The following is a 44,883-nucleotide window of genomic DNA, read 5'->3' as shown; positions in this document are numbered from 1 at the left end:
CCCGAGAAGGGCCAATACTCCCCAAACTTCCATTCTCCCCCATTACTGGGAAATGGAATGTATAGAGTGGCTCACTTTTGAAGTGATCACTATGGCTCAATTTAATATTGACAAAAACATTAGAAGAGCAAAAGTTAAAAGAGGAACAGGAAAGAATAAGGGATGAGGAACAACGAAGTAAACAAGATGATGAAAAACGAAAAGCTAAGTCAAAAGCTGACGAAGAAGAAAGCCTGAAGAAAAGGGAAAGAATACAAAAACTGGACGATGAACAGGTTGAGAGGGAGATGCAAGAAAGAGCTAGAATAGCAGCCACGAGGCCTGTAGATGTTCACCCATATAGTTGGGATTATAGAACAAAAAGTAAAAATCAATATAGCAATTATGCTAATCAAAAAACTTCTACTGGATCAAAGTTAGAAAAGACAGAAGATAAAATAGATAAAAAGAAAAGAGAAGACTTGCTAGAATTGCTGTTGTCTCAACTTATAAAAGGGGAGCTCTATATCGATGGAGATTCACGGAATTGGCGAAGAGTACTTTTGAAGTGGATAAAGAAAAATCAAACAGACGGTACTTTAGTAGTTTCGTTACAAAACATTATAGACTATATGAAAAATTCAGGGATATCTTTTAATCAGAATGACAGCATTGTTAAGTATCCAATAAAGGATTTTTTCGAACTGTATGTCAGAATCTCAAAGTCAGAATTAAAGAGAAAGATTGAATTAAGCATTCAAGATTAAAATAGGAGGCTTCAAATGGATGTAGAACAGAGAATATCCTCTAAACAAAAAGGCGACGTTACAGAAAGTAGAGTTGTAGAGTTAGTTACTTTAGGCTCGGTGGGACAATTGACATGTTATACACCAACGTCGGATGATGATGGAATTGATCTAATTATTAATAAAAAGGGAGATTTCAAACCTATCTTTATTCAAGTCAAAAGTAGATTTAAATTAGCTAAGGGAAGACAGTTTATCCAAAATGTAGGTTTATCTACATTTAAAAGCCATAAATCCTTTTACATCATATTCATTTATTTTAATGAAAATACCTTTGAAGTCGAGTGTGTATGGCTAATCCCATCTGTGGATTTTGAGCGAATAGCATACTTAAAAAAGAGCGGTAAAAATTATAAATCTTTTTATAGATTTGCTGCTAATCCTCTTACGGATACAAATCAATGGTCTAAGTTTAGAATCCCTAAAGAGGGATTAGGACAAGAATTACTTCAGATAATGGATTCTGATTCAAAAGGGGAAAAGCAAAGCATCCCTGATATTGTCAGCACGGTGTAAGATAGATAAGGGTAAAGTGAGGGTACAGTAGAAATTGGAAATGTGTTTGTAATATAAAGATCTTGTCATCACCCGTCTTTTGTCGGGCAATGTCTGGAGGTGCAGGAGAAGCAAAGAACGGCCACTGCTTTTCCGTGCAATTGATCTGCTTAAAGAATAAGAATTACGCTTAACGGTTGATTGGGAAACAATATAAGGAGTGTTTTACAATGGCAAAGAATCTAAAAAAATTTACTTATACACCACCTGTAAACGGATATCCAGAGTGGAACAATAATCCTGATATTTTTGCATTGAACCGTAGATCAGCACATGCTACATTGATGTCTTACCCAAATGTTGACATGGCACTAAAAGGAGACCGGACATCATCTCCATTCTATCAATCTTTAAATGGTGAATGGCAGTTTAATTGGGTCAGTGAGCCAACTCAGCGCGTAAAGAATTTTTATAAAACTGATTATGATCATGATGGTTGGAATGTGATTACGGTACCGAGCCATTGGCAACTTCAAGGATATGACTATCCACAATATACGAATACAACTTATCCTTGGGTAGAAAAAGAGGATATTAAGCCACCATTTGCACCAACGAATTATAATCCGGTCGGTCAATATGTACGCAAATTTGATGTTAATCAAGATTGGATAGACTGTCCGGTTTATTTGAATTTCCAGGGTGTTGAATCAGCTTTTTATGTTTGGGTTAATGGTGACTTTGTTGGTTATAGTGAGGATACGTTTACTCCGGCTGAGTTCGACTTAACCCCGTATGTAGTTGAAGGTGAAAATAAACTAGCGGTTGAAGTGTACCGTTGGAGTGATGCGAGCTGGCTTGAGGATCAAGATTTCTGGCGTTTAAGTGGTATTTTTCGAGATGTTTATTTATACGCGACGCCGAAACAACATATTAGTGATTTTTTCGTAAAGCCTGTACTTGATGATGATTATCTAGACGCAGAGCTGACAGTTGATGTTAAAGTGCATGATTATTTTCAGACTGGTGACTTAATTGAGCTAAAGGCTATGCTCTACGATCAGGAAGAAAAAGCTGTTCTTAATAAACCGATGTCAGCAATGGTTGATTTTTCTGGTAAAGAAGTCATGGATGTTGGCATAATGACTAATTTATCGAATCCACTGAAATGGAGTGCAGAGGATCCAAATTTGTACACGTTAGTGTTAAGTTTAGAAAATCAAAATGGTGAAGTTATTGAGACAGCAAGTTGTCGGGTAGGATTCCGCAGATTTGAATTAAAAGATGGGTTAATGCAAATTAATGGGAAGCGGATTGTTTTTAAAGGAACAAATCGTCATGAGTTCGCTTCAGATAAAGGGCGTGCTATCACACGTGAGGATATGGTCCATGATATTAAACTGATGAAACAGCACAATATAAATGCGGTTCGGACGTCACACTATCCAAATAATCCGGTTTGGTATGAACTTTGTGATGAATACGGCCTATATGTAATTGATGAAACGAATTTAGAAACACATGGAACTTGGGAATACGGTCAAGATGGACTTAAGGAGACTGTTCCCGGAAGTCGGCCGGAGTGGACGAACAATGTTCTTGATCGATGTAACTCGATGTTTCAACGTGATAAAAATCATCCATCCATTGTGATTTGGTCTCTCGGTAATGAATCATTCGGCGGTGATAACTTTTTAAAGATGCATGACTTTTTCGTTAAGAATGATCCGTCACGTCTCGTTCATTATGAAGGTGTTTTTCATTATCGTGAGTCTGAACGGGCATCTGATATGGAGAGTACGATGTACATTTCGCCTGAAGGTGTTGAACGTTATGCAAAGATGGCAACAGAAGGAACGAAGCCTTATATTTTATGCGAGTATAGTCATGCCATGGGTAACTCACTTGGTAACTTCTATAAATATACGGAGCTATTTGATCAGTACCCAATCTTACAAGGGGGATTCATTTGGGATTGGAAGGATCAATCACTTTTAACGGAAACTTCAGATGGTACACCTTACCTAGCTTATGGCGGTGATTTTGGTGAGTCTCCACATGATGGTAACTTTGCTGGAAATGGATTGATCTTTGGTGATGGACAGGTGAGTCCAAAGTTGTATGAAGTAAAACGTTGTTATCAAAATATCAAATTTAGATCTGTTAATTTGGCAAAAGGTGAGATTGAGATAACAAACAACTATTTATTTACCAATCTTAGTAACTATCAATTAAATTGGTCCGTTACTCGAAACGGTGAGGTAGTCGAATCAGGTAAAACAAATGTGGCATTAGCACCAGGTGATACGAAAACGATGAGGCTCGATTACACTTTACCAATGGCTGATAATCAAGAGGATGAATATATCGTGACCGTTAGTTTTTCTGAAAAGCTGGATCAGTTGTGGTGTAAAGCTGGGCATGAAATTGCTTTTAATCAGTTTATTTTACCGACAAAAGCACCAAAATTGCGAGAAAAGACGACAGATACTGGAGCAATTTCGGTTGAAGTGAAGGCGAATCGACTTGAGGTATTTGGTGACGGCTTTACGGTTGGGTTTGATAAGGACTCAGGAAGACTATCCTCTTATCAAATTGATGGTATTGAGCTTGTTAAAGAAGCCTTAACCCCAAACTTCTGGAGAGCGATGACGGATAATGATCGCGGTAATGGCCTCGATATGCGCAGTCGTGTTTGGAGAGAGGCAAATGATGCACGTGAGCTTATTCAATTTGATTACCAGGTATTATCGGATTCAATTGAAGTTACAACACTATTTTTATATGAAACACTCAATCATTCTCAAGTTAAATTGAAGTTTGTTATTAGTAGTACAGGAGAAGTAACAGTCGATTATGTATTGATACCAGGTGAGGATCTGCCAGAGATTCCAGAGATCGGTTTAATGCTGACAATGCCTAAGTCTTTTGATAGGTTAAGTTGGTATGGAAAAGGGCCACATGAATCGTATTGGGATAAACAGAGGAGTGCGAAGATAGCGCGTTATGAAGGATATGTCCGTGATCAATATGTGCCGTATTTGAAACCGCAAGAGTGTGGTAATAAAGTAGGGGTACGTACTGCAGATCTTGTTAATGTAGATGGTGTAGGTTTAACTATTAAGGGATTGCCAACGGTAGAATTGAATGCTTTACCTTATACACCAAAAGAACTTGAAGCAGCAGGTCATGGCTATGCGTTACCTGAAACTGATCATACAGTCCTACGTATTAATCACGCTCAAATGGGAGTTGGTGGTGACGACAGTTGGGGACAACGTACACATAAAGACTTCACCCTGTTTGCGAACCGAATATATAGTTACCGCTTTACTATCGGTGCCTGTCTATAGGTGCCTGTCACTACCCGGTATTTGTCAATTTATGTCGAAGGTTGAAGCGGGTGTTTCTACCTCTACTTTTTTTAAATAATTTTTAACTAATACAATAATAGGAGAAAGTCACTAACGTCATTTTTTTTGTAAAAAGCAGAAAACTAACTAAAAGAAGGATCAAAATTTTGAAGGATATGAGTTGTTAATCGCGAATATGTTAAGAAGATAGGATAATAATTTCCGGATCATTTTGTTGCTCCAACTTAAAGCTCTGGAAATTATTAATTCTAGAGGATTAACTTTTAACGTGATACCAAAACATGTACGAGGAGGATTATTGTGAAAAGAGATATAGATGCTCTAATAGAACAAATGACCTTGGAAGAAAAAGTAGGTATGTGCTCTGGATTAGATTTTTGGTACTTAAAAGGAGTGGAACGTCTAGGCATTCCATCAATTATGGTTACAGATGGTCCACATGGCCTGCGTAAACAAGCGCAAGATGCTGATCATTTGGGGTTAAGTAATAGTGTGCCGGCAACTTGTTTTCCTTCAGCAGTTGGTTTAGCAAGTTCTTGGGATCGTCAGTTAATTGAAAAAGTAGGTGTTGCCTTAGGAGAAGAAGCGCAAGCAGAAAAAGTAGGAGTTCTGCTAGGACCTGGTGCAAATATCAAGCGTTCACCGCTATGCGGAAGGAATTTTGAATATTTCTCTGAAGATCCGTACCTTTCTTCTGAAATCGCTGCAAGTCATATTAAAGGTGTCCAAAGTCAGGGAGTAGGAACATCATTAAAGCATTTCGCAGTTAATAACCAGGAACACCGTAGAATGACAACAGATGCTATTGTTGATGAACGTACATTAAGAGAAATCTATCTTGCTAGCTTTGAAAATGCAGTGAAAAAGTCAGAGCCTTGGACGGTTATGTGTTCTTATAACAAGGTGAACGGCGAATTTGCTGCTGAAAATAAGACACTGCTAACCGATATTCTACGAGATGAGTGGGGATTTGAAGGCTTTGTAGTATCTGACTGGGGTGCAGTGAACGAGCGTGTAGATGGATTAGAAGCTGGATTGGAATTAGAAATGCCTGCAAGCTTTGGCTTAGGTGATGGAAAAATACTTGAAGCAGTTAAAAGCGGAAAACTATCTGTAGAAAAACTGGATAGAGCTGTAGCTAGATTATTACGGATTATCTTTATGGCGTTTGATAACCAAAAAGAAAATGCTAGCTATGATAAGGATGACCATCACCAGCTTGCTAAGCAAGTAGCGAGTGAAGGGATGGTACTTTTAAAGAACGAAGATGAAATTCTACCACTTGCTAAAGATAAAAATGTGGCAGTAATAGGTTCTTTTGCAACACAACCTAGATATCAGGGTGGTGGTAGTTCACACATTAACCCTACAAAACTAGATGATATCTATGAGGAAATGAAGCAAACTGCTAATGAAGAAGTAACGATTGCTTATGCACAAGGTTATCACTTAAATAATGATGAAGTAGATGATCAACTGATCGAGGAAGCTAAAAAAGTAGCGATAGAATCGGAAGTAGCTGTTCTTTTTGTTGGGTTACCTGATCGATACGAATCAGAAGGATATGACAGAACGCATATGCATATTCCTGAGAATCAGCAACATCTAATTGAAGCGGTAGCAAAAGTACAACCAAATCTAGTTGTCGTTTTAAGTAATGGTGCACCAATTGAAATGCCTTGGCTTCCTCATGTGAAAGGACTTCTAGAAGGATATTTAGGAGGACAAGCATTAGGAGGAGCAATTGCAGAGCTACTTTATGGTGATGTGAATCCGAGTGGTAAACTGGCAGAAACCTTCCCTGTAAAACTTAGTGATAACCCATCTTATCTATATTTCCCTGGTGAAGGAGATCGGGTAGAGTACAGAGAGGGATTGTTTGTTGGCTATCGTTACTATGACACAAAAGAGTTACAACCGTTATTCCCATTTGGTTATGGACTCAGCTATACAAGTTTTGAATATAGTAATCTAACGATAACTAATAGAAAGATTCAAGATACAGATTCAGTAACTGTAAATGTAACAGTGAAGAATACTGGAAGCATAACCGGAAAAGAAATTGTTCAGTTGTATGTCAATGATGTCGAGAGTATGGTAGCTCGACCAGAAAAAGAATTAAAGGGATTTGAAAAAGTAGAGCTTGACCCAGGAGAAGAAAAAGTTGTTACTTTCACTTTAGATAAGCGATCTTTTGCTTATTATAATGTAGAAATGAAGGATTGGCATGTAGAAACAGGGGAGTTTGCTATTTTAGTAGGAAAGTCATCACGGGATATTGTTTTAAAAGATACCCTTAAGGTGACATCTACAACATCGATCACTCCAGTCGTTGATAGAAACACAACAGTAGGTGATTTGTTAGCCGACCCAGACTTGGCACCAGTTGCAATAGAATTCCAAAAAGAAATGAATAAAAATAACCCGCTATTAGAAGCTGCTCAAGATAATGAAGAAACTGGCGAAATGATGGAAGCAATGATGAAGTATATCCCATTACGCGCCATAGCAAACTTTAGCATGGGTAACTTCACAGAAGAAATGCTACAAGACCTAATCAAGAAATTGAATGACGCACGTCGTTAGGTGCCTGTTCTTGAGTGCGGTGCCTGTCACTTCCCGGTATTTGTCATAATATGTCGAGGCGGATTTAGAATTTGCGATTTCAGAATAAATATAAGAAGCAGTACTGTCTTCGGATAGTACTGCTTTATTTATTAGTGATTTAATCATCTTTACATAAACAGAAGAAGGCACAACAAGCAGAAAAAAATCCGCTAGTTGTGCCTTCTTTCTCACAAAACTTCCGATTGTTCCCTAAAAGAACCGTCCACTGCTTCCATCTTTGAATTACTTCGTATTTTTCGGTCCTTTTTCCTGTAATTGAACTTCATATGAAAAGTCAACTGGATTGTTGCTTCCTTCTGGTGCTGCATACCATGTTGTCATGTATGTTGTACCTGCTTTAAACATGTTGCGTAATGTTAGGTTATCTTGCTCTGTCATGTTAAATGGATCTACATGGAATACTTGGTATTTACCATGCTTATCCTCGTTGACAAATGTAACGGAGTAGTCAACATAGTCGCCGGCTAATTGTGCTTTAGACTGGAATGAGTCTACGCTTGATCCGTCGTAGCTCAAACCAATTTCAGGTACTTCAATATTATCTACAAACCAACCAGTTTCATTGTATCCCCAGTCAGTTAAGTAACGGAATGAGATATGGATGTTTTGACCAGCATATGCAGAAAGATCAAAGCTTTCTTGTTGCCATTCGTCATAGTGGCCAGTAAAACCAGGAACATTTTCTTTAATCGTAGGATAGCCCTCTTCAACCACTTCTGATGTTGTATTTTCATTAGCTAAGCTTATCCAAGACTGGCCGCCATCTGTAGAAACTTGAACAACACCAAAGTCCCAGTGTTCTTCGATATCTATAAAGTTATCAAAACTTAGTGTTGCTTCTGAGACATTCGTTAAATCAGCTTCGAAAATAAGGTTGTGATCAACTTCATCACCATTGCCACCCCAATAAACTTCTTCTTCAGAGCCAAGTGGATCAGCTACTGTTTCCCAAGATAAAGGTAAGAAGTCAGTTCCTTCAAATGTAACATCTACAATTTTTTCATCAAAGTCAAATATTTTGTAGTCTGCGCCCCAAGCAGGAACACCGTCTTTTTCATATTGCTTTGCTTTTTCCAAATTAACTGTCATTCCACGTTGTTTACCGTCTTCTACAGGAAGTTCACGTAAGTTAATTGTCTCAAAGCCGTATTGACCTTTTTGCTCTTTAACATTTTGACCTTCATCAATAAGTAAAGCGGTGATGAATTTTTCATAAACGCTTTGGAAGTCCTCATTAATACCATTCGCTTCATATGCTGCATTGAAGCTTTCGATACCATTTAATTCACTTAATGCAACTTCACGAATGAACTCTTGCCCAAATTGCTCATAGTTATAAAGGGTAAATAGATAGACAAGGCCGTAATCAGCGATGGTTTCTGGTCCAGTTTCGGCACCAACGTGCTCATCCCAGTTAACTAAAGAGTTTTCTGGGTGATCAAGCAAGAAGTTGATAGAACCAGTACTATGGCCATATCCACCTAAGTATTCAGAGAACGTAGACATTCCTTCATTCACCCAAGTTGTTTCATCGCCATCATTATCAGCATGAATAAGGTGTTGTAACTCATGCATAGTTGTAGAGAAAAATGTACTTTCTAAACGTGTTTCCCAGCTATTTGTGTCAATAGTAATGATGTTACGGTCAATATAGTTTTCTAGTGTTTGCCAGAAAAAACCGGCTACGAAGAACGGGTAAGTAGGATCATAATATCCCTCGTCTTTTACATTATCAACGAGCATGATCACTTTGTCGCTACCTTCGTAATAACCTTCTGGTAAACCAACCATTCCAGGTAATGGAGATTGGCTTCCATCAAGTGTCTCAGGAGTACCAAAAAATGCTGTTGTTTTAGGATAAATGTTTGTATCGAACTCTTCGGTGAGCTTATCCACTTGTTCTTGAGTTACGACATCTGCAGGCCTGTCATACCCATAGTTTAAGTCGTTAGCAACCCAAATTTCTACGTTTTTACCTTCACTACGAAGTGTAAATTCCTTAAAACCTAAGTCACGATCAAGAAAAATTTTTGTACCACCATCATAAGTAAAGGTACTATCCGTACTGTCACTTTCCGAGCCCTCTGCTTCATCAAAATTCACTTCTGACGCAGCTTGTTTAATCTTATCTGCAGCCTCTTTTTGAAACTCCTCATCACTTGATTGCTTGTTTAAATCTGCAGTGATGTCTAGTATATCGCCGTACCTTTCTACGTTCCATTCCTTAGTTGTATTAGCTTCTGCAAAACTAGCAGATGGAGCTAATAGAGAAAATGATAGAGCCGTAATTGATGCCAAAGCTGTTAGTTTCTTTTTCAAATCGATGACCTCCCAAGTTATTTTTCTAAATATAAATACTTGCGCGCGCAGTATTATCTTATTACACCAAATTTTCCGAAAATTAACAATAGTTAAAAATAACCAAAGTGAATGCCGGTTATTTTAAGGGAGGGGGTTAATGGAACTAGGACATAAGTACTGGTGGTTGGGGAAGGGGGAAGCAGAGAACCGTCCCCTGCTTCTACGATACTTTCAAGCCAATGTAACGAGCATCAATATTTTTAATAACTGGTAAGTCACGAAGATCTTTGTTAAAGAAAAACCAGTAAATAGGTACTACGGCAATTCCTAAAGCGGTAGTGCCAAACACAATCTGACTTCCAATCAACTCGGTCAGCGTACCACCAATAAGTGATCCAATTGGCATAGCAATTGTATTGATGCTCATTAAGACAGAAAACACACGACCTAACAGGTTTTCTGGAATGGTTGTTTGAAGTAAAGCCGCAAAAAGTACATTCGTCATCCCGATTGGAATCCAAGCTATACCGAATAAAGCAATACTTAGAGCAGTCCATGGTGCAATTGATGAAAGAACCCACAATGCTGAACCGATACTGAAAGAAACAATAGCGAATCGACCTAACGGAAATTTTTCAGCCCACGAAGCAGATAGTGCACCTAATAGAGAACCAGCAGACAATGCGGCTAAGTAATATCCGTAAATATCAGAACCACCTAACGTATCTGCTAGAACTGGTAAGACTGCAATTGTCATCCCGACTGCAAAATTTGCTACTACGCTGCCAAGAATGATTTTCTCAAGTAAGCTACCGCGTATGAAGGATATACCCTCTTTTATCTCATCCACATAAGTGCTCATCACTTGTTTAAAAGATTTCTTTGATTTTTTGTTTAGCTTTTTTTCTTTTTGTGGAACGTTCAAGGATAGGAATAGTAATGCTGCAATAAGAAATGTAATGGAATCAATAATGTATAAAGAAACAGCACCTACTAATGCAACAAGAACTCCGGCGAGCGCATTAAAAGTTAAATCGACACCTTGATAGGCAAAAGAAAAAGCAGAGTTTCCTTTAACAAGTTGGTCTTTTGATAATATCCTTGGAAGGCTTGCTGATTGTGCAGGATACGCAACCTGGTTGACAAGCGTTGCGAGTGGCATAACAGTAAGCACAACAGATACATTTAATAACCCTAAATAATAACAAATAGGAATAATAATAATCAGAAAAAATTCAATCAGCTGTGAAATTACCAATGTCCATTTTAATTGCCATCGGTCAACAAGAGGGCCAGCTAGAAATTGGAGTGATTGAGGTAATAATGTTAAGAAGCCAGCTAGCCCTGTATAAAAAGCGGATCCTCCTAAATCGTACACAAGCCACATAGCTGCTACAGCATAAAGACTATCTCCAGCGTTGGAAACCAATCTCCCTAAAAATAAGAATAAAAAATTTTTGTTTTTGAACACACTAATCATCGTCAGCACTCTCCATTATCTTCATGATAATTAAAGTATAAATTTGATTAACCACTTATCAAACCATCCAGAACAGTAAATTAACTCAGCCCCAAGGCGGAGCGGTGCCTGTCACTTCCCGGTTTTTGTCGAAATGGAAGCGGGGTACGGTTCTCTTTGGATACAATCGGAACTTTTGCGGGAAAGAAGGCACAACTAGCGAATTTTTCTGCTCGTTGTGCTTCTTCTATTTATGTACTAAGCATACACGCAAACAGTGGGGTAATAATTCCTGTGTTTGTTACATATACCTTATTAAACTTGTTTTTAAGAAAATCCTGTTGTAATAAGACAATGTGAGCACTACGTTTTCAATATACAGTATTCAGTATATTGTGTATGACAGTACATTACTAGTATTAGTGAAATTACGATAAGAGCAACTAATAATGCAGTTAAACTTGATTAAGATTAGCAATCGATTATGTAAGCATTGCTAAGGGGAACTAAAACACAGAGTAAGAAGTGTAAAGGGAGGTAATCAAATGAATTGATAATGGTACATGATACTAAAAATTATTTTCACCTAGTACACGATCCCTAACATATAGCTAGTAAGGGATTCAAACTGTAATTTTTCTCCATTTTTTAAATATTAGGAGGTAATAAATTGAAAAAAATAATTTTATTAACGATAGTTTTTGTATTAGGTTTCGGTGTATCTTTCCTAAATACTGGATTAGCTAAAGCGAGTCAATCAACAAAACTTAGTCATGGTAGTCCTCAAATGGTGGGGATGGATAAAGATAAACTTGCTGACATTGACACCATAGTTGAAGAGGCAATTAATGATGGAACTACTCCTGGTGCAGTTATATTGGTAGCGAAAGATGGAAAAATCGTCAAGGAAAGCGCATATGGATATGCTCAAAAATATGATATGGGACAATTGTTAGAAAAACCTCTTAAAATGAAAAACAAAACTATCTTTGATTTAGCATCAGTCACAAAGGTAATGGGAACAACGCAAGGTATTATGAAATTAGTTAGTGATGGTAAATTGTCTGTTACTGATAAAGTGTCAAAACATATCCCTCAATTTTCAATGAATGGTAAAGAAGATATAACTGTTGAAGATCTATTAACTCATACATCTGGCTTAACTCCGTGGGCTCCAACTTACTTACATTATAAAAATTCAGATGAAGTCCTCGAATATATTAATAACTTACCATTAGAATATGAAACTGGAACAGACAGACGATATAGTGATTTTAGTTTTATGATGTTGGGATTTATTATTGAAGAGATTTCAGGACAACGTCTAAATGAATTTTTAGAAGAGAATATATATGCGCCTCTAAAAATGAAAGATACCATGTTTAACCCATCAGACAGTTTAGATAAAAAAATAGCCGCTACCTCTTGGGGTAACCCGTTTGAATATAAGATGGTAGATGATCCTGATTTTGGATATTATGTTGAGGAAGATGCTGATCTATTCAATAGATGGAGAAACTATACCCTGATAGGTGAAGTTAATGATGGAAATAGCTTCTATGCAAATAACGGAATAGCGGGTCATGCAGGACTATTTTCAACTGCCCGTGATTTAGCAATCCTAGGCCAGGCTATGTTGAATGGTGGGGAGTATGGCGAAGTTAGGCTTTATGATAAAAAAGTGATTGATTTGTTTACATCAAGTCATAGATTTGGTCAAGGGTATGGATGGGAGCGCAATAAAGGGTGGTACATGGGCTATCAACATTCTGCTGATACATTTGGCCACACTGGCTTTACAGGTACACAAGTTATTTTCGATCCAGGGTATAACTTGCAAATTATTGTTCTTACAAATAAGCAACATAATGGAACATTGAGCAGTGGTTCATATCCTAGTACAGGATATTTATCAAGGAGTATTGCAACTACTGTATATGAATCAATTACAGAATAATTTATTTAAAAAGTAACCTTTACTCTTTAATGTCGGTAGGGGTTACTTTCTCTTATATTTGATAATTGATAGTGTTAATCTACTAATTATTACTAAATGTTCTGGACCAGACCTTGCTGTTCGATACTCTAGAGAATGGGTGATGAGGACACTATCATTAAGGAACTTGATGTCTACAATAAAAAGATGGTCGTTCAACTATCTCCACCTGATTAAAAGAAAGCAGGTCTATTTTTAAATATTACGATAGCGCTAGGGGTACTGAACGCAAAGTATATAATTTTTCAAACAAAAACTCCACTCCTTTATGAGTCTAAAGGGTAATAATTCCTGTGTTTGTAACATATACCTTATTAAACTTGTTTTTAAGAAAAATCCTGTTGTAATAAGACAATGTGAGCGCTACGTTTTCAATATACAGTATTCTGTATATTATGTTTGGTCGTAGATTACTAGTGATTGGATGATGATGTCAATGACCTTTGAAAGAGTAAGCTTGGCAGAAAGAGAACTCGGAAAATCCGTTGTTTATATTAATAGAAAATTTAAAACTGAACTAAAAAGCACAGAGTTGCTTCACTTTGGAATAAAGGATACGAACCAGATACCGCACGAGATTATTAGAAAGCTAATCGATAACGAGAAATATCAGTGGCTGACTGTCGATAAAATGTCTGATAAAGGCAGGGGCGTTGATACGGACTTAATTAATCCATTAACATATCGGGTGATGACAGGATCTACAAGTGGAGGACCAATTAACATTTTAAAAGGAATAAATGATTTTGCTATTGGTACTGATGGTGGTGGCTCTGTATTAGCACCGGCAATAAGCTGTCAGTTACCTTCAATGATTGGTGCAGGATTGGGCTTGTTTGTAAAAAATAAAAAGGTATCTACGGATGGTTTAGAATATCGAGCAAGTATAGGTGTAATAGCAAAACGTATTGCAGCAGTAACGGAAGTAATGGAAACCATGATAGATGAGAAATTGATTGACGTAAATAAAAAACTAAGCACAGTTAAGGTAGCTATACCCAAAGATGGACCTTACATTGCTAATCAAGCAATGCGCGGCAGGGTGACCTCTTATCTAGAAAAAATTGATTGTCAAAACTATAGCATTGTAGAGGTAGACATGGAGGGCATTGAGGATCGAAAAAAAGGTATTGGAATTATTAACCATGCGTTCAATGAGCTTCATTCCGATTTAATCGTAACCACTGAAGGTCCAATCGATGTCTATGGCTATGGAGAAACGATTCAAAATCATTTTGGCATGGTTGGGAAAGAAACAACAAACAATCATGGTAAATTTCTAGTAAGAGCAGCTAATATGTGCAAAACAACAGCTATAACAGTCCCAACAGAGGAGTTGGCGACAGGAATAGTCATTTTAACGAAGCAAGGATTAGATCATTGTAAGTTAGCTATCAACCTCGCAATGGAGTTTGAAAAAGTAATTCAACTTCCAGAAGCGTGGAAACGTTACTTTATAGATAATGTCCCCCATTATAATGGCTTTAAATTGGAATCTAGTGAATAAAAGATTTTGAAAGGAATTCTAATATGTTAAGAACCTGGGAGAGCTTATACTCAAAAAATGGCTTAGCCGCCAAAAAAATTGCAAAAGAATTAATTCAAATAGATGAAGGGCAGCGCATTCCGAGAGTGGAGGATTTTGTTAACCAATTATCCATGGGTCGCGGAACCGTTCAAGGTGCATATAAGGTACTAGAAGAAATAGATGCCATTCAATTGGAATCAAGAGGACACTTAGGTACGTTCCTAAGGACTAAAAAAGTACAGCTATTAAAAGAAGTAGCAGGAATTGGTCCGTTAATGGGGGCCATGCCACTCCCATATTCTTTATTTTATGAAGGCTTAGCTACTGGTTTAATTGAGGTTTCTGAAAGCTTGATCTACCCAATCAACTTAGCCTATATGAGAGGGGCTAAACAAAGACAAGAAGCCTTAATTTCACGACGATATGATTTTGTTGTGATGTCGCAGTTGGCAGCTGAATTGGAAATGGAACATAACCGGAATCTTCAAATAGCCCTCAACCTTGGTCCGAGAACATACGTAACGAAACACCAAATCTTTATGTCAGATTCAAGCAATGATTTTATTAAATCAGGTATGAGAATTGGTGTTGACCATACATCCATAGATCAATCCAAGCTAACATTGCTCGAGTGTGAGGGTATGGATGTTGAATTGGTAGCTGTAACCTATATGCAGTTATTTGAAAAACTTGTTAACGGAGACCTTGATGCTGCCGTATGGAATTCAGATGATGCTCGGACTTTCAAGAAATTAAAACGAGTAGATTTCCGTTCTGAAAAAGCAAAAGCAATAGCAGAGAAGGCCTCTACATCTGTTGTGTTAATTGAAAAAGACAGAACGGATGTGTTGGATTATTTGTTGGAGCTTAATAAGGAAAAGGTTATAGAAATACAGCAATTAGTAATTAATCATAAAAAGATTCCGAAGTATTAAACTACCAGTTGGGAGGATATTCATATGAAACTAGAGGAGCTAGAACAACGACTTGATTTGTTAAAACAAGGCGAAATGATTAGCGACCAATCCTATAAAATTACCAAAGCAGCTTTTACTGAAACAATGAATGTATTAAAGGTAGATGATATAAAACACGGAGAAATGCTGTTCACTCATTTACCGATGTCCTTAACGAGGATAGAAAAAGGAGAAGAAGTGGGAAATCCACCATCTGAAGTGTTGGAGCAAATTGCCCAATCAAGTCATTATCCGTTAGCAAAAAAGTTGACTGCTTTTATCGAGGAATTGTGGACTAAGTCTTTACCTCAAGGAGAAAAAGACTTTTTATATATGCATTTTGCTAATGTCCTAGAAAATAACAATGGAGGTGTAAAAAGATGAAAATTGTAATTGGAGGGCAGGTTGAGAAGAAAGAAATTGAAAAATTAGTAAAGAGTATTAATCCAGCAATTGAAACAGTCATCAAATCAGATTTAGATGCAGCAATGGCAATTAAAACAGGGAAAGCAGATTACTATTTAGGCGCATGTCATACAGGAGGGGGAGGAGCCCTTGCAATGGCGATCACACTTTTAGGGGGGGATCTATGTCAAACAGTATCAATGCCAGGTAAGAAACCAAATGAAAGCGCTATCTTTAAAGCGGTGGAAAGTGGTAAAAAGGCGTATGGATTTACCGGTGATCATATGGAGACAGCAGTTCCAATGATTCTGAAAGCGTTAGAACAAAATAAAGGGTAAAGAGGAGTGTCATAATGGATATTTTATTTGTTGTCTTAATTGGTGCTATAGCTTCAGTTTTAGCAAATCTTAATATTGCTGTATTTAACGATGGGTTACGCCCAATTGTAGGGGAGCATATTGATGGTCGTCTGAAACGGAGAGAGCTTGGTTTAACTGCATTTGCAATTAGTTTTGGGTTAGTAATTGGATTTGGTATACCGTTTACGATTACTGCAAGTATTATCTTAATTCATAGTATTTTATTGGGTACTGATATTATTGGTTTAATCACTCCAAAAAACAAATGGGGTACCCCGGTAGCTGCCGCTGTTGGTGGTTTATATGGTTGGGGTTTATTAGTTGGTTTAGAAGGGTTTGTTAAGTTATTTGAATATTTACCTATTAATTTCTTAGACCCTATGGGCCAAGTTGGTACGCCAGTTGTAGTAGCGTTCACTGTATTCCCAGCTCTTGCTGTTGCGATGCAATTTAGTATTAAAAAAGGTATCTTAACATTCTTAGTTACTGCATTAGTAAGACAATTAGCTGTATTTTTTAACGAGCAAGGATTCTTATCTTTAGGTGGTAATACAATTACCCTTAACCAAGAAGGTATGGCATTAATTGCTGGTATGATCTTTTTATTCACTTTTGCGATGAGAGAAAAACAGGAAGAGGGAAGCTCAGTGGATTTAGCTTCCTTATTTAGTGATAAAGTTAAGTCAATTCAAAAAAATGTACCGTTCTTTATGATCCTTGGTGGTTTAATTGCTGGTGCTACTAATCTAGCAGTAATGGCTGGGGATCCAATTTCACTCAGCTTACTTGCAGAAGGAAAAGTATCAGAAGCAGGTTTGGCTGCAGCAGCAAGAGCAATCGGTTTTGTTCCTTTAATAGCTAGTACTGCTATTGCAACAGGTGTTTATAGCCCGGTAGGTTTCACCCTAATCTTTGTAGTAGGATTTTTCTCACCAAATGTATGGGTTGCACTAATCATAGGTGCTATCGTTATTTTTCTAGAAGTTATGCTTTTAGGTGTAATTGCTAGATTCTTAGATAAATATCCAGGAGTAAGAAATTCTGGGGAGAACATCCGTAGTGCAATGACAAAAATCCTTGAAGTTGCTCTATTAATTGGTGGTGCTAATGCAGCTAATATGATCATTCCAGGGTTGGGCTTATTCTTTATTGCTGGATTCTACTTGATAAATGAGATTGCTGGGCGCCCAATTGTAAGAATGGCAGTTGGACCAGTTGGAGCTATCGCTGTTGGTATCATTGCCAATATCTTGGCTGTACTTGGAATCATGTAAATATTTGAATAACAAGGAGTTCATATAATGATACAGACAGTAAAAGGAAAAATAAGCAAATCGGAGTTTGGTGTCTGTGCGGCACATGAACATCTATCAATTGACCTATCAAGGATTAAAAATGATCCAGATACCATTCTAGATGATGAACCAGGTATGGAATCAGAGCTTGATTACTTTTATCATGCTGGTGGTCGTTCCATGGTGGAATTAACCAATGAAGGAATGGGCAGGGATGCAAAACGATTAAAACGATTAAGTGAAGCTAGTGGTGTTCATATCGTCACCTGTACTGGATTTTATAAGGATCCCTTTATTCCTGACTATGCACAGGGTTGGGATCAAGACCAGTTTGCTAACTATTTTGTTAAAGAAATAAAAGAAGGTATCGATGGTACGGATATTTTTCCAGGTGTTATTGGTGAAGTTGGAACTAGTTTAAATGAAATTAAACTAGTTGAACGAGAATTGATATTAGGCGCTGGTAAAGCAGCATTAGAAACTGGATTAACAGTTTCGACACATACAACGTTAGGTACAATGGGTAGCAAGCAAGTAGAGATGCTTTTTGGATTAGGACTTAAAAAAGAACAAATTCTAATTGGACATCAGGATTTGAACAGTAATAAACAGGAAGTCCTAGATGTGCTTGAATCAGGTGTTTATATTGGGTTTGATACAATTGGAAAAAATAATTACCGACCAGATGAAGATCGAGTATCTTTCTTGTTAGATTTTATTGAGAAAGGCTTCCATAAACAGATTGTATTATCTGCTGATTTAACAAGAAAATCTCATTGGAGAAAACATGGTGGACTGGGGTATGATTTAGTATTAAATCAATTTATCCCAGTTTTAAAACAGCGTGGTGTTTCTAATCAAATCATTGAAGATTTACTTGTTCATAATCCAGCAAATGCCTTTGAAATAAAGGAGATTTAACTATGGCTTATGATCCAATTAATTTAAAATATCATGAATCTGTTCTTCCAACAATGACTGTAAAAGAAGCGCAACAATTGCAATTTAAATTAGTCGATAACATAAGTAAACAATTCACAGGGGATCAGTTTTTATCCATGGGCGATCTTGGGGTCGCCCCCTCCTTTAAACGCCCAGAACAAACAGCAAGAGTGGAGTGTGTTCTTGCTTCGTTTTTTGGTGCAGAAAGTGCTGCGCTTGTTCGTGGTGCAGGCACTGGTGCCATTAGGATTATCTTAACCACCTTAATTTCTGCAGGAGAGTCGATGTTTATCCATGAAGCGCCGACTTATACAACTACAAAAGACACGGTTTGCATGCTAGGAATTAAAACAAAGACCATCAATTATAATGATTTATCAGTAGTAGAGAATGCTGTTAGAGATGATGATGTGTGCAAGGTGTTTTATATCCAACATGCTAGACAGCAACCAACGGATACCTATGATATTAAAAAGGTGATCCAAACTGTCAAAGCGATCCGTCCCGATTTACCAATTGTTGTAGATGACAACTATTGTGCATTAAAGGCATATGGGATTGGAGTAGAATATGGTGCAGACTACTCAACATTTTCAGGTTTCAAGGTGCTTGGGCCAGAAGGAATTGGTGTGATTGTAGGGAAGAAAGACGGTGTCGACTTATTGCAGAAAAAAAACTACTCAGGTGGTGGGCAAGTCCAAGGCTATGAAGCAATGGAGTTATTACGGATGATGTCATTTGCACCAGTATTATTAGCTACTCAAAACGAGCAAGTAGAAATTGTATGTCAAAAGTTAAATGAGGGTGCAGTGGAAGGAATTGAAAGTGCGTATATGGTTAACGCACAATCAAAGGTAATCATTGTTGAATTGGAAAAACCAATAGCTCAACAGGTAATTCAAAAAAGCAATGCGCTTGGTGCTGCAACACATCCAGTTGGTGCCGAGTCAAAATATGAAATTATTCCAATGATTTATAAGGTATCAGGAAGTTTTATTGCAGCAGAACCAAAATTGAAAGACTATGGCATTCGGATAAATCCGATGAAGTCTGGGGCGAACACAGTTTTAAACATACTAGACAAAGCAATACATTCCGTTATCTAGACTTAGGAGGTGCCCTATGTTTTTAGATGTAACCAAACGTAGAAACTCAAAATTAATTCAAACTGGTGTTACTCTTCATCAAACGGGGGAAATCCCACCTAACACGTATGTGATTGACATTGATATTTTAAAAGAGAATACAAAAAAAATTGTTGATGCAAGTGCTGAACATAAGATGAAACTCTATTTAATGTCAAAACAATTGGGGAGAATACCAGAGCTAGTTAAGATTATTGTAGACAGTGGCATTAAAAAGGTAGTCGCTGTTGACTTCGATGAAGGAAAATTGATAGCCGAATATGGAATTAAAATTGGAAATGTTGGGCATTTAGTTCAGCCAGGAAAACATCAATGGGAAGAGGTTTTGAGCTGGAAGCCTGAGGTCGTAACGATTTTTTCATTTGAAAGAGCAAAGCAGTTGTCAGAAAAAGCAACAGATCTAGGAATGAAGCAGGATATATTAATAAAAGTGATAGGGCCAAAAGATAAAATTTTCAATGGGCAGGAAGGTGGAGTCAATCTAGAAGACCTTTCTAATACGCTTGAAAAGATTCAAGAATTAGAAGGTATTTCGGTTGTTGGAGTAACAACGTTTCCAAATTTACTGTTAAATGAAGCCAGAACGAAAATGTGTCCAACTACTAATTTCACCACTTTAATGCTAGCTAGAGATATTTTGGAGGATAAAGGAATTCCTATTAAACAAATCAATGCACCAAGTGGAACTAGTTGTGAAACGATACCGTTTTTAGCTGAACAGGGTGTTACACATGGAGAGCCGGGTCATGGATTGACGGGAACAACCCCTTTACATGCATACAAAGATTTACCTGAAAAGCCTGCAATCATCTACGTTTCTGAGGTGTCTCACCAATATAAGGAAACGTATCAGGTAATAGCGGGTGGATTTTATGGCCGATCCAATATGACTGGTGCATTAGTAGGTCATGATCCAAATACTATTTTGGACCGTTATGTAATTACTAAGCAAAATAGTCCAGAGTCAATTGATTATTATGGTGGAATTAATTCACCTAAGGATTTTAAAGTTGAAATTGGAGATACAGTGATTTACGCTTTTCGAACTCAGATATTTGTGACACGTGCACATGTTGCTTTAGTTGAAGGGATTCAGTCTGGAAAACCGAGGCTTATTCACCTAGAAAGGAAGTGGTGATATCATGCCTAAAATGATGTTGCTTGTCATCGATAGTTTTGGTATTGGAGCAATGGATGACTTTGAGCAGTACGTTCCAAATGACTGTAACGCCAATACGTATAAGCATATTCGAGAGTGTAAAAAGGAAGAACTGCATATTCCGTTCATGTACCAATTGGGTTTAGGTACTTTAGTAGATGGAAGGCCTGAGCCTGAACACGCATATGGATCATCCAAATTGGCTCATCATGGCGCAGATACCTATTTAGGACATCAGGAAATTGTAGGGAGTTGTCCAAAAAAATCAAATAAAAGACTGATGAAAGATATTCATGTGCAAATGAAAGAAGCGCTAGAAGCGGCAGGCTTTGATGTCACCTACCCATTCGAGTTATGTCCAGTCCTTTTGGTGAATGAAGCGGCAGTTGTTGCTGATAACTTGGAATCTGCTCTTGGAAATATTATTAATGTGACAGCTGATTTTAAGAAAATGCCTTTTGAAAAGGTAAAGAAATTGGGGAAGGTAGTTCGAGAAAATGTTGATACAACACGAGTTATTGCTTTTGGCGGACCCTATACTTCGATCGAGCATATCTTAACCTGCGTGGAGGAAAAAGAAAAAGGTCAATGGGGTGTTGATACGCCAAAGGCTAACGTTTATGGAGAAGGATATGATGTCTTCCATATGGGATATGGAGTGGACATTGAAAAACAATTTCCAAATATTGCTGCAAGACAGGGACTTAAAGTATATCGATTAGGAAAAACAGCAGATGTGTTACATGGTGAAGGTCCTGCTGAGCCAATCGTTAATACTTCTGAACTATTAAAGAGAGTTACAGAAACATATAGACAAGAGCAAGGTGATGCAGCATTTCTAGTAAACATCCAAGAGACGGATTTAGCTGGTCACGCTGAGGATGTTGATTGGTATTGTGAGCTATTAAATGAAACAGATCAATGGTTAAGTGAATTTGTATCCGAAATGGACGAAGAAGATATTTTAATAATCATGGCTGATCACGGGAATGATCCAACAATTGGGCATTCCAATCATACGAGGGAATATGTCCCTATAATGATTACAGGTGAAAAAGTTAAAAAAGCATCAATTGGCGTAAGGGAAACAATGGCCGACGTAGGTGCAACATTCTGTGACTACTTTAACCTACCCACAACCGCAGAAGGAAAAAGCTTTCTAAAAGAAATCTTAAAAAGGTGACGGCATAGCATAGGAAAAAGGGGGATGCAGGGGACGGTTCTTCTTGGGTATAATCCGAAGTTTTGCGGGAAAGAAGGAACAACTTGCGGAATTTATCTGCTCGTTGTGCCTTCTTCTGTTTAGTACTGAGCCTACACGTAAGATTTTGATTGTCCCAGAAGGACGAAGTTGAGGCCTCGGTCTATTAGGATTCAATGATTGACTCTCTTACTTTTGCTAGCTTATTTTAATATCTGGAAAAATATTTTTTTGGATAATACCTTAACAGGGATACAGTATAGAATTCATCACTGGTACTTTTCCAAAGATCTTCTTTTGTCAGTCTAATAGCTTTTGTCACCAATTATGCAATGCAGAAAGACAACACTTAAAGAGTGATTTACTTCTTTATTATTAATAAATGAAGGGCTTCTTGTGAGAGATTCGTTGCATTTTATCTAGAACTGATCAATGGATACTCTGACTCAGAGTTTAAACATTATGGAACAGCTTCACGAGAAGAACTAGCAAAAGTCTTTTCAATTTTATTATATGAACTAGAATAACCTACGAGTCTCCCTTGATAAAAGGGAGGCTTTTTTTGTAGGGAAGCGGGGGACGATTTTTTTAGGGGACAATTGGAAGTTTTTCGAGAAAGAAAGCACAACAGCGGAGTTCAATAAACGATTTAAAAACAAAAGTTGGACGTCTAACGTAAGACGTCTAACTTTTTTTGTGAAAACGCTTCCTTTTTCCTTAATTTTCATTTACAATGAATTTATTATACTTCATAGTATAATGCTTTATCACTAAATGAGTACATACAGTAACATACTTGTTTAGTAAAAAAAATTGGTTAAGGAGATGATTGTTTGAGGAAAAGGGTTCGAGAAAAAGGAAAACGTTTTGTCAGTGTCGCTCTTGTTTCATTGTTATCTTTAGGTGCAATTGCCACTCCGTTTAGTACAGATTCTGTTCAAGCGGAGTCAGATAATGTTGAGGTGCAGATTTTGGGAGTCAACGATCTCCATGGCTTCATAGATTATGAGGATGAGTTTGACTATGATGGAGACGGAACGGAAGAACGCTTAGGTGGACTTGATAACATGACGACCATGATGCGCGATCGAGAAGCAGAAGTAGACAATAGTCTAATTGTTCACGCAGGAGATATGATTGGCGGAAGTCCTCTTGTTTCTGCAGCGTTCCAAGACGAGCCTGTTGTTGAGATTATGAATGCTATGGGGTTTGACATCGGTACAGTTGGGAACCATGAGTTTGACGAAGGCATTGCCGAACTTAAACGAATGATCGATGGTGGAGACCACCCAGACGGTCTTGAAGGGTATGAAGGAATGAACTTCCCGATGATCGCAGCCAATGTGTATGACACATCAACGGGTGAATTGATTCTAGATCCCTACTATATCCAAGAAGTTGAAGGCCAAAAAATTGGTTTCATTGGTGTAGCTACAACAGAAACACCTCAGATGATTGTGCAAACTGGAAATGAAAATCTTAAAGTTACGAACGAAGTTGAAGCGATAAATGATTCAGTTGCAGAATTAACAGATCAAGGCATAGAGTCAATTATTGTTTTAGCGCATAACCCCGTTACCCAAAGTGGTGGACCAGAAGGGGAAAGTGATGCAGCTTATATTGCGGAGAATGTTGATGATGCGGTAGATGTGATTTTTGGTGCTCACAATCATAATATTGTCGATCGAGTAGTTGACAACAAATTGATTGTGCAAGCATTTGATTATGGTCAAGCTTTTTCAGACGTTGATATCTCAATAGATCCTAACACAGGTGATATTGTAGAGAAAGTAGCTGAGATTGTCTTTGTTGACCGTGACGAAGTAACTCCTGATGCAGAAGTTCAAAGTATTATTGCAAAGTATAATGATTTAGTTGAAGAAGTAAAAGGAGAAGTTGTTGGTGAAGCTGCAACTGATATTGAAGGTGGATACGCAGGTCGTGGCGAAGTTGGTGACAACGCACTTGGTAATTTAATTGCAGATGGTATGAAAGTAAGTATGGATGCTGACATCGCGATGATGAATGGTGGAGGTATTCGTAACGATCTAGCTGCGGGACAAGTGACTTTTGGTGATTTGTTTGACATCCAACCATTTGGAAACACTTTAGTAAAATTTGAACTTACAGGTAGCGAGATCCGTGAATTAATGAACGCTCAATTTTCGAGCTATGGACCGGATTACTCGATTTCTGGCTTCAAATATACTTGGAATTACGAAGCGCAGGCAATTGTTGACATGATGAATGAAGATGGAACACCATTTGACGAAGACAAAACATACTCTATCGTAGTAAATAACTATATGTTTGGTGGTAAGGTTAAGGATTTCTATGACGGACCAGGTGAAATTGGCCCAGTAGACGTTGATGTAACCGCTGAATATGTCAAAGAACTTTCTAAAGATGGTGCCTTCACATACGAAGCAGAAGGACGTATTTCTGAGGTAGATGAATATCCAGCAGAAGATCAGGATGTTGTTAATCTACGCATTATGCAAACTACTGATATTCATGCAAACGTAATGGATTATGATTATTACCAAGGTGAATTTACAAGTGACTTTGGTTTAGCAAAAACTGCTACATTAATTAAGAATGCTCAAGCAGAAGAGCAAAACTCTTTACTATTTGATAATGGTGATTTAATTCAAGGTAGTCCAATGGGTGACTATATGGCGAAAGAACATGATTGGTCTGAAGGCGATCTTCACCCAGTTCACCAAGCGATGAATCTATTAGATTATGATGCTGGTAACTACGGAAACCATGAGTTTAATTATGGATTAGATTATTTGAAGAAATCGATGGAAGGTTCTGCGTTTCCATATGTAAACGCTAACGTATTTGTTGATGATGGGGATGATAACCCAGATAATGACGAAAACTTTTTTGATCCGTATACCATTCTAGACCGCACAGTAGTTGACGAGGACGGTGAAGAACATACGATAAAAGTTGGTGTTATTGGCTTTGTTCCTCCACAAATTTCACTGTGGGATAAGTCACATCTAGAAGGAAAAGTAATCACTAAGGGTATTGTTGAAACAGCTGAAAAATTTGTTCCACAAATGAAAGAAGATGGAGCAGACCTTGTTGTTGCAATTGCTCACTCTGGTTTAGGTGAGGTTAATGAAACTGGTGAAATGAAAGAAAATGCTACTTATGCCTTAACAAAAGTAGAAGGTATTAATACCGTATTGTTTGGTCATGCTCATGTGCATTTCCGAGTGATAGTTATGCAGGAATTGAAGGAGTAAATGTCGAGAAAGGTACAATCAATGGATTACCTGCAGTGATGCCAGGTTTCTGGGGATCACACCTAGGAATCATTGACTTTGAATTAGAAAAAGTTGACAATGAATGGACTATTTTAGATGGAATGTCTAGTCTTAGATCAATTGAAGATGTAGAAGCTGATGAAGATGTGCGTGAGGCTGTAGCTGATGAACATCAGGCTACGAAGGATTACGTGAATGCTCCAGTAGGAGAAACATCTGCACCATTATACAGTTATTTTTCACAAGTACAAGATGATCCAACTGTACAGATTGTATCTGATGCCCAAATGGCATACGTTGAAAAATACATTCAAGGTACTGAATTAGAAGGATTACCAGTACTTTCAGCAGCTGCACCATTTAAAGCTGGTCGTGATGGTGTTACAGACTTTACAGATATTGAAGCAGGCGGTATTGCGATTAAAGATACAACATCTTTATACAAATATCCAAATACAATTCAAGTATTAAAGTTAAATGGGGCAGAAGTTCGCGAATGGCTAGAATGGTCTGCGGGACAATTCTACCAAATTGATCCGAATAGTACTGAGGAGCAACTACTAGTACGCCCTAATACAAGATCAGATGAAGGTTTCCCAAGTTATAATTTTGACATAATTGATGGTGTATCATATCAAATTGATGTTACACAACCAGCAAGATATGATAAAAGTGGGGAAGAAGTAATTAACCCAGATAGCCATCGTATTGTTAACTTACAGTATAATGGTGAAGAAGTAAGTGAGGAACAAGTTTTCCTAGTAGCAACAAATAATTACCGTGCTTCAGCAACACCTATTGCTAATCCTGGCGGAGATAATATTGTCATTGAGTCACCAGATGAAAACCGTCAAGCATTAGTTAATTACATTCGTGACAATGGAGAAGTAAATCCATCACCAGATAATAACTGGAGTTTAGCTCCGATTGATGGGGATGTAAATTTAACTTTCCATTCTTCACCTGAAGCACAAAAGTACACAGGTCAAGTAGAAGGAATAGAATTTTTATCTGAACTAGATAATGGTTTTGCTAAGTATTCCATTAATCTTGCTGCAACATCTGATAATAATGATTCACCAGATGAAGGTTCAGATGAAGACGAATCTACTGATAACGAATCAGATGAACAAGAAGAAGATCAGTCAAGTGAAGACGTTATCAAAGACGAAACTCAATTGGTGAAAAATGACAACCAAAAAGTTTACTCATACAGCAAGGAAGCAAAATCAGTTACAATTAATAAAGAAGCGATTTCTGAGTTAGATCAAGACTTTTCAGTTGAGCTATCTAACGGAAAAGCTACATTATTAATACCAAATAAACTATTCCCAGAAGGTAAAGATGTTACCATCAATTTTGGTGAAGTTTCTAATGAAGTAGCTGAGAATAACAAAGATGCAGTGAGTGAGCTAGTTGATTTCTCAATCATTGCAGATGGTGAAGACATCACAGAATTTAGTGATAACCCAATAACAGTAACGTTTACTGTCGATAAAAATAAAGTAAACAACTGGGAAGATTTAAAAGTTGTTTACATCGACGAAAATGGTGATCAGAAAGAAATAATTTCTCCAATTTCTTATAATAAAGAAACAGGAGAAGTTGTAGCAGAACTGACACACTTTAGTGCTTACGGTGTATTTGAAATTGCTAGCGCAGATAACGGCGAAGTATTACCAGATACCGCAACAAACCAGTATAATTGGTTAATGGTAGGTGGATTACTACTAGTATTCGGTACAACAACACTATTCGCAGTAAGAAGAAAAAGACTACAAAACTAAGGCGGTGCCTGTCACCTCCCGGTTTTTGTCGAACACAAACTAAGACTAAAGGGGATCCGGATTGAACGGATTCCCTTTTAGTCTTTTTTTTTGTACACAATTTAATCACTTGGAAGCAACTGACAAGGTGCCTCTCACTCGCGTGTTAAGAGATAACATATTAACACAGAATAAAAGAGGTTGAAGAAAGTTCAAAACGCCAGCTTCAGGGATTTTAGGTGTGTCACCGACCTGATGTTTAAGGAATAAAAAGGAAGTGGAAGGAAAAAAGGAAGCAGAGAACCGTCCCCTGCTTCATACTGTGAAAATCTGCAATCCCCATTCTCTGTTATAAGGACTAAAGTATAAATTTAAATAACCCTTATCAAACCACCCAGATCTATTAAATTATTAAATATCTACAACTTCCAAAAATTTGTTTTATTAGCCATAATTCGATATAATTATATTGTTACAATAAAAGTTATAATAAAAGGCGGAATTTAACCATGAGAACCTTAAATTTAAAATTTGAAGACGCGCTAGAAGTATCTAAAGCAATTTCAAATAAGCATCGAATGAGTATATTACGTTTATTGAGTGAACGTCCACATAATGTTAATGAGCTATCAGAACGATTGGACCTGCCTTTTTCAACGACTGCTGTAAATGTTAAGAAATTAGAAGATGTTGGTCTTATCACAACAGAATTATTACCTGGACGTGGGACGCAGAAGGTAAATACCAAAAAGTATGATCAAATTGTTATTGATATTGGTCCACAGGATACTAAAAAGGATGAACGAGTCGTTATCTATGATATGCCTGTTGGTGAATATGTAGATTGTTATGTTGAACCAAGCTGCGGTCTGGTTAGTGTAGAAGATTACATAGGGATGCATGATGACCCAAGATCTTTTTATGAACGAGATCGAATTAATGCGGAATTAATCTTTTTTAAAGCAGGTTTTATTGAGTATCGTTTTCCTAATCGTCTCCCTTATGGTAGTAAGCCTGAACAGCTTGAATTTAGTACGGAAATTTGCTCTGAAGCACCTTTATATAAAACGGATTGGCCATCAGATATAACTGTCTGGGTTAATGGGGTAGAGATTGGTACATGGACCTCACCTAGTGATTTTGGTGGAGAGAGAGGCTTCCTTACACCAGATTGGTGGCTGACGAACCACACCCAATATGGGCTGCTTAAGAATTGGAAAATCTCAGAGGACGGTTTTTTCCTAGATGGAGTAAAGATTACAAGCGAAAAGAATATTAATGATTTGGATATTAGGGATAAACCATTTATTTCCTTTAAAATTGGTGTGAAGACTGATGCCGTAAATAAAGGTGGTTTGAATCTGTTCGGATCAAAATTTGGTAATTATGAGCAAGGTATTGTGATGAAATTAAGATACGACGATAAAGAACAGTCCTAATCCTCTCAAAAATAGTTATAAAGTACCTAGAACAAAGCTGTTTACAAGTTTTGTTCTATTTTTTTATTTTTTATTACAAAAATACTTGATGTAAAATATGTTTTGGTGTTACAATAAATCCGTAAACATGAAAGCGTTTTATATAAAGGGGGATAGGAGTTACTCTGAGTACTGTTGACCTTTTGTGGTAAGGTGTGGAGCCATTGTTTATGATTCTATAACCTTATTAAGCTGGTATTCATTAACCTTTCAGGGTAGCGATCAAACAATTTACGTTGTTGCGCGCAACTGATCGGAGCAAAGCGTTAAAACAATCTGAAATTAGGAGTGAAATTCATGGTGAGAAATAAAAAATGGTTAATTAGTTTATTGTCAGTATTTTTGATCTTAGTTTTGGCAGCCTGTAGTGGAAATAGTGGTGCATCGGGGGATGATGGTGAAGATACTAATGGTTCAGACTCATCAAATTCATCAGATTCTGGAAGCACAGAAACACAAGAGATTTCTTTCTGGGCACCGTTTTCAGGAGCAGACGGTCCGTTTATGAAAAAAATTGTTGATGACTACAATGCATCTCAAGATGATTATCAAGTAGATTTTCAGATTGTACCACAAACAGACTATTATAAAACAGTTGACCTTTCATTTAATGGTGGTGACAATACACCAGACGTACTAATCATGCATGGTGATCAAATATTTACTTATTCAGAAAAAGATATACTAAAGCCTCTAGATGATATATTGGGTGGGGATGTTACAGCCGCTCAATATCACGAGCGAGGAATTGAAGGTGCAACAGTTAATGGGGAAATCTATGGTTTACCACTTGATATCCATCCATTAATGTTCTACTGGAATAAAGACATGTTTGAAGCGGCAGGATTAGATCCGGAACAACCACCAACAAACCGTGAAGAATTCATAGAATATGCACAAAAATTAACAAACGCAGATAAAAATGAATATGGTTACGTAGTGCCGACACTTTGGCCGCAACAGTTTATTTTTCCAACTCTTGTAGCGCAAAATGGTGGAGAACTTTATACTGATGGCGAAGTTAACTTTACAGCACCAGAGGTTGTCGAGGCATTACAATTCCAAAGAGATTTAATTGCAGAGTATGAAGTTTCACCTGCAGATGTACAGCAGGATGGTGAGGTTACTTTGTTTTTGCAAGGAAGAAATGCAATGCATTTAAATGGACCATGGATGCTACAACAATGGGTTGATGCAGGTATGAACTTTGGTGTTGCTCCTGTACCACAATTAGGAACGGAACAAGAAGCAGTATTTGCGAACTCACACAACTTTGTGATTCCTGAAAGTGTAGATGACGCGAAAATAGATGGAATCTTGAACTTCTTACGTTATGTGGGGGATAATACATTAGCTTGGGCTGAGTCTGGGCAAGCACCAGCTGCAAAAGCAACGTATGAAAGTGATGCATTCCAAGAAGTTAATATTCAATCTCCACAAGTAGCGAAGCAATTTGATGATGTTGTTTTCTCACCAGATGTTGAAAACTGGGGATTAGCTGTTGATCCATTAATGGAAGAAATCAACGCAGCGTTATTAGGACAATCAGGTGTGGAAGAAGCTCTACAGGAAGCACAAGATAAGGCATCACAATCATTGGAAGAGTAATATAATCTCATAATAAACGTTGGGTTAATGTGAAAAGGAGCATGTCCAATTGGAAGTGCTCCTTTTTCTTAAATCAACTATTATAAATTCACTTAGAGTGGGGTGATGGAAAGTGACCAATCAAACCAGTAACAAACAATTGATGAAACAAGTCGGTCTCAGCAAGTCGATAGTTAGAAGTAATAGGAGATCAAAGGCAACATCCTTCTTATTCGTTTTACCATATCTCCTCCTGTTCGGCTCATTTTTATTCTTTCCATTAATTTATGGTATTTACATTAGTTTTCATGACTATAACCTTCTATCCAAAGACCATGTATTTATTGGATTTGAAAATTATATAAGAATATTCACACCGGATACAGCATTATCCAGCCTATTTTTTGAAGGGCTTTTGAAAACCTTTCAGTTCGTAATTTTTTCTGTTCCATTGCTCGTTATTGTTGGGCTAGGGTTAGCATTACTACTTAATAGTTTGCCAGGAAAAATAAGGACGTTTTTTCGAACAGTATACTTTATTCCTTATGCGATTTCTGTATCGGTAATCTCGATAATCTTTTTATGGATTCTAGATACAAATTCAGGTCTTTTAAACAATTATTTGATGCAACTAGGCTTTGACCCAGTTCCTTGGCTAACAAAGCAGCCTTTTGCATGGATATCCCTTGTCCTCGCAACAGTTTGGTGGACGATTGGTTTTAATATGATCATCTTTATCAATGCCTTGAATGAAGTACCTGAAGATATGTATGAAGCAGCATCGATTGATGGAGCCAGTGCATGGCAGAAGTTTTACCGAATCACACTCCCATCGATTAGGCCGATTATGTTATTTGTTGTTATTACTTCAACGATTGCATCCTTTAATGTTTATGGGCAGCCTTACTTAATGACAAGAGGTGGACCTGGGGATTCAACGGAAGTATTGTTAATGGGTATTGTGCAGCAAGCATTTGAACAAAGGGAGCTCGGATCGGCTTCGGCAATGGCAATTTTAATGGCGCTAATTATGATTATAGTTTCTGTTATTCAGTTTAAGGTATCTAATGCCACTAACAAAGGAGGCGCTTAAGTTGAGACAACCAGTAAAGAAAACACTCTTAATATTGTTAGCAGTGGTCTTGGCGATCCTTTTTCTAATTCCTCTCTTTTGGATGGTGATGACCTCATTTAAGAATGACTTTGAGGCGATTGCTGGCGGACTAAATTGGTTTCCGAAGAATTTCACATTCGAAAATTATACGTACACTTTACTTTCGCAAAGTATCAATGTCCCAATTTTTAAGTGGATGTTCAACTCCTTATTTGTTGGAATAGTTGGTTCAGGTATTATTGTGACTGTCGATTCAATGGCAGCGTATGGTCTAGCAAGATTAGACGTACCTTTTAAAAAGTATTTATTTCCACTTTTTATAAGTACATTAATGATTCCGTTTGTTATAACTTTTTTACCTTTATATATGCAATTCAGTAATCTTGGACTATTGAATACGTATATGGCTTTAATTTTCCCATATACCGCTAATGCATTTGGTGTCTTTTTGCTATATCAATTCTTCAGAGGTTTTCCGAAAGAGTTGGAAGAGGCAGCACGTTTGGATGGCGCGAATAAGTGGCAAATTTTTATTAAAGTAGTCGTACCTTCTGCAAGACCGATTATGTGGACGCTCGCAATTTTTTCATTCATGACAATATATAACGACTTCTTATGGCCGTTAGTAGCAACAAACACTCCTGAAATGAGAACGATCACAACTGGTATTGCCATTATGCAGCAAGGTAGCTTTGTTTCTTCTTATGGTAAGTTGATGGCCTTAACCACAATCGCTACGATCCCGATTGTTATCGTATTTTTAATTGGACAAAAACAATTGATTAAAGGAATTACACAAACAGGTATTAAATAAACCATACAACTGGGGGACTTAAGATGGCGAATTTAGAAAAAGAATATCCACGACCACAATTCCAACGAGAAGAATGGTTAAATTTAAATGGAACATGGAATTTTGCTTTTGATGATGAAAATAAAGGAGTAAAGGAAAAATGGTATTTGTCCTTTCCAACCCAAACAACGATTAAAGTACCTTTTGCCTACCAGGCTGAAAAGAGTGGGATAGGTGATGGGGCATTTCACGATATTGTTTGGTACCATAGATCTTTTTCAATCCCCAATGCTTGGAAGGGGAAAGAAATTTTATTAAATTTTGGTGCGGTTGACTATCGGGCCTGGGTATACGTTAATGGGGAAAAGGTGACTTACCATCAAGGTGGTAATACACCATTTTTCGCAAATATATCCCACTTTTTAAAGGATGGAGATAACGAGCTTGTTGTTCGTGTAGAGGATCCTTCAGAAGATGTAACAATTCCTAGAGGGAAACAGTATTGGCATGAAAAATCTGCTTCGATTTTTTATACAAGAACAACTGGCATATGGCAAACTGTCTGGTTAGAGCCTGTCCATGAGCAAAGAATTGAATCGATTCGATGGACACCTCAACTAGACAGGGGTGACATTGACCTAGAGTTAGAGGTGGATGGAGCAGTAACTGATAATCTTCAGCTTCGAGTAACTATTACTTTTGATGGAAAAGAGATTCTTTCCGACACAACAACATTGTATGAAACGTATCTAAAACGAAGCTTTAATGTTCGTAATCGTTTTACAGATCGTAGTAATATCCATGGACCGGGCTGGTATTGGACTCCTGAACATCCTAACTTATTTGATGTTGAGCTTACGCTTATTTCTAATGGGGAGATTATCGATCACATCACTAGTTATTTTGGGATGCGAAAGGTTTCTGTGGAAAATGGGAAGTTCCTTTTAAATAATAAAATGTATTATCAGAAGTTAGTTCTTGATCAAGGATATTTCCCTGGTGGATTATTAACTGCTCCTTCAGATGATGCGCTTAAACAAGACATTGAGCTTGCGAAAGAGATGGGATTCAATGGGGCAAGAAAACACCAAAAGGTAGAAGACCCACGATTCCTGTATTGGGCCGATAAGTTAGGTTTTCTTGTTTGGGGAGAGATGGCTAACTGCTCAGAATATAGTGAGAATGCGGTAGAGCGAATAACTGGTGAATGGGTAGAAGCGGTGAAGCGAGATTATAGTCACCCATCAATTGTCACGTGGGTTCCACTAAATGAGAGTTGGGGTATTTCTCGCGTGGCTCATGAAAAACAGCAGCAAGATCACTCTCTATCGATGTATTATCTAACGAAGTCGTTGGATACCACTCGTCCAGTATTGTCTAATGAGGGATGGGAGCATACAATTTCAGATATCTGCGGCATTCATAATTACCTTTCTGCTGAAGAAATGAAAAAAACATATACATCAGTAGAATCTGCTGTCACAACAACACCAGCTAATCGAACGATATATGCCGAGGGGTTTGGTTATCGTGGCGAACCAATAATGATTACAGAATATGGTGGAATAGCATTTGACAAAGACCAAGAAAACGTAGAAGATGGCTGGGGTTATTCGGCGGTAAACTCAGGAAAAGATTTGATTGAGGAATATAAGGAACAAACAGAAGCGCTTCAGCAATCTGAAGTGATTCAAGGGTTTTGCTACACTCAATTAACGGATGTTGAGCAGGAGATTAATGGGTTGTTAACCTATGACAGAAAGCCAAAATGTGACTTAAGTGCTATTAGAGAGATTAACAGCCAAAAATAAAACTACTAAAGAGCCATCAATCTTATGTTAGATTGATGGCTCTTTAGTAGTTTTATAGATTGTTATGTTACTGGTTGATGACTGGAGCTGGTTGGTCTTCTGTATTTGGTTGTTGGTCTTTAACTTTAGGCCAGCCATCTTCCCAAACAATTGGATCAATCATAACAGGTCTTCTAGAAGCTCCTGTCCATAGTTTTGAGTCTTCTTTATTAATAGCATGGTAAATTAACCAATCTGTACCTTCATCATCTTGAACAATTGCATTGTGGCCAGGTCCTACATAAAGACCATCTTCTTGACCTTGAAGGATTGTTGTTCCAGTACTGTTTTTAATATCCTTACCATTCTTATCAAGGTAAGGTCCTAGTAGATTGTCAGACCGACCAACTGCAACATGGTACGTACTATTTGCCCCATCACAACAGGATCCTAGTGAACCAAAGAAATAATAGTAATCCTCTCTTTTGATAATATAAGGTGCTTCAAACGCATCACCAGCAATTTGGAACTTTTCTCCCTTTGTACTTAATCCATCTTCTGCTAACTCAATTCCATAGATTCCATGAAAGCTTCCCCAAAACAGATAAGGAATACCATCTTCAGTCAGATAGAAAAATGGGTCAATAGAGTTAGCTACGCCTATTTCCTCACTAGTGAAAAGCTTTCCTTGGTCTTCGAATGGGCCTTCAGGATTGTCGGATAATGCGACACCAATACCAGGATTCGAATCTCCCCAGATTGACAGAGAATAGTATAAATAGTATTTATCTTGGTATTTTTGAATATCAGGTGCCCAAAGACTGCCCGCCCCCTTCCAATTCGGCTTTGCTTCAAATGCTGGTCCTACATACTCCCAATCGATTAAATTTTTCGATTTTATGATTGGTGTAAAAACAGCTTTAGAATGTTCTCCCCATGCATCCTCTGTACCATAGGCATAGTAATAGCCATCATCAGCCTTGATAATAGAAGGATCAGCCAAAACAGGTTCATAAACAGGATTTTGAAAAGTCGTCTCATTAACTTCACTATCACCGCAAGCAGTTATTACAAACAATGTTGTAATAAAGAGAAACAGAAAAATCTTTTTCATATAATGCCCCCTATGTGATTATAGTTTAGTTCCACTACTATCAGTATAATAAAGAGAAGGATAACACTCAAGAGTTTTATTATATAAAAAAATGTTTTATTACATGTTTATTTGTTGAAAAGAAGGGGAGCGGGTGACGGTTCTTTTAGGGGAAAATCGGAAGTTTTGCCAGAAGGAAGGGAGGGAGGCGCAACGGGCGGATTTTTTCTGCTCGTTGTGCCTTCTTCTATGTCTGTATTAAGCCTACACGCAAAATTTTTGATTGTCCCAGAAGGGCGAAGTCGCAGTCACAATGCTATGGGGATTCAATCGGTGATCCTCTTGCTTTTTACATCTTATTTTAAATTTTTTATATCAGAAACATATTCTCTCTAGATGGGATAACAGGAAAGGACTTCACCCTTCTCATCCTTAGGAAATTTTATAAGATTCCATGTTTTTTTTAACTTCACTAATTGCCTTTGCCAAGTTGTGATTTTTGACAATCTCAGTAGAGATTTTATCTAAGTAATCTTTTCGTGCGTTAGCAATCTTTTCATGGATACGAGCTACTTTGATTCTAGCTTTATTCCAATTTGCACCATATTTTGTGCGTCTACTCATAATCCTTTGTGCTTTGGCTAACTTTTCTTCCAAGGTTCGGAAGAACCTTGGATTAAAATAGATTGTCCCATCTGAAACAATAGCAAAATTTTTCAGGCCTACGTCTATTCCGATAGCTGAGCCTGTTTTAGGAATTTCTTTAACTTGTGTTTTAGTTAATATAGAAACAAAGTATTTTCCAGAAGGGTTTTGCCTAACGGTAACATTCAAAATTCTACCTTTTACTTCTCGGCTTTTAGCATAACGAACAAGTCCCAGTTTTGGGAGTTTGATGTGTTTATCTAATACTGCAATAGGAAACAGGTAACATATTAACACAGAATAAAAGAGGTTGAAGAAAGTTCAAAACGCCAGCTTCAGGGATTTTAGGTGTGTCACCGACCTGATGTTTAAGGAATAAAAAGGAAGTGGAAGGAAAAAAGGAAGCAGAGAAACGTCCCCTGCTTCCCCCCTGGATGTTAGTTCGTTAAAAATACTGATGAGTAAGGTGGTAGTTTTACTAGTATGGTACCTTCATTGTTTGTTACTTCAATTTCTTGTTTTGTTTTGTAATAAATTTCGGTATAGTCGCTTTCCTTTTCTGCTAACTCAAAATTCATTTCATCACCAGATAAATTATGAAGTACAAGCATAGACTCATCATCTAATATTCGTTTAAATGATGCAATACCTTTCTCTTTAGTTAAAGAAGAATCTATTTCTCCTTCCATAAGGACTTTACTAGAACGACGTAGATGAATCATCCTTTTATAGTGATTTAACATGGAGTTCTCATCTTCCAATTGAGCTTCTACAGAAAGTGTTTCAAAATCTTTATTGTGCTTTAATTTTCTCCAAGATGTTTGCTCTGTAGCATTTTCATCTCGTTTCCAAAGGAAGGGCTCACGAATCTCTTCATCAGGCTTTTCACCATATAACCCTGTTTCTTCACCATAATAGATGAAAGGACGTCCAGGAAGAGTTAACAATAGGGAAGCCGCCATCTTTCCTTGGTTGATGTTTCCGTTTAACTCGCTCATGACACGATTCATATCATGGTTAGTGATAAAAGTTGAGTCAGTGAACTCACCACCAGATACATTACTAAAATAATCTCTAATTTTAGTTAGATAAGATGCAAGTCCAGCATCTTTTTCAGAGCTAGCTGATTGAAGGATTTTACCTGCTAAATCAAAATTAAACGTAGAGGTTAGTCCATCTTCTAAATAGGGACCAGCAACTGTTGGAGCATCCCACACTTCACCGAGTAAAATCACGTCTGACTTAGCCTTTTCCATTTCATCTCTAAATTCTCTCCACCATTTATGGTCATTTTCTTCATCAATCTCAGAACTTGTACTTGAATAGATGTGCTTAGCCGCATCTAATCTAAATCCATCAACACCAACTTCTTCAAGCCAAAATCTACCTATATCATGAATTTCATTTCTAACTTCGGGATTTTCAAAGTTAAGATCAGGCATCCCATCCCAAAAAACCGCCTCATAATAGTTTCCATTTCTTGCTCTATGCCAAACGGACTGATTCCATTCTCCGCGTGCTGAAGTGTTCGTGTCTTCAGATGCCCATACGAAGTAATCTTCATATTTTGGATCACCTTCCATAGCTTTCTCAAACCAAGGGTGGCTGCGACTCGTATGGTTGACAACGAGATCCATCAGAATTTTAATATCTCTTTCATGCGCTTCTTTTATAAGTGCCTTCATGTCATCCGTAGTTCCATATTGCTCATTGACACTTCGATAATCTGTTACATCGTATCCATGGTAACTAGGTGAAGGGTTTATTGGCATTAACCAAATGCCTTCAATTCCCAGTTCCTCTAAATAATCCAATTTGGATATGATCCCGTTAAGGTCTCCTAAACCATCTCCATCAGAATCAGCAAAAGCCCGAACAAATATTTCGTAATATACACCATTAGATTCTGAGTGTAGCATTTCAACATTCTCTAAGTTTTGTGGTGTTCCAGAATTTTCTGTCTCAGAATTGGAAGAACAACCTAACAAAAAGAGTCCAGCTACAACTGTTGTACTTAATAAAGTGATTAGTTTTTTAAATTTCATATTTTCTCCCCTTTCACATTGGAAAACATCACAAAAGTTAAGTGTTTAAACTAGTATTATTGTTCCATTTATGTAACAAACATCACAATGAACAATTCATGCAATCGTTTTCATTATTTTACCACTAATTGTACGTCCGCGATAGTCTATTGTCAATGAGTTAGAATTAAAATAAAGGCATAACTACTTAAATAAATTAAGTTAATGCGCAATCGCTTGCTTTAAGATTAGGTGGGCAGGGGACAGTTCTTCCCCCGCTTCCCCGCATATTGCATAATATATGACTCAGATATCGTAATATAAACGGTTGTGAAAACGCATACAAAGAGTGATAATTAAGCCTTAATTAAAATTAAAGAGGAGGTAACATATGTTTAGTAGAAAGAGGATTGTACTAATGGGTGCGCTTTTCATCGGAGTTATTGTAACACTTAGTGTATTAGGAGTATTTGAGAATGAACCAAAAACTAATGGTGTAGTAGAGTCGCCCAATGGTAAGATTGGCTTGAATTTTACACTTACGGATACAGGTGTGCCAAATTACGAGCTATCCTATAATGATACGAGCATTATTGAACCATCTTCATTAGGTTTCGAATTTACAAGTTTAAAACCTCTGTATAATAACTTTCAAATCATTAAAACTTCAACAAAAGAATTTGATGAAACCTGGGAGCCAGTATGGGGAGAAAAAAAGGTAATTAAAAATCATTATAATCAATTAACTGTGTACTTAGAAGAGAATGAATCTCCAAATAGAAAAATGAATATAGAATTTAGAGTTTATGATGATGGTGTTGGCTTTCGATATGTAATTCCTAAACAGGATAATGTTAGTAAGCAGATAGAAATTACAGCGGAAAATACTGAATTTACATTCGCAGGAGATTATAAGTCTTGGTGGATTCCTAATGATTGGAATAGTTATGAATATAAGTATCAGGAAACACCTTTAAGTGAAGTTAAAGAAATAAGCACGCCATTTACTATGAGAACTCCAGAAGGTATTCACCTTACAGTTCATGAGGCAGCTCTAATTGATTATTCGGGGATGGCCTTAGAATCAGTGGAGGAAAAAAAGAATACATTAAAAAGTATTTTAGCTCCATGGCAACTTAGTGATGTGAAAGTAAAGAAAGAAAGCTTGCCAATCCAAACGCCATGGAGAACCATACAAATTGGCGAAGATGCAGGAGATCTAGTGGAATCAGATTTAATAGTCAATCTTAATGAACCAAGTGTTATTGAGGATACTTCTTGGATAAACCCTATGAAATATGTGGGGATATGGTGGGGGATGCATGTTGGCACGTCTACCTGGGGATCAGGTCCTAAGCATGGTGCGACAACAGCAAATGCAGAAGAACATATAGACTTTGCTAATGAATATCTTGATTCAGAAAACCAAAACATTGGTTTACTAGTTGAAGGATGGAATAAAGGTTGGGATGGGAACTGGATGGACAATGGTGATTTATTTAATTTTACTGAACCATACCCAGATTATGACCTGGAAGAAGTTGTGAGGTATGCAAAAGAAAAAGGTGTAGCATATATTGCGCACAATGAAACTAGTGGAGATATTGAAAATTATGAGGATCAAATCGATGCGGCATATGATTTCTATCAAGAACTCGGAATTGGTGCAATAAAAAGTGGTTATGTAGCTGATCATGGTATAAAAGATCCCGTGGGACATAACCATCATGGACAATACATGGTAAATCACTATTTAAATGCTGTTAAACTAGCTGCGGAGCATGAAATAATGATTAACACACATGAACCAATTATGGCTACCGGGCTCCATCGAACTTATCCTAATTGGATGACTCGTGAGGGAGTAATGGGACAGGAGTATAACGCTTGGAGTGAAGGGACTCCACCTGAGCATTTGACTATTTTACCCTTTACTAGAATGATGGCAGGACCTATTGATTATACCCCTGGGATATTTGACATTGAAATAGCTAATAAACCTAATAATCGTGTTCATACTACTCGCGCCCAACAATTAGCGCTATATGTCACCATTTCTAGTGGGATGCAAATGGTTCCAGATTTACTCGATAATTATAAAGATAACAAGGGAGAGATATTACCTGAGTTTAAATTTATTAGAGATGTGCCAGTTACATGGGATGATACCTTTGTTCCAAATGCGCAAATTGGCGACTATATTACTGTTGTCCGCCGTAGTGGAGAAGAGTGGTACATTGGCAGCACAACTGATGAGCACGCTAGAGATTTAGAAATATCACTTGATTTTTTAAATAAAGAACAAGAATATGTAGCGGAAATTTATAGTGATAGTCCAGATGCTGACTTGCAGACCAACCCCTCTGCAGTTGCTGTAAATAAAGTAGTTGTTGATGCTGAGGATAGCTTAGTAGCTTCTTTAGTAGCTGGCGGCGGACATGCCGTAAGAATATATCCAGTGGGTGAAAATAAATAAGATTTAAGTGTGTTATTTTACAAATAACAGATAAAAGGTGCAATATATCTCTGAGAACAAGAGACATTATTGACTTGCTAAAGGCATGTGATATATTAATCGTGAAAGGGGTTACATTAATCTGTTTCACATGTATACAGTGAACATTTTTTGTAATCACCTGACCGAAAAAGAAAGTCTGTAATTTCAAAAGCTTAACTCATTTTCAAGAAGTATTATTTTGTAGGAGTATTTGAAGCGTATTTCTATACCTGCTTTAACTTAATTCACTGAACGAAAAAAGTTTGGTGATTAACTCTTACACATGAAAATACTTGTAACCAGTGATTGATTTGAAAGGGGGACCGAAATTTCAGAGTCAGTTAACAAATTATAGTAAAAAGACTTTTCAGTGCAATTTTTTAAAAATTTAAATTTCTAGGAGGAACTGTTATTATGAAAAAATTAGTGGCAAGTTTATTCAGTGTTGCATTAGTATTATCCTTTGTTGGTGTTGCATTTGCTGACACAACCTATCAAGCGGAAAACGCAAATCTTATTGGAGCAGCCAAAGCAGAAGCGGTGGATACTGCCTCTGGCGGAGAATACGTGTTGGGTTTTGATGATCCTGCATCTGACGCTATTGAATTTACAGTAAATGTATCTGAAGCTGGTACTTATGAAGTTGAGTTTGGTTATGCTACTGCAATGGATAACGCTTCTATGTCTGTTAATGGAACTGTAGTAACTACTCCATCTACAGGTGGTTGGGCAGAAAATGGGTTTGGTGTGATTACAGCTAGTCTTGACCTTGAAGAAGGGGATAATACTGTAACAATTAAGCAATCTACAGATTATGTCCAAATTGACTATATAAAAGTACTTGGTGATGGTACAGGAGCTGAAAATCCAGATACTGGTGATGCCGGCACTATGCTGTATGTTGCTTTAGCTGCTATGACTCTTGCTGGTGGCGCATTCTTAGTAGTTTCTAGAAAAAGAAGAATTAACTAATAAAAAATAGTGAATTGAATTATGCAGTCCTTTTTGGGGCTGCATAATCTAGATTACACATCTTTAGGTTTATATTATTATGTGGCATTGCTAATTTATAAAATCATAGTGTTACAATAAACCGATAAAATAATCGGTGAAAAACTAAGAGGGATACAAATGGGGAAATTGATCAACCAATTCAAACAAATAATAAAAAACAGAAGAAATAATAAATTGGGTAAAAATCATAAATCCCTTTTCTATCGTTTGGCGATGTTTATATGTGTTATCGTTTTTGCTTTTTCATGCTTTATGATAGGGAAAGATTTGATGGCCAGTATTGACAATAAAAATACCTATAACTCAATCCAAGAAACTTTTTATGAAGATACAGGAGAAAGCACAACTAAAAGTGAAGATGCACTTGAAAGCGATCAAGGCAAAAAAGTACGTAAAGAAGTCATGTCTAATTTTCAAAGTCTATTAGAAATTAATCCTAGTACAGTAGGTTGGATACGAATTTCTAATACACCTATTGATTATCCTGTAGTCCAAGGAGCAAATAATGACTATTACCTCCGCAATAACTTTAAAAATGAAAAAAATAAAGCAGGATCTATTTTTATGGATTATCGTAACTCCCCCAATTCTCTTGACAGGAATACAATTATTTACGGTCATCATATGAAAGATGGATCTATGTTTGCAGGGTTAACTAAGTATAAAGAAGAGGAGTTTTTATTAGAGAATCCTGTGATTGTTTTTAATTCAAAATATGAAGAATTGCATTGGGAAATATTTTCTGTTTATGTTACAGATACCGATTTCAATTATATAAAACCCGATTTTGAAACAGATGTTGAATTCGAGGGTTTTTTACAAACAGTAAAAGAAAAGTCATTGTTTTCCACTGATGTTGATGTTAATAGTGAAGATAAAATTTTAACACTATCTACATGTGTTTATGATTTTGATGATGCACGTTTGGTTGTCCAAGCAAAGCTTATAGAAAATTAGAGGGAAGAAAGACTATCTAGTTAATTCTCTAATAGAGTTAGCTTTTTAAATTTATTTCATTCACTTAATTCAATGAATGAAATAAGACTCTGTAGATGTCAGTTTAATATGGAAGATGAGGATATAAAGGCGAATAAAGGAGGAGTTATAGTATGAAAAAGAAAATTTTATCAATTTGTCTTAGTGTACTATTGATAATGTCACTTTCAAATACTGCTTTTGCAAGCACAATGTATGAGGCAGAAGGTGCTACACTTATTGGCGCTGCAAAAGTTAATGAGAGTGTTGACGCATCTGGTGGGGAATATGTAAGTGATTATAATGATTCTACAACAGATAGCGTTCAGTTCAACGTAAACGTAGATAAAGCAGATACTTATCAAGTCGAACTATCTTATGCTACTCCACTAGACGGGGCTGATGTCGACTTATTTTTAAATGGAGCAAAAATGGAAAACCCAATATCAACGCCTAAAACAAAAGATTGGGGAGTCTTTGATACTACTTCATTTGAAGTTGATCTTCAAGCAGGGGAAAATACATTGAAGTTTGTTAGAGGATCAGAGTATGTTCAACTTGACTATATAGAAGTTACACTTAGCAGTGAAGTGACAACAAGTGGAACGACTTATGAAGCAGAAGATGCAACCCTAGTTGGAGCTGCAAAAGTTAATGAGAGTGTTGACGCATCTGAAGGGAAATATGTAAGTGATTATAATGATCCAGCCACAGATGGTGTTGAATTTAATGTAAATGCACCTTCTGCAGGTACCTATCAAGTAGAATTATCGTATGCTACTCCACTGGACGCGGCTAATGTAGTTCTATTTTTAAATGGAACTGAACTTGAAACTCCAATATCAACTCCTAAAACAAAAGATTGGGGAGTCTTTGATCCTACAACGTTTGAAGTTAATCTTCAATCAGGAGATAATACATTGAAGTTTGTAAGAGGATCAGAATATGTTCAACTGGATTATATCAGAACTTCCCTTATCAGTGAAGAAACCCCAGATGAGGGTACAACAGATGATGGAAGCACAGACGATAACACCTATGAAGCAGAAGATGCCATTCTAAATGGAGCTGCAGCTGTTAACGAAAGTGATGATGCATCTGGTGGGAAATATGTAAGTGGTTATGATGATCCAGCGACAGATAGTGTTGAATTCAACGTTAGTACTTCTGAAGCGGATACTTACCAAGTAGAGTTATCTTATGCAACACCGATGGATGATACAACAGTATCTGTATTTGTTAATGGAAACAAGAAGGAAATTGCAACATCTTCGACGGGTGACTGGGGAGTCTTTGAAACTACTAAATTTAATGTTGACCTTCAAGCAGGGGACAATACATTGAAGTTTGTAAGAGGGTCAGGCTATGTCCAGCTCGATTATATAAAAACAACACTCATTAGTGATGAAACAACAGACGAAGGCACGACAGATGAAGGAACAACAGACGATGGAACAACAGATGAAGGAACAACAGACGAAGGAACAACGGACGAAGGCACGACAGACGAAGGAACAACGGACGAAGGCACGACAGACGAAGGAACAACAGACGATAACACCTATGAAGCGGAAGATGCAATTTTAAATGGAGCAGCAGTTGTTAGCGAAAGTGATGATGCATCTGGTGGGAAATATGTAAGTGGTTATGATGATCCAGCGACAGATAGTGTTGAATTCAACGTTAGTACTTCTGAAGCGGGTACTTACCAAGTAGAATTATCTTATGCAACACCGATGGATGATGCAACAGTATCTGTATTCGTTAATGGAAACAAGAAGGAAATTGCAACATCTTCGACGGGTGACTGGGGAGTCTTTGAAACTACTAAATTTAATGTTGATCTTCAAGCAGGGGATAATACATTAAAATTTGTAAAAGGGTCAGGTTATGTCCAACTCGATTATATAAAAACTTCTCAGATTGAAAGCAACACAGAAGTAGTAGATAAAGTAACTGATTTTACAGATGGTAAGAACAAGGTCTATTCTTATCTAGCAACATCTAAAACTATTAAGCTTACAAAAGAAGCACTTGCGAGTATAGAAGATGGGTATTCTGTTCAACTATCTTATGGGAAAGTGAAAGCTAACATTCCTGCTACACTTTTAAAAACAGGTTCTGATGTTACATTTGATTTTGGTGAGGTTTCAGATACGATATCAAATAATAACTCGGATTCAGTGAGTGGTTTGTATAACTTTACGATGTCGGCTGCTAGTGAGTTCAGTGAAAATCCAGTAACCCTAACCTTTACTGTTGATTCTAGCAAGGTGAATAACTGGGAGAATTTAAAGGTCATTTATATTGATGAAAAAGGTGAAAAACAAGAAGAAATTACGCCACTTTCTTTTGATAAAGAGAAAGGCATAGTAGTTGCAGAAGTATCACACTTCAGTGTCTACGGTGTATTTGAAATGACTGACGAAGGCGCTGAGAATGAAGATAATGCATCCGAAGAAACACCAGAGGAAGAACAAACGAATGATAACATCTATGAAGCAGAAGATGCAATCCTAAATGGAGCAGCAGTTGTTAGCGAAAGTGATGATGCATCTGGTGGGAAATATGTAAGTGGTTATGATGATCCAGCGACAGATAGTGTTGAATTCAACGTTAGTACTTCTGAAGCGGGTACTTACCAAGTAGAATTATCTTATGCAACACCGATGGATGATGCAACAGTATCTGTATTCGTTAATGGAAACAAGAAGGAAATTGCAACATCTTCGACGGGTGACTGGGGAGTCTTTGAAACTACTAAATTTAATGTTGATCTTCAAGCAGGGGATAATACA

Annotated in this window: 29 protein-coding genes and 1 pseudogene; 25 read left to right on the top strand and 5 right to left on the bottom strand. The window is 37.2% G+C overall.

The genetic code is table 11. The features are described from left to right. Positions 1–107 precede the first annotated feature (107 nt). The 4 genes from D2K40_RS12655 to D2K40_RS12640 all read left to right on the top strand — a co-directional run bounded on the left by D2K40_RS12655 (position 108) and on the right by D2K40_RS12640 (position 7,240). Positions 108–746 (top strand): hypothetical protein, encoded by a 639-nt coding sequence (locus D2K40_RS12655; protein ID WP_117156507.1) that lies wholly within the window; start codon positions 108–110, stop codon positions 744–746. Positions 747–761: 15 nt separating this feature from the next. Beyond that, complete coding sequence (locus D2K40_RS12650) at positions 762–1,301, top strand: PDDEXK-like family protein (protein ID WP_117156505.1); 540 nt, start codon at positions 762–764, stop codon at positions 1,299–1,301. 209 nt (positions 1,302–1,510) lie between these two features. Beyond that, positions 1,511–4,633 (top strand): beta-galactosidase, LacZ type, encoded by a 3,123-nt coding sequence (gene lacZ / locus D2K40_RS12645; protein ID WP_117156503.1) that lies wholly within the window; start codon positions 1,511–1,513, stop codon positions 4,631–4,633. Positions 4,634–4,954: 321 nt separating this feature from the next. Beyond that, positions 4,955–7,240: a glycoside hydrolase family 3 C-terminal domain-containing protein gene (locus D2K40_RS12640; protein ID WP_117156501.1), complete on the top strand. Its 2,286-nt coding sequence runs from the start codon at positions 4,955–4,957 to the stop codon at positions 7,238–7,240. A gap of 264 nt (positions 7,241–7,504) precedes the next feature. On the opposite strand, the gene D2K40_RS12635 is transcribed toward D2K40_RS12640, so the two are convergent. Both D2K40_RS12635 and D2K40_RS12630 read right to left on the bottom strand, forming a co-directional pair. Continuing rightward, positions 7,505–9,601 (bottom strand): choice-of-anchor J domain-containing protein, encoded by a 2,097-nt coding sequence (locus D2K40_RS12635; protein ID WP_117156500.1) that lies wholly within the window; start codon positions 9,599–9,601, stop codon positions 7,505–7,507. Between the two features lie 202 nt (positions 9,602–9,803). Further along, on the bottom strand, positions 9,804–11,060 hold the full coding sequence (locus D2K40_RS12630; protein ID WP_373285580.1) for an MFS transporter: 1,257 nt from the start codon (positions 11,058–11,060) through the stop codon (positions 9,804–9,806). A gap of 652 nt (positions 11,061–11,712) precedes the next feature. On the opposite strand from D2K40_RS12630, the gene D2K40_RS12625 reads away from it, so the two are divergent. From D2K40_RS12625 to D2K40_RS12545, 17 genes are all read left to right on the top strand, one after another. Beyond that, the gene (locus D2K40_RS12625) at positions 11,713–12,999 is read left to right on the top strand and encodes a serine hydrolase (protein WP_229666762.1); all 1,287 of its coding nucleotides are present in this window, start codon (positions 11,713–11,715) and stop codon (positions 12,997–12,999) included. A 475-nt stretch (positions 13,000–13,474) separates the two neighbouring features. Continuing rightward, positions 13,475–14,545 (top strand): amidase, encoded by a 1,071-nt coding sequence (locus D2K40_RS12620; protein ID WP_162879218.1) that lies wholly within the window; start codon positions 13,475–13,477, stop codon positions 14,543–14,545. A gap of 23 nt (positions 14,546–14,568) precedes the next feature. Then, positions 14,569–15,501 carry a GntR family transcriptional regulator YhfZ gene (yhfZ, locus tag D2K40_RS12615; RefSeq protein ID WP_117156494.1) on the top strand — a complete coding sequence of 311 codons (933 nt, stop codon included), beginning with the start codon at positions 14,569–14,571 and terminating at the stop codon, positions 15,499–15,501. Between the two features lie 24 nt (positions 15,502–15,525). Then, positions 15,526–15,906 carry a PRD domain-containing protein gene (locus D2K40_RS12610; RefSeq protein WP_117156492.1) on the top strand — a complete coding sequence of 127 codons (381 nt, stop codon included), beginning with the start codon at positions 15,526–15,528 and terminating at the stop codon, positions 15,904–15,906. Beyond that, positions 15,903–16,265 carry a DUF2620 domain-containing protein gene (locus tag D2K40_RS12605; RefSeq protein WP_117156490.1) on the top strand — a complete coding sequence of 121 codons (363 nt, stop codon included), beginning with the start codon at positions 15,903–15,905 and terminating at the stop codon, positions 16,263–16,265. Before D2K40_RS12610 ends, D2K40_RS12605 begins: the two co-directional genes overlap by 4 nt. Positions 16,266–16,279: 14 nt before the next feature. Next, complete coding sequence (locus tag D2K40_RS12600) at positions 16,280–17,560, top strand: YhfT family protein (RefSeq protein ID WP_117156487.1); 1,281 nt, start codon at positions 16,280–16,282, stop codon at positions 17,558–17,560. 27 nt (positions 17,561–17,587) lie between these two features. Next, positions 17,588–18,502: a phosphotriesterase family protein gene (locus D2K40_RS12595; protein ID WP_117156485.1), complete on the top strand. Its 915-nt coding sequence runs from the start codon at positions 17,588–17,590 to the stop codon at positions 18,500–18,502. 2 nt (positions 18,503–18,504) lie between these two features. Beyond that, entirely contained in the window at positions 18,505–19,629 is a 1,125-nt protein-coding gene (locus D2K40_RS12590) for an aminotransferase class V-fold PLP-dependent enzyme (protein WP_117156483.1), read from the top strand. A gap of 16 nt (positions 19,630–19,645) precedes the next feature. Beyond that, positions 19,646–20,806 (top strand): YhfX family PLP-dependent enzyme, encoded by a 1,161-nt coding sequence (locus tag D2K40_RS12585; RefSeq protein WP_117156481.1) that lies wholly within the window; start codon positions 19,646–19,648, stop codon positions 20,804–20,806. Positions 20,807–20,810: 4 nt separating this feature from the next. Then, positions 20,811–22,010 (top strand): phosphopentomutase, encoded by a 1,200-nt coding sequence (locus tag D2K40_RS12580; RefSeq protein ID WP_117156479.1) that lies wholly within the window; start codon positions 20,811–20,813, stop codon positions 22,008–22,010. An 851-nt stretch (positions 22,011–22,861) separates the two neighbouring features. Further along, positions 22,862–25,288, top strand: a complete 2,427-nt coding sequence (locus D2K40_RS12575) for a 5'-nucleotidase C-terminal domain-containing protein (RefSeq protein WP_117156477.1) — start codon at positions 22,862–22,864, stop codon at positions 25,286–25,288. 38 nt (positions 25,289–25,326) lie between these two features. Continuing rightward, a complete protein-coding gene (locus D2K40_RS12570; RefSeq protein WP_117156475.1) occupies positions 25,327–27,096 on the top strand; it encodes a 5'-nucleotidase C-terminal domain-containing protein in 1,770 nt (589 codons plus the stop codon). 488 nt (positions 27,097–27,584) lie between these two features. Further along, positions 27,585–28,514 (top strand): ArsR/SmtB family transcription factor, encoded by a 930-nt coding sequence (locus D2K40_RS12565; RefSeq protein ID WP_117156473.1) that lies wholly within the window; start codon positions 27,585–27,587, stop codon positions 28,512–28,514. 336 nt (positions 28,515–28,850) lie between these two features. Next, positions 28,851–30,161: an ABC transporter substrate-binding protein gene (locus D2K40_RS12560; protein ID WP_229666764.1), complete on the top strand. Its 1,311-nt coding sequence runs from the start codon at positions 28,851–28,853 to the stop codon at positions 30,159–30,161. Positions 30,162–30,273: 112 nt separating this feature from the next. Continuing rightward, entirely contained in the window at positions 30,274–31,233 is a 960-nt protein-coding gene (locus D2K40_RS12555) for a carbohydrate ABC transporter permease (RefSeq protein WP_229666766.1), read from the top strand. 1 nt (position 31,234) lies between these two features. Next, complete coding sequence (locus tag D2K40_RS12550) at positions 31,235–32,068, top strand: carbohydrate ABC transporter permease (protein ID WP_229666768.1); 834 nt, start codon at positions 31,235–31,237, stop codon at positions 32,066–32,068. A gap of 23 nt (positions 32,069–32,091) precedes the next feature. Further along, positions 32,092–33,858: a glycoside hydrolase family 2 protein gene (locus D2K40_RS12545; RefSeq protein WP_117156469.1), complete on the top strand. Its 1,767-nt coding sequence runs from the start codon at positions 32,092–32,094 to the stop codon at positions 33,856–33,858. 67 nt (positions 33,859–33,925) lie between these two features. Here the strand turns inward: D2K40_RS12545 and D2K40_RS12540 are convergent, their stop codons facing one another. The 3 genes and pseudogenes from D2K40_RS12540 to D2K40_RS12530 all read right to left on the bottom strand — a co-directional run bounded on the left by D2K40_RS12540 (position 33,926) and on the right by D2K40_RS12530 (position 37,620). Then, positions 33,926–34,951: a family 43 glycosylhydrolase gene (locus D2K40_RS12540; RefSeq protein WP_117156466.1), complete on the bottom strand. Its 1,026-nt coding sequence runs from the start codon at positions 34,949–34,951 to the stop codon at positions 33,926–33,928. 420 nt (positions 34,952–35,371) lie between these two features. Then, a pseudogene (locus D2K40_RS12535) lies at positions 35,372–35,848 on the bottom strand (RNA-guided endonuclease InsQ/TnpB family protein); the annotation flags it as partial. Between the two features lie 164 nt (positions 35,849–36,012). Then, entirely contained in the window at positions 36,013–37,620 is a 1,608-nt protein-coding gene (locus tag D2K40_RS12530; protein WP_117156464.1) for an alpha-amylase family glycosyl hydrolase, read from the bottom strand. Between the two features lie 370 nt (positions 37,621–37,990). On the opposite strand from D2K40_RS12530, the gene D2K40_RS12525 reads away from it, so the two are divergent. The 4 genes from D2K40_RS12525 to D2K40_RS12510 all read left to right on the top strand — a co-directional run. After that, the gene (locus D2K40_RS12525; protein WP_117156462.1) at positions 37,991–40,075 is read left to right on the top strand and encodes a glycoside hydrolase family 97 protein; all 2,085 of its coding nucleotides are present in this window, start codon (positions 37,991–37,993) and stop codon (positions 40,073–40,075) included. A 435-nt stretch (positions 40,076–40,510) separates the two neighbouring features. Next, the gene (locus D2K40_RS12520; RefSeq protein ID WP_117156509.1) at positions 40,511–41,068 is read left to right on the top strand and encodes a CBM35 domain-containing protein; all 558 of its coding nucleotides are present in this window, start codon (positions 40,511–40,513) and stop codon (positions 41,066–41,068) included. 159 nt (positions 41,069–41,227) lie between these two features. Next, complete coding sequence (gene srtB, locus D2K40_RS12515) at positions 41,228–42,067, top strand: class B sortase (protein ID WP_117156460.1); 840 nt, start codon at positions 41,228–41,230, stop codon at positions 42,065–42,067. A 152-nt stretch (positions 42,068–42,219) separates the two neighbouring features. Further along, the coding region (locus tag D2K40_RS12510; protein WP_162879217.1) for a CBM35 domain-containing protein at positions 42,220–44,883 on the top strand (2,664 nt) is incomplete at its 3' end.

It is taken from the genome of Paraliobacillus quinghaiensis (assembly GCF_003426025.1).
Lineage (GTDB): Bacteria > Bacillota > Bacilli > Bacillales > Amphibacillaceae > Paraliobacillus_A > Paraliobacillus_A quinghaiensis.
The sequence above is the reverse complement of the archived record's forward strand: the minus strand, read 5'-3'. Positions and strand labels throughout refer to the sequence as shown.

What these genes read in the sequence shown, in the direction of transcription:
- D2K40_RS12650 (WP_117156505.1), top strand. Translation starts at nt 762, where the DNA reads ATGGATGTAGAACAGAGAATATCCTCTAAACAAAAAGGCGACGTTACA.
- lacZ (WP_117156503.1), top strand. Translation starts at nt 1,511, where the DNA reads ATGGCAAAGAATCTAAAAAAATTTACTTATACACCACCTGTAAACGGA.
- D2K40_RS12620 (WP_162879218.1), top strand. Translation starts at nt 13,475, where the DNA reads ATGACCTTTGAAAGAGTAAGCTTGGCAGAAAGAGAACTCGGAAAATCC.
- yhfZ (WP_117156494.1), top strand. Translation starts at nt 14,569, where the DNA reads ATGTTAAGAACCTGGGAGAGCTTATACTCAAAAAATGGCTTAGCCGCC.
- D2K40_RS12610 (WP_117156492.1), top strand. Translation starts at nt 15,526, where the DNA reads ATGAAACTAGAGGAGCTAGAACAACGACTTGATTTGTTAAAACAAGGC.
- D2K40_RS12605 (WP_117156490.1), top strand. Translation starts at nt 15,903, where the DNA reads ATGAAAATTGTAATTGGAGGGCAGGTTGAGAAGAAAGAAATTGAAAAA.
- D2K40_RS12600 (WP_117156487.1), top strand. Translation starts at nt 16,280, where the DNA reads ATGGATATTTTATTTGTTGTCTTAATTGGTGCTATAGCTTCAGTTTTA.
- D2K40_RS12595 (WP_117156485.1), top strand. Translation starts at nt 17,588, where the DNA reads ATGATACAGACAGTAAAAGGAAAAATAAGCAAATCGGAGTTTGGTGTC.
- D2K40_RS12590 (WP_117156483.1), top strand. Translation starts at nt 18,505, where the DNA reads ATGGCTTATGATCCAATTAATTTAAAATATCATGAATCTGTTCTTCCA.
- D2K40_RS12585 (WP_117156481.1), top strand. Translation starts at nt 19,646, where the DNA reads ATGTTTTTAGATGTAACCAAACGTAGAAACTCAAAATTAATTCAAACT.
- D2K40_RS12580 (WP_117156479.1), top strand. Translation starts at nt 20,811, where the DNA reads ATGCCTAAAATGATGTTGCTTGTCATCGATAGTTTTGGTATTGGAGCA.
- D2K40_RS12570 (WP_117156475.1), top strand. Translation starts at nt 25,327, where the DNA reads ATGCCAGGTTTCTGGGGATCACACCTAGGAATCATTGACTTTGAATTA.
- D2K40_RS12565 (WP_117156473.1), top strand. Translation starts at nt 27,585, where the DNA reads ATGAGAACCTTAAATTTAAAATTTGAAGACGCGCTAGAAGTATCTAAA.
- D2K40_RS12560 (WP_229666764.1), top strand. Translation starts at nt 28,851, where the DNA reads ATGGTGAGAAATAAAAAATGGTTAATTAGTTTATTGTCAGTATTTTTG.
- D2K40_RS12545 (WP_117156469.1), top strand. Translation starts at nt 32,092, where the DNA reads ATGGCGAATTTAGAAAAAGAATATCCACGACCACAATTCCAACGAGAA.
- D2K40_RS12540 (WP_117156466.1), bottom strand. Translation starts at nt 34,951, where the DNA reads ATGAAAAAGATTTTTCTGTTTCTCTTTATTACAACATTGTTTGTAATA.
- D2K40_RS12530 (WP_117156464.1), bottom strand. Translation starts at nt 37,620, where the DNA reads ATGAAATTTAAAAAACTAATCACTTTATTAAGTACAACAGTTGTAGCT.
- D2K40_RS12525 (WP_117156462.1), top strand. Translation starts at nt 37,991, where the DNA reads ATGTTTAGTAGAAAGAGGATTGTACTAATGGGTGCGCTTTTCATCGGA.
- D2K40_RS12520 (WP_117156509.1), top strand. Translation starts at nt 40,511, where the DNA reads ATGAAAAAATTAGTGGCAAGTTTATTCAGTGTTGCATTAGTATTATCC.
- srtB (WP_117156460.1), top strand. Translation starts at nt 41,228, where the DNA reads ATGGGGAAATTGATCAACCAATTCAAACAAATAATAAAAAACAGAAGA.